Annotated in this window: 50 protein-coding genes and 1 tRNA gene (1 of these 51 running past the window's edge); 24 read left to right on the top strand and 27 right to left on the bottom strand. The window is 40.0% G+C overall.

Annotated features, from left to right (window positions below; genetic code table 11):
- The 3 genes from IQ264_RS33660 to IQ264_RS08070 form a co-directional block, all read left to right on the top strand.
- Positions 1-1,031: the 3' portion of a serine hydrolase gene (locus tag IQ264_RS33660; RefSeq protein ID WP_193980245.1), read on the top strand. Its footprint begins 508 nt before the window's first position; 1,031 of the gene's 1,539 nt are visible here — the last part of the coding sequence; its start codon lies off the left edge, out of view; the stop codon is at positions 1,029-1,031.
- Between the two features lie 74 nt (positions 1,032-1,105).
- On the top strand, positions 1,106-1,540 hold the full coding sequence (locus IQ264_RS08075) for a TMEM165/GDT1 family protein (RefSeq protein ID WP_193980244.1): 435 nt from the start codon (positions 1,106-1,108) through the stop codon (positions 1,538-1,540).
- 78 nt (positions 1,541-1,618) lie between these two features.
- Positions 1,619-1,912, top strand: a complete 294-nt coding sequence (locus IQ264_RS08070; protein ID WP_193980262.1) for a TMEM165/GDT1 family protein — start codon at positions 1,619-1,621, stop codon at positions 1,910-1,912.
- A gap of 69 nt (positions 1,913-1,981) precedes the next feature.
- Here IQ264_RS08070 and IQ264_RS08065 read toward each other — a convergent pair whose 3' ends face one another.
- On the bottom strand, positions 1,982-2,479 hold the full coding sequence (locus tag IQ264_RS08065) for a DUF4149 domain-containing protein (RefSeq protein WP_193980243.1): 498 nt from the start codon (positions 2,477-2,479) through the stop codon (positions 1,982-1,984).
- 171 nt (positions 2,480-2,650) lie between these two features.
- On the opposite strand from IQ264_RS08065, the gene IQ264_RS08060 reads away from it, so the two are divergent.
- Together IQ264_RS08060 and IQ264_RS08055 are read left to right on the top strand one after the other, a co-directional pair.
- Entirely contained in the window at positions 2,651-3,208 is a 558-nt protein-coding gene (locus IQ264_RS08060) for a DUF2808 domain-containing protein (protein WP_193980242.1), read from the top strand.
- A gap of 332 nt (positions 3,209-3,540) precedes the next feature.
- Positions 3,541-7,629 (top strand): multicopper oxidase domain-containing protein, encoded by a 4,089-nt coding sequence (locus IQ264_RS08055; protein WP_193980241.1) that lies wholly within the window; start codon positions 3,541-3,543, stop codon positions 7,627-7,629.
- Positions 7,630-7,743: 114 nt separating this feature from the next.
- Here the strand turns inward: IQ264_RS08055 and IQ264_RS08050 are convergent, their stop codons facing one another.
- The gene (locus IQ264_RS08050; RefSeq protein WP_193980240.1) at positions 7,744-8,784 is read right to left on the bottom strand and encodes an agmatinase family protein; all 1,041 of its coding nucleotides are present in this window, start codon (positions 8,782-8,784) and stop codon (positions 7,744-7,746) included.
- A 374-nt stretch (positions 8,785-9,158) separates the two neighbouring features.
- On the opposite strand from IQ264_RS08050, the gene IQ264_RS08045 reads away from it, so the two are divergent.
- The 5 genes from IQ264_RS08045 (at position 9,159) to IQ264_RS08025 (ending at position 12,185) form a co-directional block, all read left to right on the top strand.
- Positions 9,159-10,361: a CapA family protein gene (locus tag IQ264_RS08045; RefSeq protein WP_193980239.1), complete on the top strand. Its 1,203-nt coding sequence runs from the start codon at positions 9,159-9,161 to the stop codon at positions 10,359-10,361.
- 32 nt (positions 10,362-10,393) lie between these two features.
- Complete coding sequence (locus IQ264_RS08040) at positions 10,394-11,110, top strand: Uma2 family endonuclease (protein WP_193980238.1); 717 nt, start codon at positions 10,394-10,396, stop codon at positions 11,108-11,110.
- Positions 11,111-11,124: 14 nt separating this feature from the next.
- Entirely contained in the window at positions 11,125-11,463 is a 339-nt protein-coding gene (locus IQ264_RS08035; RefSeq protein ID WP_193980237.1) for a XisI protein, read from the top strand.
- A 201-nt stretch (positions 11,464-11,664) separates the two neighbouring features.
- Complete coding sequence (locus IQ264_RS08030; RefSeq protein ID WP_228061361.1) at positions 11,665-11,994, top strand: hypothetical protein; 330 nt, start codon at positions 11,665-11,667, stop codon at positions 11,992-11,994.
- The gene (locus IQ264_RS08025) at positions 11,994-12,185 is read left to right on the top strand and encodes a hypothetical protein (RefSeq protein WP_193980236.1); all 192 of its coding nucleotides are present in this window, start codon (positions 11,994-11,996) and stop codon (positions 12,183-12,185) included. Before IQ264_RS08030 ends, IQ264_RS08025 begins: the two co-directional genes overlap by 1 nt.
- A gap of 41 nt (positions 12,186-12,226) precedes the next feature.
- Here IQ264_RS08025 and IQ264_RS08020 read toward each other — a convergent pair whose 3' ends face one another.
- The 3 genes from IQ264_RS08020 to IQ264_RS08010 all read right to left on the bottom strand — a co-directional run bounded on the left by IQ264_RS08020 (position 12,227) and on the right by IQ264_RS08010 (position 13,661).
- The gene (locus IQ264_RS08020) at positions 12,227-12,610 is read right to left on the bottom strand and encodes a toxin-antitoxin system TumE family protein (RefSeq protein ID WP_193980235.1); all 384 of its coding nucleotides are present in this window, start codon (positions 12,608-12,610) and stop codon (positions 12,227-12,229) included.
- Positions 12,600-12,890, bottom strand: a complete 291-nt coding sequence (locus IQ264_RS08015) for a hypothetical protein (RefSeq protein ID WP_193980234.1) — start codon at positions 12,888-12,890, stop codon at positions 12,600-12,602. The genes IQ264_RS08020 and IQ264_RS08015 overlap by 11 nt, the downstream gene beginning before the upstream one ends.
- Positions 12,891-13,064: 174 nt before the next feature.
- A complete protein-coding gene (locus tag IQ264_RS08010) occupies positions 13,065-13,661 on the bottom strand; it encodes a YbhB/YbcL family Raf kinase inhibitor-like protein (RefSeq protein WP_193980233.1) in 597 nt (198 codons plus the stop codon).
- A gap of 80 nt (positions 13,662-13,741) precedes the next feature.
- On the opposite strand from IQ264_RS08010, the gene IQ264_RS08005 reads away from it, so the two are divergent.
- Positions 13,742-14,107, top strand: a complete 366-nt coding sequence (locus IQ264_RS08005) for a hypothetical protein (RefSeq protein ID WP_193980232.1) — start codon at positions 13,742-13,744, stop codon at positions 14,105-14,107.
- Positions 14,108-14,216: 109 nt separating this feature from the next.
- Here IQ264_RS08005 and metH read toward each other — a convergent pair whose 3' ends face one another.
- On the bottom strand, positions 14,217-17,774 hold the full coding sequence (metH, locus tag IQ264_RS08000; RefSeq protein WP_193980231.1) for a methionine synthase: 3,558 nt from the start codon (positions 17,772-17,774) through the stop codon (positions 14,217-14,219).
- Between the two features lie 84 nt (positions 17,775-17,858).
- Between metH and IQ264_RS32815 the strand changes: the two genes are divergently transcribed.
- Positions 17,859-18,146 (top strand): hypothetical protein, encoded by a 288-nt coding sequence (locus IQ264_RS32815; protein ID WP_228061360.1) that lies wholly within the window; start codon positions 17,859-17,861, stop codon positions 18,144-18,146.
- Between the two features lie 434 nt (positions 18,147-18,580).
- Here the strand turns inward: IQ264_RS32815 and IQ264_RS07990 are convergent, their stop codons facing one another.
- The 9 genes from IQ264_RS07990 to IQ264_RS07950 all read right to left on the bottom strand — a co-directional run bounded on the left by IQ264_RS07990 (position 18,581) and on the right by IQ264_RS07950 (position 24,097).
- Positions 18,581-19,222 carry a Uma2 family endonuclease gene (locus IQ264_RS07990; RefSeq protein WP_193980230.1) on the bottom strand — a complete coding sequence of 214 codons (642 nt, stop codon included), beginning with the start codon at positions 19,220-19,222 and terminating at the stop codon, positions 18,581-18,583.
- A 69-nt stretch (positions 19,223-19,291) separates the two neighbouring features.
- Positions 19,292-19,801, bottom strand: a complete 510-nt coding sequence (locus IQ264_RS07985; RefSeq protein WP_193980229.1) for a type II toxin-antitoxin system YhaV family toxin — start codon at positions 19,799-19,801, stop codon at positions 19,292-19,294.
- Positions 19,798-20,121: a hypothetical protein gene (locus tag IQ264_RS07980; protein WP_193980228.1), complete on the bottom strand. Its 324-nt coding sequence runs from the start codon at positions 20,119-20,121 to the stop codon at positions 19,798-19,800. Before IQ264_RS07980 ends, IQ264_RS07985 begins: the two co-directional genes overlap by 4 nt.
- 260 nt (positions 20,122-20,381) lie before the next feature.
- Entirely contained in the window at positions 20,382-21,368 is a 987-nt protein-coding gene (gene mdh, locus IQ264_RS07975; RefSeq protein WP_193980227.1) for a malate dehydrogenase, read from the bottom strand.
- Positions 21,365-21,580, bottom strand: coding sequence for an NAD(P)H-quinone oxidoreductase subunit O (locus tag IQ264_RS07970; RefSeq protein WP_193980226.1), 216 nt, complete (start codon positions 21,578-21,580; stop codon positions 21,365-21,367). Before IQ264_RS07970 ends, mdh begins: the two co-directional genes overlap by 4 nt.
- A gap of 158 nt (positions 21,581-21,738) precedes the next feature.
- Positions 21,739-22,575 carry a DNA-formamidopyrimidine glycosylase gene (locus tag IQ264_RS07965; RefSeq protein ID WP_193980225.1) on the bottom strand — a complete coding sequence of 279 codons (837 nt, stop codon included), beginning with the start codon at positions 22,573-22,575 and terminating at the stop codon, positions 21,739-21,741.
- A 3-nt stretch (positions 22,576-22,578) separates the two neighbouring features.
- Complete coding sequence (locus IQ264_RS07960; protein WP_193980224.1) at positions 22,579-22,938, bottom strand: photosystem I reaction center subunit IV; 360 nt, start codon at positions 22,936-22,938, stop codon at positions 22,579-22,581.
- 382 nt (positions 22,939-23,320) lie between these two features.
- A complete protein-coding gene (locus IQ264_RS07955) occupies positions 23,321-23,536 on the bottom strand; it encodes a photosystem I reaction center subunit IV (RefSeq protein ID WP_193980223.1) in 216 nt (71 codons plus the stop codon).
- A gap of 288 nt (positions 23,537-23,824) precedes the next feature.
- Positions 23,825-24,097 carry a helix-turn-helix domain-containing protein gene (locus IQ264_RS07950; protein WP_193980222.1) on the bottom strand — a complete coding sequence of 91 codons (273 nt, stop codon included), beginning with the start codon at positions 24,095-24,097 and terminating at the stop codon, positions 23,825-23,827.
- Between the two features lie 109 nt (positions 24,098-24,206).
- On the opposite strand from IQ264_RS07950, the gene IQ264_RS07945 reads away from it, so the two are divergent.
- Together IQ264_RS07945 and cynS are read left to right on the top strand one after the other, a co-directional pair.
- On the top strand, positions 24,207-25,178 hold the full coding sequence (locus tag IQ264_RS07945; RefSeq protein WP_193980221.1) for a carbohydrate kinase family protein: 972 nt from the start codon (positions 24,207-24,209) through the stop codon (positions 25,176-25,178).
- Positions 25,179-25,283: 105 nt separating this feature from the next.
- Positions 25,284-25,721: a cyanase gene (gene cynS, locus IQ264_RS07940; protein ID WP_193980220.1), complete on the top strand. Its 438-nt coding sequence runs from the start codon at positions 25,284-25,286 to the stop codon at positions 25,719-25,721.
- A 209-nt stretch (positions 25,722-25,930) separates the two neighbouring features.
- On the opposite strand, the gene IQ264_RS07935 is transcribed toward cynS, so the two are convergent.
- Positions 25,931-27,253 (bottom strand): 3-isopropylmalate dehydratase large subunit, encoded by a 1,323-nt coding sequence (locus IQ264_RS07935; protein WP_193980219.1) that lies wholly within the window; start codon positions 27,251-27,253, stop codon positions 25,931-25,933.
- 184 nt (positions 27,254-27,437) lie between these two features.
- Here IQ264_RS07935 and IQ264_RS07930 point away from each other — a divergent pair, with 184 nt between their 5' ends.
- Positions 27,438-27,914, top strand: a complete 477-nt coding sequence (locus IQ264_RS07930; RefSeq protein WP_193980218.1) for an HNH endonuclease signature motif containing protein — start codon at positions 27,438-27,440, stop codon at positions 27,912-27,914.
- Between the two features lie 40 nt (positions 27,915-27,954).
- Positions 27,955-28,026: transfer RNA gene (locus IQ264_RS07925), tRNA-Thr, on the top strand.
- Positions 28,027-28,157: 131 nt separating this feature from the next.
- Here IQ264_RS07925 and IQ264_RS07920 read toward each other — a convergent pair.
- Complete coding sequence (locus tag IQ264_RS07920) at positions 28,158-31,613, bottom strand: CARDB domain-containing protein (RefSeq protein ID WP_193980217.1); 3,456 nt, start codon at positions 31,611-31,613, stop codon at positions 28,158-28,160.
- A gap of 610 nt (positions 31,614-32,223) precedes the next feature.
- Positions 32,224-36,096, bottom strand: a complete 3,873-nt coding sequence (locus IQ264_RS07915) for a CAAX protease (protein ID WP_193980216.1) — start codon at positions 36,094-36,096, stop codon at positions 32,224-32,226.
- A gap of 141 nt (positions 36,097-36,237) precedes the next feature.
- On the opposite strand from IQ264_RS07915, the gene IQ264_RS07910 reads away from it, so the two are divergent.
- Complete coding sequence (locus IQ264_RS07910; protein WP_193980215.1) at positions 36,238-37,323, top strand: AI-2E family transporter; 1,086 nt, start codon at positions 36,238-36,240, stop codon at positions 37,321-37,323.
- Between the two features lie 136 nt (positions 37,324-37,459).
- Here the strand turns inward: IQ264_RS07910 and IQ264_RS07905 are convergent, their stop codons facing one another.
- On the bottom strand, positions 37,460-38,749 hold the full coding sequence (locus IQ264_RS07905; protein ID WP_193980214.1) for a glycoside hydrolase family 10 protein: 1,290 nt from the start codon (positions 38,747-38,749) through the stop codon (positions 37,460-37,462).
- A 666-nt stretch (positions 38,750-39,415) separates the two neighbouring features.
- Between IQ264_RS07905 and leuA the strand changes: the two genes are divergently transcribed.
- Complete coding sequence (gene leuA / locus IQ264_RS07900) at positions 39,416-41,119, top strand: 2-isopropylmalate synthase (RefSeq protein WP_193980213.1); 1,704 nt, start codon at positions 39,416-39,418, stop codon at positions 41,117-41,119.
- 8 nt (positions 41,120-41,127) lie between these two features.
- On the top strand, positions 41,128-41,301 hold the full coding sequence (locus IQ264_RS07895) for a DUF3611 family protein (RefSeq protein ID WP_193980260.1): 174 nt from the start codon (positions 41,128-41,130) through the stop codon (positions 41,299-41,301).
- 160 nt (positions 41,302-41,461) lie between these two features.
- On the opposite strand, the gene IQ264_RS07890 is transcribed toward IQ264_RS07895, so the two are convergent.
- Positions 41,462-42,190, bottom strand: a complete 729-nt coding sequence (locus IQ264_RS07890) for an AIM24 family protein (RefSeq protein WP_193980212.1) — start codon at positions 42,188-42,190, stop codon at positions 41,462-41,464.
- A gap of 28 nt (positions 42,191-42,218) precedes the next feature.
- Positions 42,219-42,992 (bottom strand): 7-carboxy-7-deazaguanine synthase QueE, encoded by a 774-nt coding sequence (locus IQ264_RS07885; protein ID WP_193980211.1) that lies wholly within the window; start codon positions 42,990-42,992, stop codon positions 42,219-42,221.
- Positions 42,993-43,649: 657 nt separating this feature from the next.
- Between IQ264_RS07885 and IQ264_RS07880 the strand changes: the two genes are divergently transcribed.
- From IQ264_RS07880 to IQ264_RS07870, 3 genes are all read left to right on the top strand, one after another.
- Complete coding sequence (locus IQ264_RS07880) at positions 43,650-45,020, top strand: hypothetical protein (RefSeq protein WP_193980210.1); 1,371 nt, start codon at positions 43,650-43,652, stop codon at positions 45,018-45,020.
- Positions 45,021-45,128: 108 nt separating this feature from the next.
- Complete coding sequence (locus IQ264_RS07875; RefSeq protein WP_193980209.1) at positions 45,129-45,992, top strand: alpha/beta fold hydrolase; 864 nt, start codon at positions 45,129-45,131, stop codon at positions 45,990-45,992.
- Positions 45,993-46,269: 277 nt separating this feature from the next.
- Entirely contained in the window at positions 46,270-47,661 is a 1,392-nt protein-coding gene (locus IQ264_RS07870; protein ID WP_193980208.1) for a hypothetical protein, read from the top strand.
- Positions 47,662-47,689: 28 nt separating this feature from the next.
- On the opposite strand, the gene IQ264_RS07865 is transcribed toward IQ264_RS07870, so the two are convergent.
- From IQ264_RS07865 to gltX, 3 genes are all read right to left on the bottom strand, one after another.
- Positions 47,690-48,121 carry a DUF2358 domain-containing protein gene (locus IQ264_RS07865; RefSeq protein ID WP_193980207.1) on the bottom strand — a complete coding sequence of 144 codons (432 nt, stop codon included), beginning with the start codon at positions 48,119-48,121 and terminating at the stop codon, positions 47,690-47,692.
- Between the two features lie 40 nt (positions 48,122-48,161).
- Positions 48,162-48,692 carry a hypothetical protein gene (locus tag IQ264_RS07860; RefSeq protein WP_193980206.1) on the bottom strand — a complete coding sequence of 177 codons (531 nt, stop codon included), beginning with the start codon at positions 48,690-48,692 and terminating at the stop codon, positions 48,162-48,164.
- Positions 48,693-48,811: 119 nt separating this feature from the next.
- A complete protein-coding gene (gene gltX / locus IQ264_RS07855) occupies positions 48,812-50,320 on the bottom strand; it encodes a glutamate--tRNA ligase (RefSeq protein ID WP_193980205.1) in 1,509 nt (502 codons plus the stop codon).
- Between the two features lie 447 nt (positions 50,321-50,767).
- Between gltX and IQ264_RS07850 the strand changes: the two genes are divergently transcribed.
- Entirely contained in the window at positions 50,768-51,184 is a 417-nt protein-coding gene (locus IQ264_RS07850) for a secondary thiamine-phosphate synthase enzyme YjbQ (protein WP_193980204.1), read from the top strand.
- Here the strand turns inward: IQ264_RS07850 and IQ264_RS33390 are convergent.
- The 3 genes from IQ264_RS33390 to crtR all read right to left on the bottom strand — a co-directional run bounded on the left by IQ264_RS33390 (position 51,172) and on the right by crtR (position 55,361).
- The gene (locus IQ264_RS33390; protein WP_265583025.1) at positions 51,172-51,303 is read right to left on the bottom strand and encodes a hypothetical protein; all 132 of its coding nucleotides are present in this window, start codon (positions 51,301-51,303) and stop codon (positions 51,172-51,174) included. The genes IQ264_RS07850 and IQ264_RS33390 overlap by 13 nt on opposite strands.
- Before the next feature lie 231 nt (positions 51,304-51,534).
- Positions 51,535-54,303 carry a hypothetical protein gene (locus IQ264_RS07845; RefSeq protein WP_193980203.1) on the bottom strand — a complete coding sequence of 923 codons (2,769 nt, stop codon included), beginning with the start codon at positions 54,301-54,303 and terminating at the stop codon, positions 51,535-51,537.
- A gap of 152 nt (positions 54,304-54,455) precedes the next feature.
- Entirely contained in the window at positions 54,456-55,361 is a 906-nt protein-coding gene (gene crtR / locus IQ264_RS07840) for a beta-carotene hydroxylase (RefSeq protein WP_193980202.1), read from the bottom strand.
- A 260-nt stretch (positions 55,362-55,621) separates the two neighbouring features.
- Here crtR and pyk point away from each other — a divergent pair, with 260 nt between their 5' ends.
- Positions 55,622-57,415 carry a pyruvate kinase gene (pyk, locus tag IQ264_RS07835; RefSeq protein WP_193980201.1) on the top strand — a complete coding sequence of 598 codons (1,794 nt, stop codon included), beginning with the start codon at positions 55,622-55,624 and terminating at the stop codon, positions 57,413-57,415.
- The last annotated feature ends 256 nt before the right edge of the window (positions 57,416-57,671 follow it).

Genomic DNA, 57,671 nt, shown 5'->3' with positions numbered 1-57,671 from the left:
CTACACCTTTACTACCACCAGATATTCCTCCGGGAACTCATGCGATCGCACTGCCAAGACCAACAGATTCAAAGTTACAAGAAGCTGAATTAATTTATAACGTCACTACTCCTCCACAATTAAAGCAAAGTCAACAATTACAAGGAATTGTTGATGAGATGTTGAAGTTAATTCAATCGAGATATTTACCAACTCAACCGCTATCTATCACATTGATTAATGTGAAAACCGGAGAAACAGCTGGATATCAACAAAAATCATTGTTCTACCCTGCTAGTGTTGTGAAAATGTTTTGGATGGTCGATGTTTTTGACCAACTACATCGAGGAATTTTGCCAAATGAACCTGTGTTTGGTGCGGATTTGAATCGCATGATTCAACAATCTTCTAATGATGCTGCTAGTCGATTAATTGATGCTGCAACTAATACTTACTCTGGTTACAATTTGCGGGGCGAAAAGTATGACGATTGGGCGAATAAGCGCCGCAAAATTAGTGAATTTTTCAGCAAAGCCGGATACGAAGGGATTGCGATCCATCAAAAAACCTACCCAATTAGTTATTTGCGCCATGAAACACCAGAGGGTAGAGATATGCAAATGTGGAACGATCCTAAAGAGTTAAAAAATCAAATTTCCAGCGAACACGCCGCCAGATTAATGTACGAAATTGTCACAGGAAAAGCGGTTACCGCAGAAGCAAGTGCCAAAATGGTGCATTTGTTGGCAAGAGATTTACGATTGTCAGCTTGGCGGGAAAATACCGCCAGATTTGGTGGATTTAACCCGATTCGGGGCTTTTTGGGAGAAGGATTGCCCTCAGATCTGGATTTTGCTTCTAAAGCAGGTTGGACGGATACAGGTCGTCATGAGGTAGCTTTTGTCAGAAGTAGGGAGGAAAATGGCCCTATTTATATTTTGGCGATTTTGGGTGGACATGAAGCTTATTCTAAGGATTGGCAGCTATTTCCGGCGCTGTCGCAGATCGTGTTCGATCGCATGAGCGGAAAAACTCCCGAAAAACAGCAGTAAAAATCACATCAAAATGCCCTCTTGGGGATAAAATGAAAGAAATATGAAAATAACCTAATACTTTACCATTGCCTGTGAAACTTTCTTCTGCACCACCAACCTTGTCTGCTCCTGAGTCAATTAATCAGACTAGGGATGCACAGCAAACTGTAATCGAGTCAACGCTGAAAATCACTGATGCTAAGACAGTAGGGAAACCGACACAAAAGCTAAACAAGAATTTCAACAAAGGAGCATTAGCAGTTTTTGCCTCTACTTTTGTTACTATTTTCTTGTCAGAAATGGGAGATAAAACTCAAGTAGCTACCTTGCTGATGAGTGCAGAATCTCAGTCTCCTTGGTTAGTTTTTGCTGGCGCATCTTCAGCGTTAATCGCCACAAGTTTACTGGGAGTTTTACTGGGTAGGTGGTTAGCAACTAAGGTATCTCCGCAAATTTTAAATAAAGCTGCTGGCATCAGTATGCTGGTAATTACCATGCAATTAGTTTGGGAAATTTTTCATTCTTAAACTGGAGACTGGAAATGACAGGCAGGATGCCTGTCCTACAATTGAAAGATTCAAAATCTAAAATCTAAAATCGCTATGATTGACTGGCATCTTTTAGGACTAAGTTTTATTACTGTGTTTTTGTCAGAGTTAGGAGACAAAAGCCAACTAGCTGCGATCGCTCTTAGTGGCAGTACAAAATTTCCCCGTGCAGTATTTTTGGGCACAGCTGGAGCCTTACTGTTAACAAGTTTATTAGGTGTAATAGCTGGCGAAGGTGCAGCGCAATTGTTACCTGTACATTGGGTAAAAGCGATCGCCGCTATTGGTTTTGCAATCATGGCTGTACGCTTACTTTTACCAACTGCTGCTTTACCTGAAGACTCCGAATAAAATCCGCATAAACAGAAACCCGGTTTCTTGAAAAAACCGGGTTTCTGTTTTACCTAAATCATTTACCAATTACTTTTCTCGGTAAAACAAACTCAGAATCGCGCCACCAACGATTAACTTAATGACTTCCAAAATCCAGTAACTTTGATGTAAAAAAGTCATGCTACCAGGGACAGAAGTTACTGGATTAAGCACTTCTATATTTAACCCTAAAGCACTCATTTGTGGTGTCAAAACATAAGTGAAAATCAGAGCAATAGTTAGAAGTATGATTGGTAAAACAATTGCATTGCGGCTCTGACTCACTAAAGTATCTTGCGTGCGTTTGAGAACTAACACACCCGTCAATACTAAAGCTGCACACAACAATTCGATGCGGTTAAAAAGCCAGAAAATTAAATAACCAGCTGTGGCAAATCCACTTTGCGACATCATTCCAGAAGCATACAAACCAGGCATAATTACCAAGTCCAAAACCAGGCTAGTACTGAGCCAAAAGGTCAAGGTAAAAATAACTACTGTTTGCCATCCTGGTCGCTTTAATTGAAGACTAGAGATTGAAGACATATAATTCCACCTGCTTTTGCATTACTTTTAGTCTAACCAATTTTTCTCATTAAAAATATGAAATATCTTTGCGGTTTATTACAGTTAATTTGATTAAAATTAGTTAATAAAGACCGCAAAAAATTTAATTACGGGATAGCAAAACTTCTTTTCAAATCTTAATAAAAACCTATGCGTACTTCTCGAATTCTTTCAGCAACATTAGCAGCCACAGTAAGTATTTTAGCTAGCTGGCAACAGACAAAAGCAGTGCAACTGGCAGATGGTACAGTTTACTTTGTGCAGCCTCCCAGTTTATTAGCAGCAACTACCACGTTTAATGATGCCTGTGTATGGTCAGCAACTTATTATTTTACGGTTAATTTGCCCGAAAATGCTGGAGAACCCCTGCAAAGAGTGGTGATTAATCAATACGAAGGAGGAGAGGACGTAGATTTTCGCTTGAAAGAAAGTCGTGCTTTTGTGGGAACTCGAGGTAAAAAAGGGGAAAATTTGCCGATTCAAGAAGTGATAACTGACGAAAAAAGTCGTTCGATCGCTATCACTTTTGAGCCGCCAATTACTCCGGGACAAACTGTAACTATTGCTCTTGAGCCTGTTCGTAATCCTTGTTTCGGTGGAGTTTATTTGTTTGGGGTGACTGCTTTTCCTCCGGGAGAAAAAGTACATGGTCAATTTCTCGGTTTTGGACGGTTCCACTTTTACGATCGCAGAAACTTCTTTTGGTAATTCAGCTAATTATTATATAGTGTCACCCTAGAAACCCGATAGATACCGGGTTTTTATTTTGCATAACCTGCGCTCAATTATAAATTAAACATTAAATTTTAGGCTTTTTAAATTTTTAGTAATGAAATTAAAAATTTAATTTAATTGTTATTAAATTCAATTAAAGTTTATTAAAATTAATGCTATTTAACTTAACTAAGAATAAAGTATTTTTGCCACTTTACGATCGCTCTTTATTCATGCCAATATTGACAAGTGTAATCAACAGATAAAAAACCATTGGCAAAGTATAAAAAATTGCAACTTAAAAGTAGGTAAAGGATAGGAAAATTATGGCAACACAACTCAGAAACGCCTATATTATTGGTCAAGAAAACTTTCAAAATTGGAGCCAAGGATTTGATACAAGTAATTATCTAAGAGTTTTACCTCACCCCGATCAAAAAATTCCCTTCAAAGACCCGTTTCGAGATTGGCAATTAGATCAACCAGGCAATTACATTTCCAGTTGGGGGCCACAAGAAGAACTAAACGCTACCCTGAGAATGGAAAATATCGATCGAATTCAAATTGATGGGTTTGGCATTCTCAAATCAGGAGATGGAAAAATTCCTTGGCTGACTGATGCTAGCAATCAACCTAGAAATACTCCTTATGAACAATTAAGAGGTTATAACGGCACAATACCGGGGCCATTTTTAATTACAGAACCTGGAGACACATTAAACTTATGGTTGGAAAATAATTTAGACCAAGTAACAAACCTCCACACTCACGGACTGCACGTATCACCTATGGGACGTGGTGATAACGTTCTTCATGTAGTAGAGTCTGGAGAAAATTGGAATCAAATTATTCCCATTCCCGATAATCATTTTATTGGCCCTGATTGGTATCACCCGCATTTACATGGATTAACAAATGAACAAGTTTCTTCAGGATTAGCAGGTCAATTATTATTAACAACCCCTTACGACTTGCCGGATATAGATAAATTCAATCCCAAAGAAAGGCCATTGCATTTTATGGCACTTAATACCTTTGGCGTGCAACAGGTAAACAGACAAGGAAGCGCAACAGATCCGTTAAATCAAGACCCAACAAAAGCACTTCCGGCTGGGACACCATTGCAAGTTTTGGGAACAGAAAATGGGGAAAAAGTTTATGAATTGTCCGATGCAGTTTTCATGGGTTACAACGCCAAACCTAAACCTTACGATCCGACGCGACCAACAGGCGGTGCGCCGGGAATTTTCTCTTATGGCGGTGGGCCGTTAGCTGAACCTACAGAAAATGTAATTCACACAGTTAATGGTCAGTATAATCCCACAATTGAAGTGAAAACAGGTGAAGTTAATCTTTTTGCCTTCACTAACATGAACAGTAATGCTTTTCACATTATTCAACTGTTCAAAGAAGAAGGGGACAATTTAGTTCCTCAAGAAGTAACATTAGTAGCTATTGATGGAGATTCTGTAGGTTCAATAGCTTCTAATGCTAAAGACGTTACTGAATTGCCAGTTCTCTCTCCCGGACAAAGATTAACTGTTGAAGAATGGTTTGAAAAACCTGGGAAATATTATTTCCTATCTAATGGAACTGAAGAAATTATTGGCAATAATACTTCGGCTTTAATTAAAGGAAAAGATGGATTTGAAGATGGTCACTTAATTTGGGGGCCGCAAGTATTAGCAACTGTGGAAGTGACGGGAAATGAAATACCAAAAGGCCCTCGTCCAGAACCTTATGATATTTTCCTTGAACAGGCGCAAAAGATTGATGAATTAGTTGCAGATACGAAAAAAGGAGATTTCGATCGCCAACGCACATTTACTTGGTCAGCTAATCTGGGGAATGCGCTGGCAATAGGTAACGTCCCCGACGACTTGGATAGTTCTAGTTTCGAGGGAACATATCGGATCAACGGAGAATTTTTTGCCACCGAATTCGATGAAGGTCAAGTTCCTCTGACGATGCCAATGCTAGGCACAACTGAAGTTTGGAGTATGAAAAATACTTCTGGTCAGAGTAATCCTAACCTCCCCGCGCAACTAAATATTCCCTTGCTGGAATGGCATCCTTTCCACATTCACCAAAATGACTTTACAGTTCTGGAAATTAACGGTATTCCGGTTAGTGACCTGAAAACTGCTTATCTGGATGGCGTTTTGAGCGATACGATCGGTCTACCACCAACTTACGACCCCAGCCAACCACCCACCGTAGACAACCCTTTCGGCGTGCCGATGGTAGATGGGGAAGCCTCAGAAATCAAAGTGGCGATGAATTTTGAAGACTTTCCCGGTAGTTACGTCAATCACTGTCACATTCTGTTCCACGAAGACGCAGGGATGATGGCACCTGTGCGGGTGGTTTTGAATACTGAAGATACTTGGTTGGGTTTAGCTGGTCAACAAAGTAATGGAAAATTGGATTTATATCGGGCGAGCAATTTAAACCAAAAGATTAATTTATCGCCCTTTGGTGCAGCATTTACAGGTGCGATCGGTCTAGCAATTGGTGATGTTAATTACAAACAAAAAGATAATCTGAACAAGAATGTTACAGATAACGTCACCGATATTATTACTATTGAATCTAATTTGGATAGTACAACAAATAAATTCACTGTCAAGGTATTTGATGGTAAGACGTTGAGCGATCGGCAAAAACAAGGCATTACCCAATTTGATGGACAAAATCAAGAATTACTACTTACTCAATTTTCTCCCTTCGCCAACCAAACATTTACACCTAATGCCAAAGCATCAGTAGCAGCTGGAGATATTGATGGCGATGGTCACTCTGACATCATCGTTGGTGTAGGTGGAATTGCCAATCCTTTAATTGAAGTTTATAGCGGTTTGGACTATCACTTAATCACCAGAATTAGTCCATTCCATCATGAAACTGGATTCACTGGCACAATTAACCTAGCTTCTGGTGATATTGACGGAGACAACTTTGATGATGTAATTGTTTCCCAAGGTAGTGGTGGCACAGGATTAGTAGAAGTTTACAGCGGACGTTCCATTGAATTAAAAGGCAGTTTGAATGGTAAAGATACAGCACATGATACTGCATTGTTAACTCAAACTTTCCAACCTTATGGTGTTTACAACGGAGAAATTAAAGTAACATCTGGTTATGTATTACAAAGACCAGATGTTCCCAATGGTCAAGCCATTCAAACTTACCACGCCAACCTCACCACAATGGCTGTTGGTAATGTACCTCAAGGTCAAGAAGCGGTTAAAATTTTCACCTATTTGGGAGGATCGCATCACGGGGCGGCAGAAGATCATTCTCACAGTTCCACTACAGGAGAGAGTATGAACGAACCAGAATTTCGTTTAGATACTCAGTTTACTCCTAAAGAAAATTTAACTGGAATGTTAGGAAGTTTTGCAGATATTAATGGTTTATCAAGAGGTGAACCAGTAATATTTGGTGTTGATTCTTCTGGCAAAGCTGAATTAATTCGCTTGCAAGAAAGAAATATTACTATGTCTGTTGCTGCTGGCGGAACTCTGTACACTTCTGGCAATGATTTCTATTACGGAGATACGGGAAGTAACAACTTATTTGGCAGTTTTGGTAATGATTCAATTTATGGTTTGAGTGGCAACGATCAAATCTCTGGCAACGAGGGTAATGACTTAATTGCTGGGGGTGATGATAATGATACCTTGTACGGTGGCAAAGGTGATGACACAGTTTCTGGGAATCAAGGGCAAGATTTATTATTTGGAAATTTGGGTAATGATACAGTTCATGGTGGCAAAGGTAACGACCAAATTTATGGCAATCAAGGACAGGATGTTCTGACTGGAGACTTAGGGAATGATACAGTTTACGGCGGCAAAGATAATGATTTGATTTATGGCAATTCAGGTCAAGATGTTCTGTTCGGTGATGCAGGAAATGACACAGTTTACGGTGGCAAAGATAACGACATAATTTACGGTAATTCAGGTCAAGATTCCCTGTTTGGAGATGTTGGTAATGACACCATTTATGGTGGCAAAGATAATGATTTGATTTATGGCAATTCAGGTCAAGATTCCCTGTTTGGAGATGTTGGTAATGACACCATTTATGGTGGTCAAGAAAATGATACTTTGAATGGAGGAACTGGGGATGATTGGTTAAGTGGTGATTTAGGTAACGATCTGTTGCAAGGTGGGGAGGGAAGCGATCGTTTTATCCTCGCCGCTAACAAAGGAAGTGATACCATAATTGATTTCCAAAATGGTATTGATTCCATCATCTTAACTGGTGGTTTAACTTTCGCTCAACTAACGATCGCAGAAAGCAGCGGTTCAACTTTAATTAGGATTACCAGCACTAATGAACTGTTAGCAACTCTCAATGGTATCCCAGTTAGCCAAATAGGAACCGAAGATTTTATTGCCTCATAAAAGTCCGTTGTTCCCACTTCAGTGGGAGTAGCGCTCAAGCGCTCACAACAGACCTAAAAATCAGGTCTGTTGTACCCACTTCAGTGGGAAAAGCGCTCAAGCGCAACAACAAACCTAAGTTAAACTCATCAAATTACACAACTTATAAACTGTTCTTGCACCAACATTGGCATCCCATTCATCATCACCAACTTCCACAACATCAAAACCAATAATTTCTCTACCACTATGCACAACTTCTCGGAATAAACAAAAAGCTTGTTCTAATTCCAAACCTCCTGGAACCGGAGTTCCCGTATGCGGACAAAGTTTAGGATCTAAACCATCCACATCAAAACTAATGTAAACTTGTTGCGGTAATTCTGCCACAATTTGTTTACACAAATCTAACCAAGTCACCCCAGCATAAAGCTTTTGTTTCAACATCGGATCGTAGTACGCCGAAACTCTTCCTTCCGACTGCTTAATCAAATTAACTTCACCCTGAGAAATATCCCGAATTCCTACCTGAACTAACTTAGAAATTTGCGGAATTTGCAAAGCATTAAACATAATCGAAGCATGGGAAAATTCAAATCCTTCATAAGCATCACGCAAATCTGAATGAGCATCAATATGCAAAATTCCAAAATTAGGATAAAGTTCCGCCAAGGCTTGCATATATCCTAAAGGTACACTATGATCGCCCCCAATCACAGCGACTTTTTTCCCCAGATTCATCGCCGTTTTTGCTTGCTCAAATAGCCATTGATTAAGTGCTTGAGACTCACGGTTAATCTCTTCCAGAATTTCTTTTATTTCTGGCTCATCTTCCACAAGTTTACCTTGTTCTAAATGCTCAATAATTATGGTGGCTTTCTGTCTTAAATCATCGCTTTTTTGCTGGATATCGGCAGAAATTTCTGCCATAAAAATCCCTTGTTCCCAGCCATCTGAATTATCAAAATCAAAAAGATCCAATTGGCGAGAAGCTGCTAAAATTCTTTTTGGTCCTGCGGCTGTTCCGAAACCATAAGAAACCGTAACTTCCCAAGGAACACCAAACACAATAATATTAGCAGATTCATAATCAAAAGGAAGCCCTAACAAATTGCCGTTATCAACACCAATTCCATTAGGATCAAAGTTTTGCAGAATTTCTTCTCTAGTAGCCATCGGGTAATTCCTAAAATTTTCAGGTAGTTTAGCAGGAAGTGTCTCCATTAATGTTAATGTGACAACACCTGTTTATTTAACGCAAAGTTTTGGTTATAAGATCCCCCATTATCCCCCTTAATAAGGGGGACTTTGAATCGAGATCTAGTTCCCCCCTTAATAAGAGGGACTTTGAATCGAGATCTAGTTCCCCCCTTAATAAGGGGGACTTTGAATCGAGATCCAGTTCCCCCCTTAATAAGGGGGACTTTGAATCGAGATCCAGTTCCCCCCTTGGTAAGGGGGGTTAGGGGGGATCTAACCTAGATTTTGCAACTAACAACTTAAGTTATTTAACAAACAAGTACACCGCATTTATGATAGCGATAAAAGGTATGAAATTTACTCCTTCACTATTGATATTTTTCCTTTTGGTATTGATATCTGGTTGTAATCAAAATCAGAAGACAACGGCGGAAACTCTCCAATTAACACAGCTGGAAACTTCTCCGAAACCAACGCCAGTTAAATCTTATACCAAGGAAGCAAAACTAGTTGCGGTTGGCGATTTGCTAATGCACATGAGTTTAACTCGTTCTGGTTATATTCCCGAACAGAAAACCTATAATTTTGATGGGTTTTTCACTGAAGTTAAGCCAATTATTTCTAGCGCGGATTGGGCGATCGCAAATGTAGAAACAACATTAGCAGGCGCAGAAATGGGTTACTCAGGCTATCCGTTATTTAATGCTCCACCGCAATTAGTAGATGCTGCCAAAAAAGCCGGATTTAATGTTTTAACAACTTCCAACAATCATTCGTTAGATAAAGGCGAAAAAGGAGTAATTAACACTATTAATAATATTCGTTTTCGTGGAGTTGTGTCAACAGGTACAGCCAGGACAGCCAAAGAAGCAGCGCAAATTTTAATGGTAAAGAAAAATGACATTAATATGGCAATTTTAGCCTATACTTATGGGACAAATGGTATTCCTATTCCTCAAGGTAAAACTTATTTAGTATCACTAATCGACGAAGGGAAAATTATTAATGATATCGCTAGAGCCAGAAAACAGGGAGCCGATTTAGTGACAGTTTCCTTACATTTTGGCAATGAATATCAACGCCAACCTGATGCAGCACAAAAACAATTAGTAGAAAGCTTAATAAAAGCAGGTGCAGATATCATTCTTGGTAGTCATCCCCATGTTGTTCAACCTTACCAAGTTTTTAGAGTTAAAGGGAAAGATGGAAAATTAAAAACTAGAGCGGTGATTTATTCGATGGGTAATTTTGTGGGTAATCAAAATGGAAAATACCGAAATTTGGGAGTCATTTTTGCAGTTAAAGTTCGCAAGACTTTTCCGCAGAAAACTGTAGAAATTGTTCAGGTGGAGGCTTTACCAACTGCGATCGACAAATACACACTAAACAATAAACTCAATTTTCGCGTTTTACCCCTCAGCGCAACCTTATCTCGCAAAGAAGTTCCATTTTTATCACCTCAAGAACGCTTAGTTTTAAAAGATCAACTGTTTGAAATGAAGAGTCATGTCAAATCAATCGGAGAGTACAAAACAATTAATACAGTAAAATAGAACCAACCCGCCAAATTCGCCAATCAGCAATTATGGTACAACAACTACCATCTGACACCACACCCGCCATTATCTACCCCGAAAGTGATGGACAACCAATGGCAGATAATACCAAACAATTTCGCTGGATTGTCACAATTAAGGAAAATTTAGAACTCTTATTTGCCGAAGATGCTAACGTCTTTGTTGCCGGAGATTTGCTGTGGTATCCTGTTGAAGGAGATAACAAAACTCGCCAAGCTCCTGATACAATGGTTGTGTTTGGTAGACCAAAAGGAGACAGAGGTTCTTACAAACAATGGGAAGAAGATAACATTGCTCCACAGGTAGTTTTTGAGATTTTATCTCCGGGAAATCGTCTCAAAGCAATGGCTCAGAAATTGAAGTTTTACGAACGATATGGGGTAGAGGAATACTATGTTTTTGAACCTGATGATGTGGAGTTGATTGGGTGGGTGCGTTCTGGAAATGAATTAGAATTAATTGACGAAATCAATGGTTGGATTAGTCCTCGTTTAGGAGTGAGATTTCAAGTTACAACTGATAATTTGGAAATTTTTGCGCCTTCAGGAGAGAGGTTTTTAACTTTTGTAGAATTGGGACAATTGAAGGAACAAGAAAAGCAACGTGCACAACAGGAAAAACAGCGTGCTGATGAAGCAGAGAGACAGTTGGAAGAGGAAAGATTGAAATATCAAGCTTTGCAGGAGTTGTTGAGAGAGAGGGGGATTAATTTAGAGGAGTTGTGAGGGAGAGGGTGCGAATGGATAGATTAAAGCATCATCGTCAAATCATTCAAGAAGTTTTAGCTGAATATCATCAACTCAATGAAAAATCTGGTTCTACAACTGAAAGTGTTTTAGCCTTTGATGAGGTACACGATCAGTATCTTTTGCTATTGATGGGGTGGCACAAAGATGAACGGATTAAGAGTGTGATGATTCATCTCCGTTTGAAAGATAACAAAATTTGGATTGAGGAAGATTGGACAGAGGATGGGGTGGCGACAGATTTGTTACAGAAAGGGATTGGACGAGAGGAGATTGTTTTAGCTTTTCATCCACCTCATGTCAGACAATATACTGAATTTGCGATCGCGTAGCGACTCCATTTTTCAAACTACTAAGCAGAGGTAATTATTCAGCAGGGTTTTAATGTCAGTTCCAATGACTACGATTGGCTAGGAACGGGAGTATACTTTTTCCAAGATGCACCTGTACGCGCTTGGGAATGGGCAAATCAGCAACATCCGACAAATCCGGCTGTAATTCGTTCTACAATTCGCTTAGAAGACTGTATCGATTTGCTGGACATTGAATGGTTTCCCATCATCAGGGAAGCTTATACTGTATTTGTGGAGGAGTTCAGACAAGCAAATAGACCTTTACCTCGGCAAAATCCTGAAAGATCCAAAGCGCATAGATTAGACTGTGCTTACTTCAACTATCTAGTTGAACAAATCTTAAATCCACAAGCAGAAAGTATTCGTGTGATTAGAGGTGTTTTCGTGGAAGGTGAGCGTATTTTTCCTAATTCTGCTGTTTTCGATCGCGCTCATATCCAAATATCCGTCAGAGATATATCTCTGATTGAGGAGTCTTATTTGATAGATTCAGAAGGAGAACTTTTATAATGGTAAATCCAAAAAAAGCGGCTGAACTGATTCGTAAACATTTTGCAGAAATTACCACTGAGCAGTTCCTTGAAAATTTGAAGCGATCTTCGCCAGAATTATTTGAGGAAGATAATGAAAATTCTGAAAACTTGCCTACTGAGGTAAAAGAATCAAATAATGAAATGGCAGAAGAATCGGCAAAGGCATAAAATTTAGAAAGGGTAAGTAGTGGTTATTGTAGGGAGTATAATTATCCCAACAATCCCGCAATCTCATCCAAGACATCTGCCAACATAGGCGTATTTGACGAGATTACATTATCTTCACTACCATCATGTTTATGATGGGGATAATTTGGCAGATTCAATTTTTTGTGATGCCTGGTATTGTCATAGCGAAAAATCATATCTTTCGAGGGATTTTCGTAATGATATGAGTACATTTCCCGATCGATAATTGTTTTCACATCAACAAATTCACGTAGGTAAAGAACCGAATCATCCGAAAATTTTAATTCTCCCCGAATGAAGCCTCTATAAATACTTCGACTTTCATAATTGACATTGCTTAATTGCACTACCAAGCAGGCTGCAATAATGTTGCGAACTTCCTGAAAATATTCCTCAATTAACAAACTCAATTCCTCTCAATGTATCTAAATCTTTTTGTAGTCCTTTCAACATCAAAGATTCCCCAATCCACTCATCTATTTCAAGAGTTTCCTGAATTTGATCATTTTCATACTGAAACAAAAACTCTTCTGTAGACATTTGATATTTGCCTTCAAATTCGTTAATGCGTTCTTCAGTACGTCGAATTCCATCTTTAAGCGACGCAATTCTTTGTGACAGCGCTTCCTCTATGAATTGCTTTAACGAGTCTGGATACTCGCAAATAATCTTTAGTTCTGCCATCTTACTTTCTCATTATTGCTCTGTTTTTCTATTATACATAACTGTTAATCAAGCATCAAAAACAATCTGCAAGCAGATAATTCTCAGTTCTGCCATCTGACTTTCTCCATAATTATTAGCACCTTAAAAAAGGTGCTTTTTGATTACTATCTTACTCAACAACCGCAGAAAAAATTACCTTTGACGCGAATAAAAACCGATTAATTCTGCTGCTGCCAAAATATGACCATTCATCGCTGCTTCCAATTGTTCTTTAGTCGCACCTGATGCTAATTCCAAAGTGCGATCGAGAGCGTACAATTTGAAAAAATAACGGTGCGTACCGCTAGGCGGACAAGGGCCACCATAACCCAATTTACCGAAATCACTTTTCCCCTGAGTACCTCCATCTGCTAGCGTTGCATCACCGGGAATTGCTTCTGGTAAACTAGTAATTTCCGGGGGTAAATCGTAAAGCACCCAATGAACAAAAGTTTTCATTGGTGCATCTGGATCGTCAACAATTAAAGCTAAACTTTGTGTTCCTGTCGGTGGTGCATCCCATTTCAATGGAGGCGAAAAATCTCGACCATCGCAAGTATATTTAGATGGAATCATACTGTTAGCGGAAAAAGCATCACTTTCAAGTTTCATAGTTTTCACCTTTGGTGGTAATTGACTATTAGTTGAAGGATTATTGATAGGGCTGCAACTTGCTAGGGAAAGTCCTACTAATCCAAGTAAATTAATACTGTGTTGTAGGAAGATTCGACGTGCGATCGGAGTAGACATAAATATTTTCTCATTATATGGGTAGAAGTGCTAAAATTACGCTAGCATTTCAAACTACAATATAAAGTTATAGGAGAATTATGATGGAACTAGACAAAATTATCAAAAAACTTACAGGGTTGTATTTAGGTTCTGCGATCGTAGCGGTAGTCGTCGCAATCTTAACTCTGGGAGAAACTTTTGTCATACTTCTTGGCATAGGTATGTTCGGTTTAGTAACTCTTTTAGGAGATGCGATCGCAGAATATGGTGTTGACGCGGTACTTATTGCCATCTACACAGAACGTAGCAAAAAAGAATCTGTGGAATCTCTTCTCAAGGAAATAGACGGTTTATTGATTACAGAACCTCTAAAGTTGAAAGTAAAAAATCATCTAACCGCAAACAATACGATAAATAATGCTGCAACTGAAGATCAAGTTAGAACAGTTATAATCGAGCATTAATATCGAATACAAAAACATAATACTACAAATACAAATAGTATCTTTAATTCAAAATTTTGTAGAGACGTTATATATAACGTCTCTACAGATTGCGATTTCAACTAGCTAATTAAGCAGTGAAGTATTTCGCAACCGGATGATAAGTAATAATCGCAGTCGTAGACTGTTCAGGATAAAGCTGTTCACTCTCATCCATAAACAGTTTGATTCGTTCAGTTCCTAACAACTCCAACTGCTTATATTGATCCTGAATATTTGGACAAGCAGGATAACCAAAACTGTAACGAGAACCGCGATATCTTTGCGCCAAAATATCACGAATATTATCCGGTTCTTCCCCTACAAAACCTAACTCCCGGCGAATTCTGGCGTGTACCCATTCCGCCAAAGCTTCCGCAGTTTGCACCGCCAAACCATGAAAATACAAATAATCAGTATATTGATTATCTGCAAATAACTTCTGTGCAAACTCCGTCGCAATATTCCCCACAGTTACCGCCTGCATCGGAAACACATCAACCTTCCCACCTTCCACAGGCGCAAAGAAATCAGCAATACACAAACGCCGCCCAGATTTCTGCCGAGGAAAATCAAACTTCGCTATCTCTTTCTTCGTGTCCTTCGTGTCTTCGTGGTTCAAATTCTCCCAATCATAAATATGCAAAGAATTCCCCTCACTTTGACAAGGGAAATAACCATAAATCAGCTGTGGATGCAACAAATTCTCCTCAACAACTCGCTGCTTCCAATGTTCTAAAATCGGGTAAACTTTTTCAGCCAAAAACTGGTCATATTCTTCCCGTGACTGATCCTTTGGTTTGCGGAATTGCCATTGCCCAGCAATCAAAGCTTGCAAATCCAAATACCCAAAAACCTCTTCTATTGGAATCTCTTCCGACAGCAAAAGTTGCGTACCCCAAAAAGGCGGAATCGGACGTTCAATATCAACAGCAACCGCCTCAGAACGCCTAGTATCAACCTCTTTTCGTTCCTCAGATCCAACCTTACCATTAGACTTAGCAGACTTCTCTTCCATCTGCGTTAATCTGCGTGCATCTGCGGTTTCTAACTCATCCAAAAACCCCTTCAAATCATCCCAATTCCCCGCAACTTTCGCAGGCATTAACTTATCCATAAAATGCAAATCTGCAAAGGCATCTTTGCCGTAAATCACCTTACCTTTGTAAGTATTCTGACAATCTTCATGGACAAACTTCGGAGTTAACGCCGCACCACCTAAAATTACCGGAACGGTGATTCCTCGTTCGTTGAAAACCTCCAAATTCTCCTTCATAAAAGCAGTAGATTTCACCAGCAAACCACTCATGGCAATGCAATCAGCTTTATGTTCTTGGAAAGCTTCAATGATGTTATCAACTGGTTGCTTAATTCCCAAATTCACCACTTTGTAACCGTTATTAGAAAGGATGATATCAACCAAGTTTTTCCCAATATCGTGAACATCACCTTTCACAGTGGCAATTACCACAGTTCCCTTAGAATTATTGCCAGATTCTTGCTTTTCCATCATTGGTTCTAAGTAAGCAACTGCTGCTTTCATTGTTTCCGCAGATTGCAAAACGAAAGGTAATTGCATTTGTCCAGAACCAAATAAATCGCCAACAACTTTCATGCCATCTAATAAGAAAGTATTGATGATTTCTAAGGGTTTATATTGTTCTAATGCTTTGGCTAAAGCATCCTCTAACCCAATACGTTCGCCGTCGATGATGTGACGTTTCAAACGTTCTTCAATGGGGAGATTGGCATCCTCAGATCGATCGCGCTTAGTAGTCTTCCCTTCAAACAGCTTAGTTAACACCGCCAAAGGATCGTAAACACAAATATCACCATCAAATTCCCGTTCATCGTAAATCAATTTCTGGCAAACTTCTTGATGTTCCGGTTCAATTTTTGCCAAGGGTAAAATCTTGCTGGCGCTAACAATTGCCGCATCCATTCCCACCGCCATCGCTTCATGCAAAAACATGGAATTGAGGACAATTCTCGCCGCCGGATTTAAACCGAAAGAAACATTAGAAACCCCTAATAAAATATGACAACCGGGTAATTCTTCCCGAATGCGCCGAATAGATTCAATTGTCGCTTTACCATTTGCCCGATCTTCTTCAATCCCGGTAGAAATGGGCAATGCTAAAGTGTCGAAAAAGATCTCTTCTGGTGGGATACCATATTCTACAGCTTGACGATAAGCACGTTGAGCAATTTGGAATTTCTTATCAGCAGTTCGCGCCATTCCTTCTTCATCAATTGTTCCAATTACTACTCCCGCACCATACTTTTTCGCTAACTCTAAAACCTTAAAGAAACGTTCTTCGCCATCTTCATAGTTAGTCGAATTAAGTATACATTTACCCCCGGCAACTTTCAGCCCCGCTTCCATTTTTTCCCATTCGGTCGAATCCAACATCAAAGGCAAAGTCACATTTGTTACCAGCCTTGATGCCAATTCCCGCATATCCCGCACACCGTCCCGACCAACATAATCGACGTTGACATCGAGGACGTGCGCCCCTTCCTTGACTTGAGCTTTCGCCAAAGCGACCAACCCATCCCAATCTTCAGCGTTTAGCAAGTCACGGCATTTCTTAGAACCGCTAGCATTGAGGCGTTCGCCAACAATCAAAAATGAGTTATCTTGCTCGTAAGGCTGTGCAGTATAAATTGATGCTGCTGAGTGTTCGTAATTAAAATCACGTTCCTTTGGTTGCAGAGATTTACCAATTTCTGCCAACTGTGCAATGTGTTCGGGACGAGTACCGCAACAACCGCCAATTACTTGCACACCCCAATCTTCGACAAACTTCATCAACGCCATGCGTAGTTCGATCGGCGTAAGTTTATAATGTGCATGACCGCCGACATTTTCCGGCAACCCGGCGTTGGGAATGCAAGAAACCACGAAGGGCGAACTTTGGCAAAGATATTTGATATGTTCTGCCATGCGATCGGGCCCAGTTGCACAATTTAGACCGAGAATATCGATCGGGTAAGGTTGCAAAATTGTCAAAACTGCGCTGATATCAGAACCTACCAGCATAGTTCCCGTAGTTTCCATTGTCACCGAAACCATGATCGGACGGCGATCGCCTTTTTTGCGAAACACCTCTTCAATGCCATTCAACGCCGCCTTAATTTGCAGCACATCTTGACAAGTTTCCACAATGAACAAGTCAACGCCACCATCAAAAAGCCCTTCTGCCTGTTCGACAAAAGCGTTTTTCAATGTGTCAAAATCAATATGTCCCAATGTTGGTAACTTAGTTCCGGGACCCATTGAACCTGCAACAAAACGAGGTTTTTCTGGAGTAGAAAATTCATTGGCGACACTTTTAGCAAGTTCAGCAGCAGTTTTGTTGAGATAGTACGCTTTATCCGCCAAATCATATTCCGCCAATACGACAGAAGTTCCGCCAAAAGTATCAGTTTCAATCACATCCGCGCCAGCAGCGAGAAAGTCAGCGTGTACTTTCGCAACTGCTTCCGGTTTAGTGTGGACTAAATACTCATTACATCCCTCATATTCTGGCCCTCCAAAGTCGGCGGCGGTGAGGTTTTGCGTTTGTAAGTTGGTTCCCATTGCGCCATCGAAAACGATGACAGGACGATCGGGACTGTGAAGACGTTGGAGGAAAGAACTACTCATAATATAAACTAAGAGGTTTGCCAGAACAGGATATAAAGCTTAATCTATTTTGCAAAATTAGTGAGTACAGGAGCAATAGCAAAAATGAATGTGCAAACAATTGTAGATGCAAATTTTCCCCAACCGCAAGTCGCCTCACCCCCCACCATTGTTATGAACGGTGTGAGATGGGAAACTTTTAAAGCATTAATGGCAGATGTGGGAGATGGGAGAGCTTGGAGAATAGCTTACGATAAAGGAGTGTTAGAAAATAATATTGGGCGAATGGAATTCGCATCTATAAAAACCAAGTCCGCCTGCGCGGACTCAAGAGTTTTAACCCGCGTAGGCGGGTTTTGTTTGTATAGCCGCGAATTCCATTCAGAAAGCTGATCTATAAGCTCATGCAAATATTCTTTATCGAAATTTTGAAATTGAGTAACTCCGAGAGTAACCAAACCGCCCAATATAGCAGGAATACTCCAATTTGCTAAACCTTTTATTACCTTTTTCATCAATTACTCTAATTTCCATGATATTTATATAAAAGAAATATATTTTATTTTCAAATATATTGCTAGGCATATTATAATATAAAAAATTCTGCAATCGCACTTTCCAAAATATTAAAGTTACGAGAGCGATCGCAAAGTTGTAAAATAAACTTAATTACCATTAACAGTGGCGATCAATTATGGCTCAAAAACCAAGAGAAAGACGATCGCATTCTATAATTCTAAAGCTACTCTTAAACAATTTTCTCAACTACTGAGAGGATAAACAGATTGTAACTCATTGGCGTTCTTATTCTATTTTTGCGATCGAATTTATAATTGCTGAAATTGTGCTAATAACCAAGCACCAACCTGTGCTTGATTTTCTTCGCGACTGCGCTGTAAAGCTTCCTCTAACAAAGAAATGGGTAATCCCGGTAAAATTTCCGATCGAGTAATCCGTCTACTACCATTATTGGCGATAATCGCAAAAGCAATAATTTGGGCATTTTGAACGTCTACTACCCAGTATTCAGCCACTTCTAATTCTTCGTAAAGTAAACGTTTTTGACCTAAATCATCAGCTAAACTTGTATCAGCAATTTCAATTACTAAATCTGGCGATGGAACGTTATCTAAATTAACTACGGTGCTTCCAGTTGGTGCTAATTGCGATCGCTCTGCCACATAATAAGATATATCTGGTTGTGCTTCTCTGACACCTGTTTTTTGGTAGCTACAATTATCTAGTCCGTTGACAGCGATCGCTTTGGCAATGCAGAATAGACTAACTGCCAAAAAAATAATTCCATGATCTTTGGCGTGATTTGGCCCAACTCCCATTGTTTCAATCCTCATTTTTCCATTATGGTAGTAGCATTTGGCTTTTTGATAAGCAGGATTTTCAGAAGTTTGGATGAATTCATCCCAACTTGTTACTACCCAGGTGTCAGTTTGTAATTTAGTGGTAATCATTGCTTACCTCTTGAATAAGATTTTAGGGCGATACGTGCTAATTCACTATTATGATAAAAAAAACACTTCCTATTTGTTATCCCCAATCTCGTCTTTTCCACCCTCATCTGTCGCCTCTATTATCCCATTTCCTATTTCACATTGCTCAATTAATTCCTGCATACTTGCCGGAAACGTGCCATTCAAAACCATCTTTTGAAAAACCGCATAACAATCATTTTTATCTCCCTCTTTCCGGGGATAACCTAACCATAAGATAACTATTTCTTTTTGTTCTTCCTGTTGGTATACTCTAAAAAACAGTCGATACCTGTTTGGTAGACCCATCCCTTTCAGACGACTATATCTCCGCAGGTCATCTTTAAGGGCGAAACGAAGAGAAAAAGGATCTGAAGGAATATGTTCTAAATATCCCTGCCTAACTGCTAAAAATAGCTTAACTTGTGGATGCGATCGATATTCTTTTTCATCCGATAATCGATCTTTGATTTTCTTAACATTATTAACTAGATCCAATCTTTGCTTGCTGAATAAAGGGTGGAAGCGGATATTCCACCCATGCGAAATTAGATGAGTCATGGGTCTAATGTAACTCCCTCTAAAAGAGCATCTTCTTCCGCTTTCATCTCCTCTGTATAAGGCACAAGAATAGAAGGATCTTTAATCACATCTGCCATCAGCGCATCTAGGAATAGTCGCAGCATTTTGGGGTCTTCTTCTTCTTCATTATCTTCATCTTCAGACACTAACCTTACTAGTAGAGTGTTGTCAGATAACACCTCAATTTTCACGCTGGCATTATCCCATTGTGGATGATCTTTATAGAATGAATCCGGTACTGGTATACCTCGCAAAGAAGCAGTTTCGTTGGCATTTACAGAATAAATTTTGGCTGTCATAATTTATGTTTCCTTCCTGCTAATACATCATACTTTAGCAAATTAAAAGATTACTGATCGCTGAGTATATTTTAATCTATGCTTTTAGGTTCTGGTTCAATTTGTGCGATCGCATCAGTAGGGACACGGCATCATAAATATATTGGTTTAGAGTGAGATTTTAATGATGCCGTATCCCTACAGGATAATTGAAGAAATGACAAACAAAAAAGAGCGATATTTCGATCGCTCTTTCCAAAAAAATCATCAACAAAAACCGATTAATTAACCTTAGCTACAGCAGCTAACATCTCCTTCGCGTGGTGAACATTTTGGCGCACAGATTCCGCTGAAATATGCAAAGCGGAAAGTTCTGCTTCTGTGAGATTCAACTCCACAATACTTTCCACACCCGCACATCCCAAACGGCAAGGAACGCCAATATAAATGTCTTTTAAACCATATTCACCTTGCAGATAAGCGCAAGCAGGAACTACACGCGACTGGTTATACAAAATTGACTCTACCATTAAAGCAGTAGCAGAAGCCGGAGCAAAATAAGCACCTCCAGTTCGCATTAATTCCACAATTTCTCCGCCGCCGTTGCGAGTTCTTTTAATTAACCGTTCAATGGTTTCTGACTCCATGATTTCGGTAATTGGCACGCCACTAACGGTAGAATAGCGAGGTAAAGGAACCATTAAATCCCCGTGTCCTCCTAATACCGTTGTGGTAATATCAGTAATGGCAACTCCTAATTCCATTGCGATAAAAGTTTGGAATCTGGCTGAATCTAAAACTCCCGCCATTCCCATTACTTTATTACTAGGAAGTCCACTAGCTTGCCATGCCAAATAAGTCATCACATCTAGGGGATTGGTGATTACAATCAAAATGGCATTGGGGGAATGTGCGATCGATCTTTGCACCGCTTCCACGACAATTTGAGCATTAGTTCGCATCAAATCATCGCGAGTCATCCCAGGCTTGCGTGGAAGTCCCGCAGTAATCACCACAATATCGGAATTTGCCGTATCTGCGTAATCATTCGTGCCAATAATTCGACAGTCGTGCTGTTCAATTCCCCTCGCCTGGGTTAAATCTAAAGCAATACCTTGAGGCATCCCTGCCACTATATCCAGCAACACCACATCCGCTAAATTTTTCTCGGCAATGCGCTGCGCCAGAGTACTACCAACTTTACCCGCACCAATAATGCTGACACGAGTAGAAGCGCAAAGAGGCAGGGAGGAAGTAAAATTAATCATTTTGTAGATTCTAGCTGATCTAAACGCAGCCAGATATTAGGGGTGGGTACGTGCCCGAATTTCACTAGAGCATAATCGCCCCGTAAATCTACTACTTCCCCTTTAGTGTTAAACATATAGTTGGGAAAGCGCGTATCACTAGCTTTCGCTTCGAGGCTATTCTCCAGTTTTTCCCGGACTGCGTGGACTAAATCACCTTTTTTGATTGCCATAATGTTGCTCGCTTTGTCTCTCAATCTCTTATATAAAGAATTATCAACTATTGCGAGCATCTGTCACAAGTTATGGGAAGTATTTTGGATTTTAGATTTTGGATTGAGAAGTGATAATTGTTTTACCAATTACCCACTACCCACTACCCACTACCACTTTAACTTTGACATTCCGGGCAAAAATGAGCCGATCGTCCCGCTAATTTTATTCTTCCCAAAACACTGCCACAAATTTTACATGGTTCACCATTTCGGTTATAAACCCAAGCTACCCCACCATAGTTTCCGTTGATCCCCTGTACGTTGAGGAAATTACTAAAAGTTGTCCCACCCGCCTCAATACTCGTTTGCAAAACTTGAATTATCGCCTCCCGCAACCGAGTAATTTGCTCTTTACTCAAAGCTGTACACAAAGTCGTGGGGCTAATTTTACTTAAAAACAAAGCTTCATCGGCGTAAATATTCCCAACACCAGCGATTAACTCTTGATCTAATAAGGCAGTTTTAATCGCTCGTCGGCGATTTTTCAGCTTTTCTACTAAATACTCTACAGAAAATTCTGGGGAAAAGGGATCGGGCCCTAGTTTTTTCACCCCGGAAATTATGCTTTCTGGAGTTTCGGTTGCTGGTATCCACCACATTTTCCCGAAAGTCCGCTGATCTACAAAACGTAATTCCTGATTTTGGGCAAAAAAGAGTCTGACTCTGGTATGTTTCTGCAAAGGTTCATCTTGCGACAACCATAATAATTGCCCAGTCATTCGCAGATGAACACCTAACCAACCAGAACCCGGACTTAATTGAGCTAGTAAATATTTGCCCTTGCGGTGCCATTGAATAATTTTACTGCCTTTAAGTCCGGCTAAGAAATCATTAATTGAGAGGGGATGAGCGATCGTCCTCGCCAATAACACATCTCCCCCCTCGATTTGCTGATTTTGGGTCAATTCATTTAGACCCCTTCGTACTGTTTCTACTTCCGGCAGTTCTGGCACAATTTAACGTTTTTCTGTTCCTTGATTTCCGCCGCCTTCTACCAGAGGATCGCCACTTCCTGATTCTTGTTCAGCAGTACGCTTACCACTAGTAGGAACAGCAACACTGGTTTTCCGTTTGCTTTCATCAACCGGAGTTGAGTAAGCCGCTGATTTCGATTTAGCTGCTGAGCCTGAAGCTGCCTCCAATTCGCTTTCAGCAAAATTGTTAGTGTTCACCCCTGCATAATTAGGGCGCTCAAAGCGAACAATCACAGGATATTTTATCCCACTTTGATCCACAGTAGCAACCGTACCAACATCTTGAAACCAGTAAGATTCCTTTCTTAAGATTCTGACTGTATCGCCACGTTTAATAGCCATGAAACTTTTTCCTTTAACACAATCTATATTCAAACTTACTGGCTGAGTATTTAGAGACAATAGTACCTAAAGGTAGAGCTAACTTTCATACTGAAGATAGATCTTCTAATTAGGATTAAATTTTAAGATTAAGTTACATTTAGGGCGGCTGTAAAACTCTGACTTTGGTCTTTATTGCCAAAGAGGATTTGCTTTTGATTGCTTAATTAAGGCATAGAAAAGCGAAGAGGGTAGAATTGCATTAATTACTAATACATTCTGCCCTCTCATAGCTCATTATCGAGTCAATTCGGACAGACTCTATTAACTGATTTTTAGTTTAGGTAGTCAGGTGTCCCAAGCCAAACTGACCAACTAAAAATTCTCTGTTGCTGCTGGTGACTCAGCTAACTACCTCTAGTTCGCTTTCGGCAAAGTTATTGGTGTTAACACCGCCAGAGTTGCCGCTAAAGCCGTTGTAGTTAACTTTTTCAAAGCGAACGATCACTGGAAATTTGATCCCACTTTGGTCAACGGAAGCAACTGTCCCAACATCTTGATACCAATAGGACTCTTGACGGAGAACTCGTACCTTAGATCCACGTTTAATCGACGACATATTTGTGTTTTCCCTTTCGAGATAATGCAAATGATTGCTCAATTGCTTTTCAGAGTACTACTCTAGAGGTACTTCCTGTAAGTCACCTAACTTTAAGTTTTGTTAATTATCTGCCTAGTCGAGAGCGATCGAAATCGGCAGAATTTCCGCAATCAGGGGGATTGCGGGTAAGGTCTGCGATCGCTAAATTGTCTAAATTGTAAAGAATGTCGCTTGAAAAGGCAGAAGGAAAGGGGAATCAGCTGTTAGCTATTCCCCTTTCCCGTTCCCTGTTCCCTTTCTTAGTGTTTAAATAGCTTCATCCCCTGGTGGTGGCAAAACGCAACAGTTGACTTCATCAATGCAAACTTTACCCCACTGCAAAGCCCAACGTACCAGTGCTACCCGGTTTTCGGTTTTGGTCTTTTCGAGAATGTTGCTAATGTGATTATCTACGGTGCGCTTGCTGATTTGCAGCTTTTCGGCTATTTTCTCATTAGTTAAGCCATCGGCTACTAACCCAATGATTTGTAATTCTCTTTCGGACAGAGACGCATCAGTTCCAGATACCGGACTAGTCATAATGGATTCCTATACCCTGTAAATCTACCTATGACAATTTTAGAATACTCTACGATTCGCTTTTTTTGCCTTGGTTATCGATCGTTAGAAGTTTAGGGAAAATATCGCTATGAGTAATACTCAAGTTCTTTGTATTGGTGAAGTGTTATTTGATTGTTTAGCAGATCAACCGGGAAAATCGCTTCCAGAAGTGGAGTCTTGGACTGCTTACCCAGGAGGTGCGCCAGCAAATGTAGCTTGTGCTTTAGTAAAATTGGGAACATCTGCGGGTTTTATTGGTTGTCTGGGTGAAGATGAACCGGGAAATTCTTTAGTTAAACTGTTTCAAGAAATTGGTGTGGATGTAACGGGAATTCAACGTCATCCCAAAGCACCAACGAGACAAGTTTATGTGTTACGATCGCATTCTGGCGATCGCCAATTTGCAGGTTTCGGAAATTTAGACACGGGAGATTTCGCTGATACTCGGTTAAATGTTTCTCAGTTACCAGAAACACTCTTTCAGGATGTGAGTTTTTTGGTTTCGGGAACTTTAGAGTTAGCTTATCCCAGAAGTCGGGAGGCGATCGAAAAAGCCGTCCAACTGGCAAAGCAAAACAATGTTAAAGTGTTGGTAGATGTGAATTGGCGACCAGTTTTTTGGCCTAACCCAGACCTTGCGCCCGGTGTAATTTTAAAGTTTTTACAGCAAGCTGATTTCGTGAAACTTTCCGACGAAGAAGCAGAATGGTTATTTAATACTACTGATCCTAGTGCGATCGCAAAACAACTACCACATTTACAAGGTGTTTTAGTAACTGCTGGCGAAGCAGGTTGTAGTTATTATCTAGCCAACAATTCCGACAAAATCCCCGCTTTTTCCGTCAAAGTCGTAGATACAACTGGCGCAGGAGATAGCTTCGTTGCCGGATTCATTCATCAATTATGTCAACAGGGAACCGAAGCTTTAACTAATGCCGACACAGCAAAAAATATGGTAATCTACGCTAGTGCGGTTGGTGCAATAACGACCATGAAAGCTGGTGCGATCGCTGCTCAACCCACACCAGAAGAAGTAGAAGAATTTCTCAGCGTACATTAGTTTCTTCTCTTTCTCTTTCCTTCGTGTCCTTCGTGTCTAATTCGCTATCGCGAATCGCTGCGCTAACGTGGTTCAAAAAATCTTTAATCTTGAGGAGTGTTGTTAATGATTCCAGAAATTACCCGAAAACTATTAGCTGCCAAAAAAGCCAACGGCATCAGTTTTGCCGATTTAGAAAAGGTCTTAGGTAGAGATGAAGTTTGGATAGCAGCGGTAATTTACCGTCAAGCAAGTGCTTCCGAAGAAGAAGCAAAAAAACTAATTGATGCTTTAGGACTTGACGAAATTTATGTGCAAGAATTAACAGAACCTTCTGTTAAAGGTTTAGGGCCTGTAGTTCCCACCGATCCTTTAATTTACCGTTTTTATGAAATAATGCAATCTTATGGAATGCCAATTAAAGAGATAATTCATGAAAAGTTTGGTGATGGGATTATGAGTGCGATCGACTTTACCTTAGATGTGGAAAAGGAAGAAGATCCAAAAGGCGATCGAGTAAAAGTTATTATGAATGGTAAATTCTTACCTTATAAAAAGTGGTAATAAAGATTTCTTGCAAAAGTCTGAATCTTGGATTTTTTAACCACAAATGTCCACAGATAAACACAAATGGGATTGCTGACTTTTGCAAGAGGTTACTGTTTTTTTGAACCGCAGAGGCGCAGAGGACACAGAGGAAGAAATGGAGGATTTCACTAATTAGAATTTTCTGTAATTCCTACGTTCTACCTTCTGTCTTCTGCTTTGTTCAACTAACTCAAAAATTCACGAGGATCGGTAACATATCCTGTGAGGGCGGAAGCTGCTGCGGTGAAAGGAGAAGCTAAGTAAATTTGTGCTTCTTTATTACCCATTCTTCCGGGGAAGTTACGATTAGTTGTCGAAACGCAAATTTCCGGTTCATTTACACGCCCAAAGGTATCTTTTGGCCCACCTAAACAAGCAGCGCAAGAAGGTGCAGCTGGTTCAATACAACCCGCTTCTAAGAAGATTTCCGAAAGTGTTTGTCCGTCATGTTTTTGAGTGAACAAATCTTCGTAAACTTTCTGAGTTGCTGGTACTAAATAGGTGGGAACTTTGACTTTGTGACCTTTAATAATTTTGGCAGCATTGACAAAATCAGAAGTTTTTCCACCTGTGCAAGAACCGATGTAAACTCGGTTGATTTTAACATCGCTGCATTCTCTTGCTAAGGCGCGGTTATCGGGAGAGTGAGGTTTGGCGACGACGGGTTCTAATTTGCTGACATCATAATGATGTTGGCTGTAGAATTTTGCGTCGGCATCGGTGTAAACTGCTTCAAAGGGTTTGTTGGTCCGATCGCGCAAATACTCAAAAGTAGTTTCATCTGCGGCAACTGTACCATTTTTGCCGCCAGCTTCGATCGCCATATTGCACATTGTCATTCTTTCTTCCATTGACATTGCTGCAATGGTACTGCCAGCAAATTCCATTGTGCGATAATTGGCACCAGCAACGGAAATATCACCAATAATTTGTAAAATTAGGTCTTTCGCCAATAAGTATGGTGGCAGTTCTCCATCTAAAACAAATCTCATCGTCGCTGGGACTTTAATCAAAAGTTTACCAGTTCCCATAATGAAAGCGGCATCGGTGTTACCAATACCTGTGGCAAATTGACCAAAAGCGCCAGCATTACAGGTGTGGGAGTCTGTACCAAAGAGCACTTCGCCGGGACGAGTGTGCCCTTCTTGGGCTAAGGCGACGTGGCAAACTCCTTTATAATCTGGGTTAGCTTTGAAGTCAGAGCGATCGGTAATGTCGTAAAAGTATTTAATCGCTTGTTCTTTGGCAAAGTCCCGCAAAATGTCCACGTTCCGGTTGGCGCGTTCGTCGGCGGTAAAGATATAGTGATCGGGAATTAGGACGATTTTTTCTTTGTCCCAAACTTTGGCATCTGCACCAAATTCCCGCTTAAAAACGCCGATCGTTCCCGGCCCACAAACATCATGAGTCATTAATACATCTACGTCAACCCAGATGTTTTCCCCTGGTTCTACTACCGATCGACCAGCGGCGCGTGCCAAAATTTTCTCAGTTAGGGTCATCCCCATAGTTATGTTCTCCTGCAAATTGCTGCTACTTGCGCTTTTCTCTTATTAACTATGCTATCTATTCGTTCTGCTGTATTGGCTTTTATTTCAGGCAGATTTAGGATTTCACGCAATATGAGATTTTATCAGGGTGGGGCGATCGATCTCAATTACCAATGAATCCTTGGGGTGTAAACTGATGCCAATGCCGAAAAAACCTAAATCCGAGTGCTTAAACTGTGGGATGCAGACAAAAAGAGCGATCGAAAAATATTGTAGTAACAAGTGCCAAAATGACCACAGGTACAAACTTTACATCACCTCTTGGTTAGCTGGACAGGAGAATGGAATTAAAAAGTATGGTAATGTCTCCAATCATCTGAGAAGGTTTTTAATTGAGCAATACGGCGAAAAGTGTTCCTTGTGTGGATGGTGTCAAGTTAATCCCTATACAGGTAAAATCCCTGTGGAAGTAGACCACATTGACGGAAATTGGCAGAATAATTCTCCAGACAACCTCCGCCTTTTATGTCCTAACTGTCATTCTCTAACACCTACATACAGAGCACGCAACAAAGGTCAAGGTAGAGATTGGCGTAGACACTTGTATACTGTCACTAACCTAGAGAGTGTTAATTTCGCGGGTTCCGAATCAGAGTCACAAAAAAATTCTCAGTTGTAGGGCTGTAAGTGTCGAGAAGTTTGCTATTATTGTTTATGTCGCTGGTGTAGCTCAGTGGTAGAGCAACGCACTTGTAATGCGTGGGTCGCAGGTTCAAATCCCGTCACCAGCTTATCCTTAATCATCCTTATTCAATTGTATTGTGTGACTTTACGCATAAGTTGCCGCAATTGCAAGCTTATGGTTCCAGTGATATAAATTGGATACTATGGCTGATTAGCTGGACATGATATGAGGAAATAATCAGACATTAGTAAACAGGTTAGAAACGATCGCACTAACTGATACTCGGACTAAGGAAGCTAACAGTTCACCAGTGGTGGTGATGCGAATCAAGGTATCATTTGCTTGAACACCTGTTCCTTGGGTAATAGTCAAACTTTGGAAATTTAAACCATTAGTTAAACCTAGTTTATCTTGGTCGATCGCAAAATCAAGAAAGATATCATTTCCGGCACCAGATGGTAGGACAAAAACATCACTACCTGCGCCACCTGCGATCGTATCATTGCCAGCACCACCATTTAATAAATCATCACCCGCACCACCAAAAATTAAATCATTATCCTCACAACCACAGATGGTATCATTCCCAAGATCGCCAAACAAAGTATCATTTCCCGCATCACCGCACAATTTATCATCATCTTGACCACCATGTACAATGTCCTTACCTTCCCCACCAGAAACCGTATCGTTACCTTGATTGCCATTGAGAAAATCGTCGCCTTCATTACCTACTAAAACATCATCACCAACCATACCAAAAACGCTATCATTTCCGCGATCGCCAGACACAGTATCATTACCTAAATCACCAAAAACTAGGTCATTATCTTGACCACCTCTGACAAAATCATCATCTTTTCCTCCAAAAATAGTATCGTTACCTTTGTTCCCATTAATGAAATCCCGGTCTTGATTACCAAAAATCAAATCATCACCTAATCTACCAAAGATACTGTCATTACCAATTCCCCCAAATAAGCTGTCAGAATTATCGCTTCCAACCATCAAATCATGAGGGGGATTACTAGCAGAAATTTTCCCATTGTGGCTATTATCTACTAGTTTTTCTAAGTCCTCACAGCCACAAATATACGGATGAAGTATTAATTCTGGGGTTGGAGTTGGAATTGGGGTTTGAGTTGGGGTTTGAGTTGGAATTGGAGTTGGGGTTTGAGTTGGTGTTGGAGTTGGTGTTGGTGTTGGTGTTGGGGTTGGAGTTGGGGTTGGAGTTGGAATTGGGGTTGGTTGTGTATCGTTGTCAGTTATATTTGTCGTGATAGAAGCAATGTTAATTCCTTTATAGTTAGCATCATTGGTAATTGCAGTATGAATAATTTTCCCAACATGATTTCCTTCAACGATGGAATCATCCACTGCTTTGACATTGACAATTTGGGCAATATTCCAGTTAGCAGAAGTGAAGGTTAAACTGTTGGTATTGGTGAGAGTTTGACTGTCGGGATTGATGTTAATGGTTACGTCAGTAGTGGGTTGACTGGTTAAGATCACTTTGTATTCGTCTGTGGTACCGCCTTCAGCAATGTCAGTACTACCATCAGATTCACTGATTAGTACTCCTGGGGTATCGTTGTCGGTGATATTTGTCGTGATAGAAGCAATGTTAATTCCTTTATAGTTAGCATCATTGGTAATTGCAGTATGAATAATTTTCCCAACATGATTTCCTTCAACGATGGAATCATCCACTGCTTTGACATTGACAATTTGGGCAATATTCCAGTTAGCAGAAGTGAAGGTTAAACTGTTGGTATTGGTGAGAGTTTGACTGTCGGGATTGATGTTAATGGTTACGTCAGTAGTGGGTTGACTGGTTAAGATTACTTTGTATTCGTCTGTGATACCACCTTCCGCGATGTCTGTGCTACCGCCAGATTCGCTGATGAGCACTCCTGGGGTATCGTTGTCGGTGATATTTGCCGTGATGGAAGCAATATTAATTCCTTTATAGTTAGCATCATTGGTAATGGCAGTATGAATAATTTTCCCAACATGATTTCCTTCAACGATGGAATCATCCACTGCTTTGACATTGACAATTTGGGCAATATTCCAGTTAGCAGAAGTGAAGGTTAAACTGTTGGTATTGGTGAGAGTTTGACTGTCGGGATTGATGTTAATGGTTACGTCAGCAGTGGGTTGAGTGGTTAAGATTACTTTGTATTCGTCTGTGACACCGCCTTCTGCGATTTCAGTACTACCGCCTGATTCACTAATGAGTACTCCTGGTGCGGCGTTCACGGTAAAAGTACCCGTAGTAACTGAGTTATTTACTTCGTTACTTTCGGTAATGATGTTTTTAGGATCGGCAACTAAGGTTGTACCATCGAGAGTACCTGCTTGGTTGGGTGTAACGTTAACGTCTATTTGGGCAAATTCACCTGCATTGATGGTTCCACCAGTGAAAGTAAGTGTAGAACCATTAATAGTTGGATTACCAAAACCACCACCGAAAATATTAGAGGAATTGTAGGTAACGTTGGCAGGTAAAGTGAAGGTTAATTCAACGCCGCTGGCATTAGCACCACCATTGTTTTGAATATCCAATGTGTAGTTAAAGGGCGTACCTACGGTTAGTGGGCCAGGAGTAGAAATGCCAGGATTTAAATCGGGTTGACCGGGGTTAACTGTGGTGGAAATAGCAGCAGTGTTGTTGCTTTCGTTGCTTTCGGTAATAGTATTGTTTGGATCGATAACTGCTGTACTGTTGAGAGTACCAGCATTGTAGGCAACTACTTGCACTGTTAATGTGGCATTGCTACCTGCATTAATGCTGCCGTTTGTGAAGGAAATAGTGTTGTTATTAGGAGGAGGAATTTGTGCTTGGAATCCGCTAGTTTGGGGAATGCTAATAATATCAACTCCTGCGGGGAGGGTGAAATTAATGTTGACACCTGTGGCGTTGACAGTACCATTGTTGCTAGCTGTGAGGGTGTAGGTGAGAGTGTTGCCAGTGCCAGCTGTTACTGGGTTTGGGGAAGCGGATAAATTGATGGTGAGATCTGGTTGAGGTGTTGGTAAGGACACTGAGAAATCATCGATCGCCAATCCGTGATCGTTTCCCGCATCATTAGTTTCAATCCAACGAAACCACAATGTACTGTTATTTCCCCAGTTTAAGTTACTGAGTGTTCCTCCCAGATTAGCTACTCGACCAGCTAGATTACCATTAACCGGACTAGGAGTTGCAGTAGCGACAGGAGAAGTCCAATCAAAATTTCCACCTGGGGTATTCCAAGAAACTGTAGTAAAAGATGTACCAAAACCATACTGTAGAACCATTGACTGAGCAGTGGTATTTCCCGCATTGCGCCACTGTTCACCGTTAAAAGCAACAGTCAGGTTGTTAATAGTTGCGCTAGTCGTATTTGTGGCAGCAAAGGCAATCCATCCAGCAGCTACCCCTGTTGCTGGGGAGCCAAAATAGGCTGCTCCCGATCCGACTCCTCCCAAAGCGCGATCGCTGGAGCTTGTTGAACCAAAACTGTAAAATTTTCCGGTATTATCAGTTCCAGTACCTGTGTCGTAAGCAGTGATTGCCGTGCCAAAAGAAACTTGATTAAAAAGAAACCATCCAGCAAGTGTAATATCATTTGTCCATGTCAGATTAGTACCTGAAGAAGCAAGAGCGTCAAAGTTTTGAGAATAAGAACCAGTGAAGTTAATAGGCATAGCAATCTCTAGTAAAAGTCCAAAAAATTAGTAATTTACGTATTAGCCGATCGCTCTAATTCAACACACAAAAATTAATCTTGACTTAACCATATAAAACAGTTAAAATCCACCACAATAAATGTTTATTAATTTAAAAATAAAAACATTAAATAATTTCCTTTAAGTAAAATAGTCTGTTTTTGGTCACAAAAAAGCACTATTTACAAACTAGCCAAGGGAAGTTGATCAAAGGCTAATCCCAACTAGTTTATTGATAGTTGCTTAATAGAAATATATGAATCTTTATTACCTACAATCTCAAAGTAACATGAGAGTTATTAAGTAACCTAGAGTAAAATTACGGAGACAAAAACTAAATTTTATCCATAGTCATTAGTTAAGTAAAAACCCGAAAAAAACCCGGTTTTTACTTATGGGAAGCAAACCGGGTTTAGGGGTGATATCATGTCCGGTCGATTACCCATAATTAGGAGTAGGGACACGGCATAATTAACTTGATCTGTTTGTCCAAAATATTTATGATGCTGTGTCCCTACGCAACAACGTGATGAGTTTTTATTGTGGGTAATTCAACGGACATGAGATGAGAAGCAAAACTTAAGATCGATCAAAACAGGGAAAAACTCGTAGGTGCGATCGGTTCGATATCAGGATCGTAACCACCGATTTGATTAGTGCGTAAAACCCAGATTGTTGCCCCATATTTGAGAAAAATTTGGGCGATCGCATCACTAGCAATTCGGGGAAGAAGGGTGCGCCAACTGGCTAAACCCATTAACAAGTTTTGTATGGGATTATCTTCCAAAGTACTGCCCAAATTATACTCATTATTTTCCCAATCAGGACGAGGCCCACCACAAGGTTGCAGTTCTTGTTGCAGTTCTTTCTTTAAGTGTTTGAGTTGCCAGAAGCGTTGCTCTTGTTTTGGATTAGGTTCTAGTAATTTATTGACTATTTCCGGGTTAGCTTGCAAAAATTTGGTTGTTTGCGTCAGACTGGCAAATAATGCTCGATTGGAGTCTTGGGCGCAGTTGTTAGCAGGGCCAACGAAAGTTCCTCCGGTGCCATCTCCGATGCGATAACGAGCAGTCATGACTTGCAGTTGACGCAACATTTGTATTAAGGGAGAAACCTGGGTACCATCAAGGTTGTAGAAACCTGTAAAGGAATCGAGTTTAATCAACATATCGCACACTGGACGTAAACCTGCCCAACCAAATTGTCGATCGCCCATGTAACGTGACCAATGCAAAGTTCCGGCGATAATACCATCTGTGTTATGAGTATAAACCTGGTGATAGCGAATATCAAATCTTAATTCATCAGCTAGAGGTTCCCAAATTACTTGGGCTACACCATAAGCAAAATGTCCAAAGAAAATGGGAGTGCTAGCGGCTGGTTCTTTCTTTTTCCCACCGATACCGCCGTAGGTGTGAATAACTAAAGCGAGGTCGTTTTCTTGCCATTGTGCGATCGCTTCTTCCATTCCCTCCCGACGAGGACTGAGCAAGACGGAAGTAATTCTACCTTTCTTTTTTGCTGCATCTGCCCAAGCACCTTTGCGGATATAATTTTCTCCTAGTTTGCGTCCAAAAATTATCTTTTGAGGATGCAGTTCCAACAAAGCACGGGGAGCAAGAGACTCAACGACAAAAGTTCCTGACTTATCTTTGGCACCATAAATATACCAACCTTGTTCATTGAGTGAAACCCTCTCAATACTGCGACTAGTGGAAGGAAAACAACCATTAGCATTTGCCTTTACCTCTGGCATTCTGACAATTTCTTCAACTCCATCAAACTTTCGCGTTGCTTTATTGAAATGCCAAACTCGGAATTTATCTGTACCAGCGATCGGTTTGATAAATTTTACCAGTGCATAGTAACGCCCAGTAATTTGTATTGGTGTAGTCGAGATGTAGAGGGAAGTGGTAGAGTTTTGAGTTGTAGGGGCGGGTTTAGCAGATAAATCTGTGTTCTCAGCAGAAGAGTTAACAACAAAACCCGCCCGTACAGAGTTTTTTTGCTCCTGTGCCCCTCTGCTCTCCTGCTCTCCTACCCTGACTGGCTCATTGAGCATTACAATTACATCATCTGTGGGATGAGAGCCAGCTAAAGATTCTAAAGGGTCTACTAGTTGCCAGTGGTTTAAGCGATCGGGATGAATTAAGCCCTCATATTTGCTGCGATACTCAGCATCGGCGCTAAAGTGAACATCTCTGGTAGCTGCTGCAAGTAGCTTGTGGACAAAAGGCTCATTGCTCCAACGCAAGTTTACCACCTGTCCAACTAAGTGTTGATAATTATCAGGTGCGTGATAGATTTCCAGCAATACTCCCCGCACTCGCTGCCTTTGTTCCGGTTTGGGTAAAATCAAGCGACCCATCCAATCAGCAATGGGGCGATATAGGGTGGGATCTACAGTTTGATTAACTGGATAATAATCGGGACGGGTAAACTCTGCTGCTTTATAGAGTGCATAGTTGCTGGTTTTTCTCTTCATTTGCTGATCTGACCTTAATGCTTTACCTTCGAGAATTTGCAAAATTACTTCGATCGTTTGCTGTAAATAACTACGTCCATCAGGTAAAAATGCGTTCGGGTCCATCATCCCGCCTGGAACTTGATGTCCCACTTCTCCCAAAGAAATGATACTAATTTTCCCTTTGCGTTTGGCGCGGTTCCAGTAAGATAAAAAGAACACTTTCCAACGACCGGGAAACATAATTGGCCCAATGCGTTCTACAGAGTCCTTTTCTCCGACTAAATGGTAGAGGTGTTGCAATTTAAGGAGGTTGTTGTTGGCACTCATTACGCCACCTAAAGAGATGACATCGATCGGTGCGCCTGTTGCCCGTTTTAAGTATGACCCAGCAGCTACCGACATTTGCCCACCGCCACTATAACCAATGAGCGTAATCGGCACACCGCTGCCTGGTTGATAACCCTGTGCAATTAGCCCGTTGTAAAGTACCTGTGCAATGCCTTGATTATAAATTGGGCCATAACGTTGATCTGCGGAAACTGCCACAATAAAGACATTTCGCAGATTGAGCATGATTCCCAAAAGTGCCGTTGGGTTACTCCAACGCATTTTATCTGCCAGTCGCCACAAAAATGCTAAAGGTCGGTCTTCGTTCAAGGGTTTATTGAGTACCGAGTACATCATTAATCCCTCGATTAGTTCCATGTCTTGGGGTAAAACAGCTTTGAAAGCAGTGAGAAAGTCCTCAACATCGGGGGTGTACTCTTCACCAGATTGCCCAATGCCATCAAGGTAAACAATGTAACGAGAGAGTTTTGAGTGTTGAGTTAAGGAGTTTTCTTGCTCCTCTGCTCCTGTGCTCCCCTGCTTTGCTGCTCCCCTGCTCCCCTGCTCTGCTGCTACTGTATTTAAATCATCGCCATACCAACCTGCCCACCAGCCAAGGGTTTCTAGGGGTGCGAGTAAGCCAGCGAAGACGATCGCCACTACACCAATCCAAAATAAATTAAAAATTAAGCGCAAAAATCTAGGTAATTGATCGTACCAGCCAAATAACCCATCGCGAATCGGGCGCAAAAGAGCAGCTACGATGATAAAAATGATTACCATTGCTAGCAAACTGACGATCCACTTGATAATTCCAGAAATACTGCGGCTATCCTGTTCTAGCTGAACAATGGGATCGGAGGTGTTAATGCTGTGAGTGACTTTCAGTTCGGTGGATGTTCTTGGTTGATTGGCTACTGTTTGGGCTACTGCTTGGGCGGCATCAGTTGCCGATCGCCCGGATGCCTGGAACAACTGTCTAACTTCTGGTACTCTGGTTTGGCTGGCGGTAATTATTGGTGAAGAGGTTTGCCCGATGCCGGATGTGACAATTTCCCGGAGTTCTTGATTGTTGGTGGCTAACTTAACTCCGGCAACTTTATCGGCAACTTTTTTCCCTAATTTAGCGATCGGTTGTCCTATGGTACTTTCTAATAGTTGGAGAACTACCCAGCCAAATGCTACATAACCTAGTGCGATCGTCTCACTCACACCAGCAACAACACTAAAACCAACAATCATTGCCAGCAACCGCCATACCGATAGTAAGTTCAAAATCGGCACCCCTAAGTAGGGTAACGCCCCCAAAAAGCTGAACAGCAGCGGTGCGTAACTTAGCCCCAACACCTCCATCAGATGCCAAAAAGGAACATTCACCGACCAAGGTAACAGACAAATCAGCCAGGTACTAAATACTAAAAATACAAAGCCAAAGGTAAACAGAATTGCATTCAGCAACAAGCTAAAAACAAAACGCGCTGGCTTAACGCGATTAATGAACAGGATAATACTTTGTCCCACACTCAAAGATAAACCAGCTAATACCACAACCAGCAATGCTAGCAGCATTCCCTCATGTAGATTAATAATAGTTTCAAATGCTTCCGAATTAAAACTAAATACTTCACCGATTAATTCCCAGAACCTAGATGAAGCCGTTGGAGTCATAGCAATCTTCCTTCACATAAACGATAAAGTTGTACCACTGATTCTGCAAGAGCAATGGTATTTAGCACTCTTAGGATAGATGTCAAGTAGAAATCCAGCCAAGATAATTTTTTATCATAACCAAAAATAGGAGAAAAAATTGTGCGATTTGGGCAATGGTTAGGAGTACTTGCCTTTATTCTTTCTGTTTATATATTGTGGCAAATTAACCAAATTGTCTTATTGGTGTTTGGTGCGGTAGTTTTAGCAACAGTTTTAAATAGAGTGGTGCAATTACTTCAGCGAACTCGGATGCAACGAGGCATTGCTGTTGCTCTAACAATTATATTTTTACTATTATTGATAGTTGGTTTTTTTGCGGTGGTATTTCCGCCAATTTTTGCTCAAGGACAAAAATTAGTTTATTTGTTACCACAATCATTACAAAGAGTGCGTCTTTGGTTTGAATGGATACAAACTGTAGTTCCTCAACAACTGGTAGATAATATTCGTAATTTACAAGGTTTTACACAAAATTTACAAACTTGGACAACTCGGCTATTTGGTAACTTTTTTGCTTTCTTTAATAATTCTTTGGGTATTGTCTTAAATTTTCTGCTATTTTTAGTAGTAACTATCATGTTTTTGGTAAATCCTGTGCCATATCGCCGAGTTTTTGTATTGGCGTTTCCGGCATTTTATCGGCGGCGAGTTGAAGAGATTCTTTCGGAGTGCGAACGCTCTTTGGTTGGCTGGATTAAAGGCACTTTATTTGATATGTTAGTGATTGCCGTAGTTAGTTATATTGGGCTATTAATTTTACAAGTGCCATTGCCATTAGTTAATGCTTTGTTAGCAGGTTTGTTAGAGTTTATTCCTAATGTCGGCCCAACTTTAAGTTTAATTCCACCTGCATTATTAGCTTTTCTCGATGCACCTTGGAAAGCTGTGGCAGTAATAATTTTGTACGTTGTAATTCAGCAGTTTGAAAGCTTGGTTTTGGTGCCAATGGTGATGAAGCAGCAGGTGTCTTTGTTACCAGTATTTACTATTTTATCAGTGGTAATTTTTTCTAGCTTTTTCGGGTTTTTGGGTTTGTTTTTAGCAATTCCGCTTTTAATTGTGGTGCAAATTTGGTTAAAGGAAGCTTTAGTCAAGGATATACTTAATCAATGGCAACCCAAAGAGGAGCAGGGGAGCAGGGGGGCAGAGGAGCAGGGGAGCAGGGGAGCAGAGGAGGTAATTTAAAACTGAGAACTTTTCCCTTAACTCAAAACTCTGTAAGGGCGGGTTTTGCAGTTAATTCTTCTGCTGTGATAACGAAATTATCTGCTAAACCCGCCCCTACAAACTCAAAACTCAAAACTCTCTTCTGCCTTCAATCTTATTGCTGTGCGGTGATGCGAGAAGCAGGGGAATTAAATAAGGCTTTGAAGTTAGATTTGCGTTCGGTGCTGGATTCTGGTGCATATTCCCAAAGGCTTTCGTAGAAGAAGAAAGTGACACCTAATCCGCGATCGCGTGCTGCTTGTACTTTAGACTGAATTAGTGGCATGGGTACTGGGCGATTTCTTAACCCTGTGAGAACACCAACTGCGGTAGGAATTTTTTGTTGCGCTGCTTGAATTTCTGGACGCACAATTTGTTCAAGAAAACTGGGCATATCAGGACGATAAACTTGGACAATTAATTCATCGACAATATTTTGTTCTACCCAAGTTGTCCAATCTTGCAAATAACCATTGTAAGCAGTGATGTAAGGGTTGGGTGAAACGGAGAAAATTGCTTGGGGTTTTCTCTGTTTGACTGCTTGATTAAGTTGCGTCATGAAGGCAGTAATTTTATCCGCACGCCAACGCATCCAGGCAGGATCTTCGGGATTTGTTGGTGCGTCTTTACCAGTTTCTTGTTTATATAAGGCTAGGGTGTAGCGATCGTATCCGAATTCTTTAGGTAAACAGGTATGATCGTCAAATTGAACGCCATCAACATTATATTTACTGATAACTTCCAAAACTAAATCAGTCATAAATTGCTGAACTTCAGGAAGGAAAGGATTTAACCAAACTACTTCGCCAGCTGCACTAATTGATGTTTGACTACCATCCTGTTTTTGTGTTAACCAATTGGGATGATTTAAGACTAATTCGGAGGTTTGCGGAGCCATGAAACCAAACTCAAACCAGGGAATTACTAGCAATCGATGGTGATGAGCAAATTTAATTAATTCCGCTAAAATGTCTTGTCCCTGAGAACCTTTGCCGATATAAGATTGATAAATTCCGGTTTTTTTTGCTAATTCGCTGTTGGGATACTGCACATAACCTGAATTCCAAACGACTGGATAAATCGTGTTGAAATTCAGTTGTGCTAATTGATTCACGGCATTTTGCAGTTTGGCGTTATCCATGAGCACGTCAGTATCATTGCTGGTCATCCAAACTCCGCGAATTTCCTGCGCTGGTGGCTGTGCAACTGGTGGCGCAATTTGTTCTTGGGGAATGGGAATCAGTTGAGCAAAAGCTTTGATTGGTTGACCAATTAGCAAAACTGTGATTAGTGATGCCAGGACGAGCAAGCCAAAATTTTTAGGAAATTTCTGCCATCCTTTACGGGTCAAAGGTGATTTGTTTGACTTTAATCGTGATTTTGCTAACAAAGCTCTTAGTTGCATACCGTCTTAATAAAACTTTAGAATTAGTATTATACAAGTATTTTTGCTCACTTAGTAAATTTTGACTTGTGGGCAAAATAATTTGATTTAATTTCATATACAGATAATTTATTTGGGGTTACGGATTTTGGTATTAACACAAATTACAAATATTGTCGGTTTGATCCCCCTAAATCCCCCTTACAAAGGGGGACTTTGAATCTGTTTCCCCTTACAAAGGGGGTTAGGGGGAATTGAAAACACTTCAGCATTAATAAGTTTTGCGATTCCTGCAACTTGACCGATCGGAATCTTCGGAGTTATGATGAAGTTTAGTCATTGCGGTTGAAATTATGTTTACTAAGCAGCCATCTCTACATAGCATTACTAGCCTTTTACTGGGGCTGGGGCTGCTGCTGCGCCTGGGGCGCAACTAATTTTGACAAGTTTAATTCAGGTTTTTTTCAGTTTAATTCCCATGATTAATCCCTAAGTTTGGGGTTAATAAATTGTTGCGAATAGAGCAATAATTTCAGGTGAATTTAACTTGAAAATTTAAGAAAGTAGGGGAAATTACTAATATTTATACCCTAATTTTACCATGTAGCCAGTCCCCAGTCCCGTAGGACAGGCATCCTGCCTGTCATCCCAATTAATGTCATCCCAATTAATAAGGAAGAACCGATCGTGTTGAAAAATCCTGCTACTAAATATCGCCCTTTTGCTCCGATTAGTTTAGTCGATCGCACTTGGCCCAGCCAAACGATTACTAACCCGCCAATTTGGTTGAGTACAGATTTACGAGATGGCAACCAAGCATTAATTGAACCGATGAATATTGAACGTAAATTGCGTTTATTTCAAATGTTAATTGATATCGGTTTTAAAGAAATTGAAGTTGGTTTTCCTGCTGCTTCACAGACAGAATTTGATTTCATTCGCTATTTAATTGAACAGCAGTTAATCCCCGATGATGTGACTATTCAAGTATTAACGCAAGCGAGAGAAAGTTTAATTCGCCGGACATTTGCCGCTTTGTCAGGGGCAAAAAAAGCGATCGTACATTTGTATAATGCCACATCTCCTGTATTTCGCCAGACTGTGTTCGGGTTGAATAAAAGCGAGACGATCGACTTAGCAGTAAAAGCAGCTAAATTATTTAACGAATTAGGCGCAGAACAACCGAATACTGATTGGTATTTTCAATATTCACCGGAAACTTTTACCGCCACAGAACTAGACTTTGCTAAAGAAATTTGTGATGCCGTAATTGATGTTTGGCAACCCACACCTCAGCATCAAGCAATTATTAATCTTCCCGCGACTGTGGAAGTAGCAACACCTAATGTTTTTGCTGACCAAGTAGAATGGATGCACCGCAATTTAGCACGAAGAGATAGCATAATTTTGTGTGTTCATACTCATAATGACCGAGGTTGTGCAATTGCGGCAGCAGAATTAGCACAAATGGCAGGTGTTCAAAGAGTTGAAGGATGTTTATTTGGTAATGGAGAACGCACAGGAAATGTTGATTTAGTAACTTTGGCGTTGAATCTTTACACCCAAGGTATCGATCCTGGTTTAGATTTTTCGCAGATTAATCAAGTCGCAAGAACGATCGAAGATTGCACTCAATTACCCATCCATCCTCGTCATCCTTATGTGGGAGATTTGGTATTTACAGCTTTTTCTGGTTCCCATCAAGATGCTATTAAAAAAGGTTTCGCCGCACGAACAGAAAACGCGATTTGGGAAGTTCCTTATCTGCCGATCGATCCTGCTGATGTCGGTCGAAATTACGAATCAATTGTCCGGGTAAATAGTCAATCTGGAAAAGGTGGAATCACTTTCTTGTTGGAACGAGATTATGATTTAGTCTTGCCGAGAAGGTTGCAAATAGAGTTTAGTCAAGTAGTCCAACAGGTGATGGATAATGAAGGTCGAGAAATGTCTTCATCTGACATAAAACAGTTGTTTGATCGCGAATATTTGCAAGCTACTGCACCATTTAAATATATCTCTCATCAATTGTTTGAAACCGATGTAGTCGGAGAAATGCAAAGAATTTCGGCAACATTACAAATTAACGGCAAGTTTGTAACTATTAATGGTAGTGGCAATGGCCCCATTGATGCGTTTCTCAATGCTTTAAATTTGGGATTGCGTGTAGATTATTATGAAGAGCGATCGCTTTCTCAAGGTAGCAATGCAGAGGCGATCGCTTTTGTGGAAATCGGAGGTAATTTTATTTCCGGTTCTCTCTACGGAGTAGGGATTCACTCCAACATTGTCGCCGCTTCATTCTTAGCAATTTTAAGTGCAATAAATCGTGCTTATCAGCGAATTAATGGGGAAACTAAAGGAATCTTTCCCGAATTAATTTGCTGCTAAACCAGTAAATTCAGCCAAAAGATTATTTAGCTCAACCTCAAGGTGTAGCAATTTACGACCCCACGAGAATTATTAGGTCGTTAAATATTTTCGTAGCAGCAGCAAACATGAATGGAATCACAGCTCACTTTGTCGGAACTCTAACTTCTTTGGGTGTAATTAATTGGTTGAATCTTCAGTAATCAAATATCCTCCAGATACCCGACTTCTTGAAGAAGTCGGGTATCTTATACCAATTCTCCGTAAAATTGCGCTTAATCATTGCCCCTCCCCGTAGACGGGGAGGGGTTTGGGGAGGGGTTCCGTACAGCGCATCTTCATAGAGAATTGGTATTAATATAATTAACCTAATCCCATTCCCTCGGTTTCAGTGACTAATAATTTACCTTCTCCCTCATAAACCCAGACAAAACCTTCACCGCCACCTCTACCAAAATGCCCCAATTTCCGATAATCTTCGACAATTCCTTTAGTGTAACCTTTAACCATATCAAAATCAGCAATTAAAATTTCACCTCTGTTTAATTCCACCACTTTTGCGGGTGCAATTGTTCCAGCTACAGCTTTGGCTGTTTTATTTGGCAAAGCTTTTACAGCAATTCTCCATTTACCATCGCTCGAACCAATCATTTGTCGATACTTCAATCTTTTTGCTCCAATTACTACATTATCGGAGCAGAATTGAAATATACCATCATCGAATTCCCATTGTTCTTGGTCGGAAATGGCGATCGGTGTATAATGCAAAAAATTCCCTTTTTGTCGCGGTTCTAAATGCACAGTACCAGTACCTTTATAAACAGGGGCGTTATATTCAATTTCTGTGGTCAAAGCCACCCAAATATCTCTTAAACGGTTATCAGTTTTGTAAATTTCATAAGATAATTTACCCATACATCTGTGTAAACTGCCTTTTTGAATGATTACTCCCGAATTTTCCAGATGGATTTCTACTTGCTGGGCAAAGGGAATGTTTTTCGTAGGATGGTAATATTTGTTAGTTTCTTTGTTAATGTTATTTTGCAGATACCACAAATCTGTCGGTTCCAAAACTTTAACTAGGTATTCCATATCACAAATTTAAATTATTCAAAAAAAATCAAAGCTGACCAATCATTTTATGAGTTTGAGGAATTACCCGCACTTGTTTAACAAATCGCTTCATTAAACCTTGCCATTCTAACACCAAATCTGGTGCAGGGGCTAATATTCTTGGTTGATTAGCAAGAGGCGTTACAGGTTGCAGAAATACGGGAATTTTTGGGTCGCAAGCTGCTACTAATTCTCCGGTTAATTCTAACTCTTTGGGATCGGTTTGACTGGAAATAATCAGCTTGACAAAAGTTTCCAATTTAGCATCATGACATAATTTTAAAAATTTTTGATGCGCTGACCAATGATTTTCGCCGCTGACACTGGGCAATTTGATATCCATACCCACAGAATCTAAATAGGGTAAAACCATTGCTAATTCTTCCGGGCGATGTCCGCCTGTTTCTAAGTAGATAGGCAATCCAGTGAGATTACGTACTTGGGGGAGAAATTGAACTAAAAAATTTGCGTGAAGTAACGGTTCACCACCAGTCAAACTGATGCTGTCATGCAACCCTAGTTGGTTTTGCTTTTCTACCCAGTCCAATAACGATGGTAGCTCGACGGGATTGGGATAGTTGACGAAATCGCGTTTTCCGGGTGTTTGTTCGATTTTACAGGTGGGTGGTGTTTGCCAGGTGTGGGCGCTATCGCAATAGTGGCAACGCAAGTCGCAAATGGCAAAGCGGATGAAGATTTGGCGTGTACCAACGTTCAGTCCTTCGCCCTGAATGGCGGAAAATAATTCAATTAGTCGCGCTTTTGGGAAATTATCGGTCATTTTTAGTCTCATCTGCTGGGAACAATACTAACTTTTATTTTTCTGGCTGTTTTCCTCAATTGCCAAATTTATCGGAGATGTGATGAAGTTTGTTTAAGCTGACTGAATTAATTATCGAGAGTAGGTGAATTTATATAAATTTATTTATTTTAAACCAATAAAATTTAAGAATAAATTAAACCGATCGGTATTTTCTTATATTAACTTTAATTGTACAATAAATTTATATCAAGCTTACAAAGTAACATCAAAGTATATTTTTTTAGTTAAGATTACTGAGAAACCCTAGCCAGAACCGGGGAGTCAGTTTATTCTTAACTTAAGCAATACCCCAAGGGTATGTATTTCTGTTTCTGTCCAGGTGCATCTTTTGAAAGAGTAGAATAGCCTTTCAAGTATAAAGGAAAACTCGTGTTTTTCCGTTCACAGGGTGCTAAATGTTGTGAATCTGGTAATTTATGGCGATCGTACTCTACTCATTTGTTTCGTGTTACTTAATATTAATTCAAAATCTCTACCTAGTGATTGGCATCACAAAACTTAAGTATTTACTCTCACTAAACACTTAGACTACTATCATCATTAATTGCAGCGTTCAATCACCTATTTAGTAGAGAAAAAACAGTAAATTAACATTATGAGTTAATCCATCTACCAATGCCACCTCAAACTTTTGTATCTCAAACTAAAACTACCCACTCTTTCGATAATGCCGTAAGTCATATCGAGTTAGATGAATTTCCCAGTCAGTCAAATAAACAGGGAAAACATATTGCTGCTGCACAAGAGGAAATTTGGCAATTTTTCCTCAATCTTACCAAATCTACTGTGCCAGAGCTGGTATTAACAGAATTTGAAAACTTATTTATTAATCCTAGTTTTTTGTCTAATTCTGACATTGAAAGAGCTCTGAAGATCATAGTTTTATCTCAAAATGAGCCAGAGTTTAGAAATACTCTCAAACGCTGTATTTATATTTTGCTCAACACCTGGATTTATAGCAGAAAATACCAATATGCTCAAATTTTAATTGAAAAACTTTCCGTTGCTCATCTCAGTTATTGTGGTGCATCTACATTTCTGCGGAGTCTGAGAAGCCGGATGATGAATTTTATGAAAAGCCAAGATTATCAAGAAGTAAAACTATTTGCTTCAAGATACGATCGTCAGCAAACAGGAAACTGGAAATCTCGTTATACTTCTTATTTACTAACTCCTCAGTATCTTAATTCGGAAAATTCTTTAGAACAACGCCAAGCTGCGAAAAGATTGTCACAACAGTTGCAAGATAAATACAAGTTCGATCTGGCAATGTATACGGCTCATTCTCATACTACTCCATCTTGGAATGACAAAGTTAAAAATCCTACAGCTTTGGGTGACGAAGCTTTAAGGTTAATTAAGAAAGTTCTGGCAACCCCTGGCTTTTTTAATCATGTACATTTAGCTAGTATTTTTTTGAATCAAACTCAAGGACTAAATTACAGTCAGTTTAAACAAAGTTTACTGAATTATCTAATATTTTCTTTAGACAATTCAGGTTTAGTAGAATTTATAAAAATGCAGCTAACGCAGAAGTTAGATGCTCTTTATCAACATGAAGATCAACAAGTGTTGCGAAACGGTTTGATTTTGAGAACTTGTAATCGGATGATTGAATATTTAACTATTGACAAGAATAATCAACCCTCTGAGCTGTTTGTTTTAATTGCTTCCCAAGGTAATGCCTTAACTTTAGGAATTTTGCTTCTCAAAGTATTATTAATCTCTCCTCCTTCACGGACTTTTTTAGAATTATGTATGTCAAAATTGATTGATTATTATGGTAATTACTCAGAGCAGGATTGTCAATGGGTAATTAACTTTCTGGAGGTTAGTCAGATTATTTTAACGCTGTATACAGAAAATGTGAAATATAATTTAGTTAATATGGAGCGAGAAACTTCACCTAGCCATACAATGATAGATGAAAATTGCTATCGCATTTTTCCTCAAATTTATGGAGAAAGTATTTTAAGTCAAATTTAGTTGTTAATTTTGTTATTTCAGTAATTTCTATGATTACAGCTTTCTTTAGGAAATAGTGCTATTATTACCAAGGTTGTTAAGATAAAGAAAGCAACTGAGGAGACAGCGATGTTTGGCACAGAAAATTCTTGGAAGCACGATCGTATCTACAGCAACGGCGTGAAGCTACATTACGTGACTAAGGGAGAAGGTTCCTTGATGTTAATGTTGCATGGTTTTCCTGAATTTTGGTATTCTTGGCGACATCAAATTCCCGAATTTGCTAAAGATCGTAAGGTAGTGGCTGTTGATTTGCGTGGCTACAATGATAGTGAAAAACCTGCAAATCAATCGGCTTATGTGATGGATGAATTTATTAAAGATGTGAAGGGAATAATTGAGGGATTGGGTTACAATAAATGTGTGTTGGTAGGTCATGATTGGGGTGGTGCGATCGCATGGTGTTTTGCTTACGCCTATCCCGAAATGGTGGAAAAATTAATTGTGTTAAACATTCCCCATCCCGCTAAATTTGCTCAAGGTATCCGCACTCCGCAACAGTTACTCCGCAGTTATTATATGTTTTTGTTTCAGTTACCTTGGCTACCAGAAATTGTAATTCAACAATTCGATTATCAAATAATTGATAATCTGTTTACTGGCATGGCAGTAGACAAAAATGCCTTTACTCAAGCAGATATTGAAGCTTACAAAGATGCCGCTGCGAAACGTGGTGCATTAACCGCAAGTTTGAATTATTACCGCAATATTTTTCAACAGAAATTGTTGAATGATAATTGGGGTATTTTGGAAGTACCAACTTTGATGATTTGGGGAGAAAAGGATACTGCGCTTGGTAAGGAACTCACTTTCGGAACAGAAGCGTATGTCAAAGATTTTCAACTTAAATATATTCCTGATGCTAGTCACTGGGTACAGCAAGAAAAGCCGGAGTTGGTAAATCAATATATGCGGGAATTTTTGCAAAAATAGGACAGGAATGGTGCGTTAAGTTGCACCGTTCACCCCGAATAGCGGAAAATAGTCAATTAGTCGCGCTTTTGAAAAATTATCTGTCATGGTAAAAATATTAATTCAGATTGAGCAAAAATTTATATAAACTTTACAACACAACCTAAAATTATATTTTTTCTGTAAAAATTAATAAAAACCTCTAGTTATATCCGAAAAAATCAGGTTATGGTTAGGTTAACATTTTTTCTAAGCAAAGAAAAATGTATATTGATATCAAGAATTAATGGATCTACCAATGCTATCACAGAGTTTTGTATCCCAACCTAAAATTAACCAGTTAAGAGTAATTAGAATTCCCTCTTTCGACAATACCGTAAGTAATATCGAGATAGATGAATTACCCAGTCAGTTCAATAAACAGGGAAAACATATTGCTGCTGCACAAGAGAGAATTTGGCTATTTTTCCTAAATGTTGCCAAATCTGCTGCACCAGAGATAGTGTTAACAAAATTTGAAAAGTTATTTATTAATCCTAGTTTTGACTGTAATCTTGAAATTGAAAAAGCTTTGAAGATCATAGTTTTATCTCAAAATGAGCAAGAGTTTAGAAATACTCTGAAACGTTGTATTTATATTTTGCTCAACACCTGGATTTATAGCAGGAAATATCAATATGCTCAAATTTTAATTGAAAAGCTTTCTGTTCCTCATCTCAACTATAGTGGTTCATCCACATTTCTGCGGAGTCTGAGAAGTTGGATAATTAATTTTATGAAAAGCCAAGATTATCAAGAAGTAAAACTATTTGCTTCAAGATACGATCGTCAGCAAACAGGAAACTGGAAATCTCGTTATACTTCTTATTTACTAACTCCTCAGTATCTTAATTCGGAAAATTCTTTAGAACAACGCCAAGCTGCGAGAAGATTGTCACAACAGTTGCAAGATAAATACAAGTTTGATCTGGCGATGTATACGGTTCATTCTAATCGTACTTTATCTAGTAAGAGCAAGGTTAAAAATCCTACAGCTTTGGGTGATGAAGCCTTACGGTTAATTAAGAAAGTCCTGGCAAAAAATGGCGCTTTTAGCCATGTAAATTTAGCAGCTATCTTTTTGAATCAAACTCAAGGAATAAGTTACCGTCAATTTAAACAAAGTTTGTTGAATTATCTGATATTTTCTTTAGAAAGTGCCGAGATAGTAAAATCTATAAAAATGCAGCTAACGCAAAAGTTAGATGCTCTTTATCAACATGAAGATCGGCAAGCGTTGCAAAATATTTTGATTTTAAGGACTGCTAATCGGATGATTGAATATTTGACTATTGACAAGAATAATCAACCCTCCGAGCTGTTTGTTTTAATTGCTTCCCAAGGTAATGCCTTAACTTTAGGAATTTTGCTTCTCAAAGTATTATTAATTTCTCCTCATTCGCGGACTTTTTTAGAATTATGTATGTCAAAATTGGTTGATTATTATGGAAATTACTCAGAGCAGGATTGTCAATGGGTAATTAACTTTCTGGAGGTTATTCAGATTATTTTAACACTGTATACAGGAGATATCAAATATAATTTAGTGAATATGGAACAAGAAACTTCACCTAGTCAGATAATGATAGATGAAAATTCCTATCGGATTTTCCCCCAAATTCACGGAGAGGGTTATTTAAGTCAAAATTAATTACCTTTACTCTTGACCTTTTACCTTTTTAATTAGGGTTGTTTTTTTGAGGGAGAAACTGTTTTAAAATTTCACTTGGGTGACGATCCCATGTGTCAATATGTTCGTAAATTAAGCCTTCTTTGGTTAATTTGTAAGTTGAGTAACCATTGAAAAATATGTTAGCTTTCCAGGGAAGGCGTAACTTGCCTCTAACAGTCCAGTTTGCCAAAATAATATCTGCTGCGGTTTGTTTCACCTCATGCAAATCAAAGTAAAGTTCGGTGAAGAATAGCTTGCCGTGAAATCGCAATGTCCAAAAGATAATTCGATAGTTGAGTTTGCCTTTGAATTTGTTAACGGGGTCTTGAAAGTAGATATCTTTGGTGTAAATATCATAAGAAATGTCTTTCTCGAAAAGTGTGGGTAAGTCTTTTTCGAGTGTGGTTATTACTTGTTGGATTTGCTGTTGATATTCCATGATTTATGTTATAAGACAGACTCTGCGGTTCAAAAAAATATCACTCCACCTCAGAGAACAAAATTTTATAAGGTGCATATCTATCTTTCTGATAAGAACCAACCCAAATGCTATAAGTTCCAGGCAACCATTGACCAGCAATTCCCGCATTTTTTCCTGCATAATCATCATTACACCAAGTACCACCAGGGCCACTAATTATTAATATTGTATCGGCGGGACTAATAACTTGAACTCGCAAATAATTTAAAGGAGAAGTTATTAGTAATGTGTGATTAGGATTGCGATCGACAAAACCCGTACAAGGGCCAATTTCTGTATCTCTTCGACCTGCAATTTCCCTAGCAGGTTCCATTCCCCCACTAATCCCAGAAATAATTTGTGGGTCTGGTCGAAACTTAGGGTCAATTGTAACGCTTTGGAAAATAGGAATATTGGGATTAGGAGTTAATTGTCCTTGAGTTTTTGTAGTTAAGAGTAAGTTAAAAGATAAAAGTATGAATAAACTTAAAACTGAGTGACGATTAGTGAAAGGAGAATTATTTAGAACTTGCAAAATCTGTTGGTACATAATGATTTGTGCAGGGGAGTAAATAATGTTGATTATTTTATCATGATTGGTTTAGCGATCGCTCTATCTGATTTTAATTTTATGTAGAGACGTTTCATGAAACGCCTCTACAGCAGGTCTTATTTCGCCTGAGATAATGCTTCTTGTAAGCGGGCTTTATCCAGTTTTTTCTGATGTAAAATTACCCAAGATTCGGTTAAATCAGGGCCATGAACATCGCCTGTTAAAGCGGCTCTTAAACTCCGCATTACTACACCTTTTTTCAGGTTTTGTTCTTTTGTTACCTGTTTAATAATTCCTTGGGCTAATTCTGCGGTTAATTCCTGATTATCTAGGGCATTTTGAATTGCTTCTAAGGCAGTTTTTGCGCCTTCTTGTTGTAATTGTGCTTTGGCTTCTTCGGTGAATTCTACTTGAGATACGAAGAAATAGCGGCTCATTTCTACTGGATCGGGGACAGCAGTAATGTCAGGAATTTGGGTTAACATTTGGTCTAACCAAGCTCGATCGCTAACTGGTAAACGAATCAAACTAGGGCCAATCAAAGCGGTGATTTGTTCTAGCCAAGGGCGATCGCTCTCAGGATCGAATGTAAAACCTGCTTCTTGCCAGAAAGGAATTAACAAATCTGTTAATTGGCTAACTGGTAATTTATGCAAGTATTGACTGTTAATCCAGTTCAATTTATCCCAGTCAAATTTTGCTCCTGCTTTGTTAACTCGATCGAAAGTAAATTCAGTTGCAGCTTGTTCTAAAGTGAAAATTTCTTTAGTAGAATCTGGTGAAGACCAACCCAACAAAGTCATGTAATTTCCTAAAGCTTCGGGGGTAAATCCTAACTTTTTAAAGTCAAAAATCGAGGTGACACCTTTGCGTTTGGAAAGCTTTTGTCCTTGCTTATTCAATATCAAAGGAGTGTGAGCAAATTCGGGAACTGCCGATCCCAAAGCTTGATACAGAAGAATTTGTTTAGCAGTATTGGCAATGTGATCTTCGCCGCGAATGACATGAGTAATTTGCATATCAATGTCATCTACAACTACAGCCAAATTGTACAAAGGTTGACCGAAATCTTCGCTTTCCGAACGACGGGCAATTACCATATCACCACCTAAATCGCTGCCTTTCCAGGTGATTCTTCCCCTCACCATATCGTTCCAAGAAATTTCGCGATCGTCCTCAATTTTGAAGCGAATTACTGGTCTTCTGCCTTCGGCTTCAAAAGCAGCTTGTTGTTCTGCTGTTAAATTTCGATGTCGATTATCATAGCGGGGCGCTTCTTTTCTCGCAACTTGCGCTTCCCGCATTTTTTCCAGTTCTTCTTCTGTGGAATAACACCGATAAGCCAAGCCTTGATCTAATAGTTTTTGGATGGCTTGGCGATACAAATCCAATCGTTTTGTTTGAAAAAATGGCCCTTCATCCCAATTTAATCCTAGCCATTTTAGACCCTCAAGGATATTTTCTGTGTATTCGGAGCGCGATCTTTCTAAGTCTGTATCTTCAATTCGCAAAATAAATGTCCCACCTTGATGACGGGCAAATAGCCAGTTAAATACTGCTGTTCTTGCCGTACCGATGTGTAAATTTCCTGTGGGACTTGGGGCGATTCTAACTCTTACTGTCACAATAGATTCTCCGACATGGCATGATCGCTGCTGTTCAGGTCTTAAATTCAATTTTTAGACCTATTTTTTCTGTTAATAGCGTTATTGGCGATCGATAATTTGCGATCGGGCAATTGAGTCTTTTCTTACTCCTTTGCCTCTCCCCTTGGTGAGGGAACGCTTTTCAATTGTAACCGCAAATGTGTATTTGGTGAGTGGCGATCGATATTTTTTTTTTGAACCGCAAAGACGCGAAGAGCGCGAAGGAGAAGACGAAGAGGCTATAGCAATCCTAAATCAATTTTCAAATCTTCTCTTCCTCTCTTCTTTCTTCGCGTCTTTCGCGTCTTACTTGCTACGCACACGCTACGCGAACTCGGTTCAAAAATTTTTTCTTTGAATCATTGAGTATTGGTATCTAATATGTGTTAATTATAAGTAAAAAACAAAAGTGTTAGAGGCTAATTTATGGTTCATCAAGAGCAAATCAATATTTCAACTAAGGGAAATGGTGATATGCACGACTTGACGGAAAAAGTAAATCAGGTTGTGAAAAATTCGGGAATTCAAAAGGGAATGGTTAATGTTTTTAATGTTGGTAGTACTGGGGCAATTGGAGCAATTGAATTTGAATCGGGATTGCAAAGAGATTTACCGGAAATTCTCAATAAATTGATTCCTCCCAGTCGGGATTATTTTCACGAACAAACCTGGCATGATGGTAATGGACATTCCCATTTACAAGCAACTTGGCTTGGCCCTTCTTTGACTGTGCCGATCGCTAACGGTAAATTAGTTTTGGGAACTTGGCAACAAATTTTTCACATTGATTGTGATAATAAAGCACGTCAAAGAAAGGTCATGGTTACTGTTTATGGAGAGTGAGTTAATCTACTGGTGTATTGTAAATCAGGTTTTAAATAGACAGGAACTCCGATCGCAATTTCTGAAGCAGGCACATTTAACCGTAATGCTTGATGCGATCGATCCCACCAAGGAAACACTACCGAGTAATACCGTTTACACAAATGATTGATACAAATGAGGTAGGGGCGGGTTTAGCCAGAAGTTCCCAATACCCAGCAATAAATTGAAATCAAAACCCGCCCCTCCCAAGCATCTGTAGCAAACATTTAGATAATAGATAATTTTAGCTTGATTTTATGCGATGCACACAGATATTTATCTGTTTTTATCTGCGTTTATCTACGTGCATCTGCGGTTTATAATCAGAATTACGATCTCTTCACCAAACTACCCCGATTATAAGGTAACTTTTCCGTTGGTAAAACACTTACCCCAATAGTAGCATCTGCCAATACCGGATTTTCTCTTAACACTAAACTTGTCAAATTCCGGTTCAGAATTTCCCAAAATTGATTTTCGTCTGGGTAATTTCGCAACACTTCGTCTACCCGCTTATAAATCGGTACAAAATCAGGATACTCTGCATTAGTTATCCCTTGTTTAAAGGTATAATTCACATCTAAATTCAAAGTATTTAAACCTTGATGTGCGATCGCATAATTAGGAATTTTAAAGTTCCATTTCTCTTCTAGTAACCCTTGGCGATTTCGCGTCACAATACTAGAACGATTGTAAGGTAAAGATGGTGATGGCAGCACATTCCAATTAATAGTTATAGCATCAATTGTCTGATTTTCCGTCAAAACTTTCTGCGTCACATTCTTATTCAAAATTTCCCAGTAATCACCTTCATTCGGGTAATTCACCAAATACTTATCTATTCCCTGATAAATTGGTACAAAATCTGGGTATTCATTATTTTTAATTCCCCGTTTGTAGACGTAATCAACATCAATATTCAAATTATTCAAACCTTGATGTTGAATTGGGTAATTTTGGAACTTAAACGACCATTCTTCTTTTAAATCTCCCGTTGTTTTAGGGATATAAGAAAGAATCCCAACTGGACGATTCAACGTAGGATCTGGCGGGACAAAAGTATTGCTGTTTGAATTATTTGGTGCAGGTATTTTTGCCCCTGTTACTGGGTTAAATCCTAAAATTGCCCCAATATTATTCGCACCTTCCCGATAGTCAAAACCTACAGTATAAAGATTGCCATCTCCGGCAAAAGTTAACCCACCAGTAAAGTTATTAGTTGTATTTGTTCCTGTATAATTTGTTGAAATTACTCCCAACAAATCGCCAGTTTGCACATTATATTTGCGGATATCATTAGCGAAATCACTCACGTAAAGTAGACCATCATTAGGGCCAAAAGCTAACCCTAAAAGACTGACAAAACCATTCCCATTAGGTGCAGCTTGCGGTGAAGCAATTACTTTCGATTCACCTGTTTTAATATCATAACGTAATACCTGACTAGGTAAGCCAGCACTGAAATCTGCTGTACCATTTTTCGCTACACTTCCTTCGCTAGTAACGTAGAGATAACCATCAGGGCCAAAAATTATTCCATTCGGGCCATTTAATCCCCCAGATTGTTGATTTCCTTTAGCAAAAACATCAATAAATTGCCCAGTTGTGCCGTCATAGCGTAAAATTTGGTCAGTTAAGAAACTGCTAACATAAAGTTTACCATCGGGGCCAAAGGCTGAACCATAAGGACGCAACAAACCACCCGTTTCATCAATGTTAGGCGTGTTGGGATTATCGGTGACAAAGCGATCGATAAATGCCCCCGTTCTCCCATCAAAACGCAAAATTCCCGAAGCGCCTTGTCCTGTAGAAGTTGCAGGTTTGTCACCGCTAGTAATGTAAAGGTCACTGATGCCATCATTATTACCATCAGGCCCTAAAATAATATTATCAGGAGCGAACAATCCCCCGCTACCAGCACTAATAAATTCACCTAAATAGCTACCTGTCTTGGCATCAAATCTGACTACGTTGTTACCTCTAGTATTTCCTACTAAAAACGTTTCCGGCACATTTAATAACTGTGGTTGAGTTCGGGTCACAGTGCTGCTTCTGGTATATGGTAAACTGTTAGTTGGCAGCACTTCTAAATTAACTTTAAAGTCGGCAAATTCGGGATGTTCAGAGAGGATTTGCTGAGTTAAGTTTTTATTGACTATTTCCCAAAAATCAGTTTCGTTGGGATAGTTAATTAGGAAATTATTAATGCGATTATAAATTGGTACAAAGTCAGGATATTGGCTATTGCTTATTCCTGGTTTAAAGGTATAATTAACATCAAGGTTTAAAGTATTTAATCCTTGGTGCTGAATAGTATATTGCGGAATTTTGAAATCCCATTTTTCCTCTAATTTTCCTTGTCTGTCACGGGTAACTGTACTAGAACGTTGGTAAGGTAATGAAATACTGGGTAAAACATCAATGTCAACAGTCACAGACTGCATTACTGGATTTTCATCCAAAAGTTTTTGCGTGAGGTTTTTGTTGAGAATTTCCCAAAAGTCGGTTTCGTTGGGGTAATTAACTAAAAACTGATTCACACTCTGCGCGATCGGCACAAAATCCGGGTATTCTGAATAGGTAATTCCATCTTTGTAGGTATATTCAACATTGATATCTAGGTTATTGATTCCTTGGTGTTCAATTGTGTAATCATCTAAGGAAAAAGTCCACTTTTCTGGGTTAGGTTGGTTGAAAATAGCAGCGGGAGAACGTCCTTCATTGATACCATATTTAACAAAATGTTCAAAGGCTGTTATTTCCTTTCTTTGCGCCGCCGCCGCTACATCTGGATTTTGTTGTAAATAAAGAGCGGTATGAAATGCAGAATTAGGGTCGCGTCCTTCAAATTGACCGGATAAAATAAAGTGGTCAAATGCAGTAGTTGTCTTATTCTGAACAGCTAAGGCTACATCAGAATAAGTTTGTAGATAGAAGTCACTATCAAAGAGCCCGCTGGGACTGCGATTTTCTGACTTTCCAATTCCGTTAAAGTGAGCAAAGCCGTTAGGAATAATGTTATTACTCAAAGCTACAGAAAGGTCTAAATTATTATCTAGATAGTAAGTTTCATTAAACAGTTCGTTGGCACTGAGCATTTGTTTGCTTCCCGTAGTAGCAGTTCCTTGTGGCAGATTCTACAATAGAATTGAGAAATTGTAAATTTGCCAAAAAAATAAGCAAGAAATAAATCTTGCTTCTAGGGAATTATTAAATTTACCTCAATTATCGATATATTCAGTAAATTTTGCTAAACCTCTTCCAACTGCCGATGAGAATTCTTTTTCCCGTGAAAACGAATTCCTAAAAAGATGTCGTAGACAAAACTCCAAAAATCTTTGCCTTGGAACAATCCCAAAGTTTGATAACAGCCCTTTTCATCTAAAAGAGGCTGAGTGGCACGGTAAGCCGTTTGGTAATGATACCAAGGAATTGAAGGCCACAAATGATGAATCAGATGATAGTTTTGACCTAAGATTAGGATGTTAAGAATGGGGCTAGGATAGACTCTAGCATTTTTCCAGCGATCGCGCTCCTTAAAAGGACGATGGGGTAGATAATCAAAAAACAACCCTAACGCCAAACCTACTACTAAAGCTGGGCAAAACCAGAAATTCAAAACATAGCCTAAAATTCCATGTTGGCAAGCAAAATAGACAATTGTGGCGACAAACAACCTGCTAAAAAACCATTCCCACAACTCATATTTGCGCCATAAACGCCGTTTAAAAAAGTAAACTTCGTGATAGAAAAACCTCGCCGCAATTAACCATAATGGCCCACCAGTAGAAACAAAATGGTCAGGGTCATTATCTGGGTCATTGACATGGGCGTGATGTTGAATATGTACCCGCGTAAAAACTGGAAAAGCAAAACCTAACATTAGGGCGCTACCATGCCCTAACATAGCATTGATGACGCGATCGCGATGGGCAGCATTGTGAGAAGCATCATGAATCACAGTCCCGACCATGTGTAAAGCAATCACGTTAATCGAAAAACAGCACCAATCAGGCCATTCCCAGCACCAATACCCGCAAGTGGAAAGTATGACCATTCCGACTGCGACACAAAACATCAGCAGCGTAGGATTAAAATCGCCGGGAGGTTGCAACAACTCCTTTGGTACTGTCAGCGGCTTCTGTGCCTCCGACATCAGTATCATTACTCCTGTTAACTTCCATCGCGTAGTATACGATACTGACACTCAAACAATAAAGTTTGTTGCTATCTGATTAAGGTACAGTGATGAGTTGTGAGTATTGAAGTGTTAGATTAATAGATTCCCTTTAACTGAAAACTCATAACTCAAAACAGGATCAGGATTTATGGATTTACATGATGAGCAGGATTCTGTAAATCTTGGTCAATTTTTCCCAGTCCCCAGCCTCCTTCTACCTTTGTGGATAGATCAAAATGCCATCTGAAAAATACCTGCGAAGAACAAAAATAGTTGCCACAATTGGCCCTGCTACCCGTACTCCCGAAGTTTTGCGTGCTTTAATCGAAGCTGGTGCTACCACCTTACGCCTAAACTTTTCTCACGGTACACACGATGAACACCAACGGAATATTCGCCTAATTCGGCAAACTTCCTTTGAGCTTAATCAGCCAGTGGGGATACTGCAAGACTTACAAGGCCCGAAAATCAGATTAGGGCAATTTGAACAAGGGTCTGTGGTGGTGAAAAAAGGCGATCGCTTTACTTTAACCAATCGTCAAGTTTTAGGCACCGAAGAAATTAGTTCCGTCACCTACGATCGACTAGCCGAAGAAGTCCCCGAAGGCGCTACCATCCTCCTAGACGACGGCAAAGTAGAAATGGTCGTGGAAAAAGTCGATCGCATCACCCAAGAACTACATTGCTGCGTCGTCGTCGGCGGAGTCCTTTCCAACAGCAAAGGCGTAAACTTCCCCGGAGTCTACCTCTCCATCAAAGCCCTCACCGACAAAGACCGCAAAGACTTAATGTTCGGCTTAGACCAAGGTGTAGACTGGGTAGCATTAAGCTTCGTGCGAAATCCCCAAGACGTACTAGAAATCAAAGAATTGATTTTCAGTGCTGGCAAACAAGTACCAGTGATCGCCAAAATCGAAAAGCATGAAGCGATCGAACAAATGGAAGCCATCCTCCCCCTCTGCGATGGCGTAATGATAGCCAGAGGCGACTTAGGCGTAGAACTACCCGCCGAAGACGTACCCATCCTACAAAAGCGATTAATCGTCCTTGCCAACCGTTTAGGAATCCCCATCATCACTGCCACCCAAATGCTTGATAGCATGGTGGGTAGCCCCCGTCCCACCCGCGCTGAAATCTCCGACGTAGCCAATGCGATCCTCGATGGGACCGATGCCGTGATGCTTTCCAACGAAACTGCTGTGGGTAAATATCCGATCGAAGCCGTAGCAACAATGGCACGCATCGCCGTCAGAATCGAACAAGAACAAGCGCAACAACCCACCGTCGCTACGATCGCTAATAGCAGCCCTTCCATTCCCAACGCTATTAGCCAAGCAGTCGGACACATAGCCGAACAGCTAGACGCTACAGCAATCATGAGTTTGACTAAATCCGGCGCAACAGCCAGAAACGTCTCCAAATTCCGGCCCAAAACCCCCATTTTGGCAGTTACACCCCACGTCGATGTTGCCAGACAATTACAATTAGTTTGGGGCGTTAAACCCCTATTAGTTTTAGACTTACCTTCCACCAGTCAAACCTTCCAAGCTGCCATTAATGTGGCACGGGAAAATTATCTAGTCACCGAAGGTGACTTAGTAGTAATGACAGCCGGAACTCTGCAAGGCGTGTCCGGTTCCACAGATTTGATTAAAGTGGAAGTAGTAACCGCAGTACTCGGTAAAGGTACAGCCTTGGGTTCTGGTTCAGTCAGTGGTAGGGCGAGGGTAGCAGCTAACTATGCCGATGTCTCTAACTTTAACCCCGGAGAAATTTTAGTCGCCTCCCGTACCAGTGCGGAATACGTCGATGCCATTCGCAAAGCCGCAGGTATCATCACCGAAGACGAAAGCCTCACCAGTCACGCCGCAGTCATCGGTTTACGTTTGGGTATCCCGGTAATAGTCGGTGTGAAAAATGCCACTAGTTGCATCCGCGACGGCGCAATTTTAACTCTGGATATGCAGCGAGGATTAATTTATTCTGGTGCGATCGGCGCAACTCAGACTGAAACCGTTGTTACTGTTTAGTTATTGGTCATTGGTAGTTGGTCATTGGTAATGGTTGAATCACTGGAAAATATTAAACAAATGACCAATGACAAATGACCAATGACAAATCACTTTAGCTAGCCTAGAAGTCTGGGGTTGTAGTGGCAAAAATTATGGTGCAAAGTAAATTAACTAAGCGAACAGAAGTCGGAAGAAAGGCAGAAGGCAAGAAAGAGAACAGAGAACAGGAAACAGGGAACAGAATAAATTCTACCCCCCTGCCCCTCTGCCCCTC

Source organism: [Phormidium] sp. LEGE 05292, from assembly GCF_015207735.1.
In the GTDB taxonomy this organism is placed as follows: Bacteria; Cyanobacteriota; Cyanobacteriia; order Cyanobacteriales; family Aerosakkonemataceae; genus Floridanema.
The sequence above is the reverse complement of the archived record's forward strand: the minus strand, read 5'-3'. Positions and strand labels throughout refer to the sequence as shown.

Bases quoted from the DNA above. Each gene is read 5' to 3' on its own strand.
- IQ264_RS08065 (WP_193980243.1), bottom strand. From the start codon at position 2,479: ATGTCTTCAATCTCTAGTCTTCAATTAAAGCGACCAGGATGGCAAACA.
- IQ264_RS08060 (WP_193980242.1), top strand. From the start codon at position 2,651: ATGCGTACTTCTCGAATTCTTTCAGCAACATTAGCAGCCACAGTAAGT.
- IQ264_RS08055 (WP_193980241.1), top strand. From the start codon at position 3,541: ATGGCAACACAACTCAGAAACGCCTATATTATTGGTCAAGAAAACTTT.
- IQ264_RS08050 (WP_193980240.1), bottom strand. From the start codon at position 8,784: ATGGCTACTAGAGAAGAAATTCTGCAAAACTTTGATCCTAATGGAATT.
- IQ264_RS08045 (WP_193980239.1), top strand. From the start codon at position 9,159: ATGAAATTTACTCCTTCACTATTGATATTTTTCCTTTTGGTATTGATA.
- IQ264_RS08040 (WP_193980238.1), top strand. From the start codon at position 10,394: ATGGTACAACAACTACCATCTGACACCACACCCGCCATTATCTACCCC.
- IQ264_RS08035 (WP_193980237.1), top strand. From the start codon at position 11,125: ATGGATAGATTAAAGCATCATCGTCAAATCATTCAAGAAGTTTTAGCT.
- IQ264_RS08025 (WP_193980236.1), top strand. From the start codon at position 11,994: ATGGTAAATCCAAAAAAAGCGGCTGAACTGATTCGTAAACATTTTGCA.
- IQ264_RS08015 (WP_193980234.1), bottom strand. From the start codon at position 12,890: ATGGCAGAACTAAAGATTATTTGCGAGTATCCAGACTCGTTAAAGCAA.
- IQ264_RS08010 (WP_193980233.1), bottom strand. From the start codon at position 13,661: ATGTCTACTCCGATCGCACGTCGAATCTTCCTACAACACAGTATTAAT.
- IQ264_RS08005 (WP_193980232.1), top strand. From the start codon at position 13,742: ATGATGGAACTAGACAAAATTATCAAAAAACTTACAGGGTTGTATTTA.
- metH (WP_193980231.1), bottom strand. From the start codon at position 17,774: ATGAGTAGTTCTTTCCTCCAACGTCTTCACAGTCCCGATCGTCCTGTC.
- IQ264_RS32815 (WP_228061360.1), top strand. From the start codon at position 17,859: ATGAATGTGCAAACAATTGTAGATGCAAATTTTCCCCAACCGCAAGTC.
- IQ264_RS07990 (WP_193980230.1), bottom strand. From the start codon at position 19,222: ATGATTACCACTAAATTACAAACTGACACCTGGGTAGTAACAAGTTGG.
- IQ264_RS07985 (WP_193980229.1), bottom strand. From the start codon at position 19,801: ATGACTCATCTAATTTCGCATGGGTGGAATATCCGCTTCCACCCTTTA.
- IQ264_RS07980 (WP_193980228.1), bottom strand. From the start codon at position 20,121: ATGACAGCCAAAATTTATTCTGTAAATGCCAACGAAACTGCTTCTTTG.
- mdh (WP_193980227.1), bottom strand. From the start codon at position 21,368: ATGATTAATTTTACTTCCTCCCTGCCTCTTTGCGCTTCTACTCGTGTC.
- IQ264_RS07970 (WP_193980226.1), bottom strand. From the start codon at position 21,580: ATGGCAATCAAAAAAGGTGATTTAGTCCACGCAGTCCGGGAAAAACTG.
- IQ264_RS07960 (WP_193980224.1), bottom strand. From the start codon at position 22,938: ATGGCTATTAAACGTGGCGATACAGTCAGAATCTTAAGAAAGGAATCT.
- IQ264_RS07955 (WP_193980223.1), bottom strand. From the start codon at position 23,536: ATGTCGTCGATTAAACGTGGATCTAAGGTACGAGTTCTCCGTCAAGAG.
- IQ264_RS07950 (WP_193980222.1), bottom strand. From the start codon at position 24,097: ATGACTAGTCCGGTATCTGGAACTGATGCGTCTCTGTCCGAAAGAGAA.
- IQ264_RS07945 (WP_193980221.1), top strand. From the start codon at position 24,207: ATGAGTAATACTCAAGTTCTTTGTATTGGTGAAGTGTTATTTGATTGT.
- cynS (WP_193980220.1), top strand. From the start codon at position 25,284: ATGATTCCAGAAATTACCCGAAAACTATTAGCTGCCAAAAAAGCCAAC.
- IQ264_RS07935 (WP_193980219.1), bottom strand. From the start codon at position 27,253: ATGGGGATGACCCTAACTGAGAAAATTTTGGCACGCGCCGCTGGTCGA.
- IQ264_RS07930 (WP_193980218.1), top strand. From the start codon at position 27,438: ATGCCGAAAAAACCTAAATCCGAGTGCTTAAACTGTGGGATGCAGACA.
- IQ264_RS07920 (WP_193980217.1), bottom strand. From the start codon at position 31,613: ATGCCTATTAACTTCACTGGTTCTTATTCTCAAAACTTTGACGCTCTT.
- IQ264_RS07915 (WP_193980216.1), bottom strand. From the start codon at position 36,096: ATGACTCCAACGGCTTCATCTAGGTTCTGGGAATTAATCGGTGAAGTA.
- IQ264_RS07905 (WP_193980214.1), bottom strand. From the start codon at position 38,749: ATGCAACTAAGAGCTTTGTTAGCAAAATCACGATTAAAGTCAAACAAA.
- IQ264_RS07890 (WP_193980212.1), bottom strand. From the start codon at position 42,190: ATGGAATACCTAGTTAAAGTTTTGGAACCGACAGATTTGTGGTATCTG.
- IQ264_RS07885 (WP_193980211.1), bottom strand. From the start codon at position 42,992: ATGACCGATAATTTCCCAAAAGCGCGACTAATTGAATTATTTTCCGCC.
- IQ264_RS07880 (WP_193980210.1), top strand. From the start codon at position 43,650: ATGCCACCTCAAACTTTTGTATCTCAAACTAAAACTACCCACTCTTTC.
- IQ264_RS07875 (WP_193980209.1), top strand. From the start codon at position 45,129: ATGTTTGGCACAGAAAATTCTTGGAAGCACGATCGTATCTACAGCAAC.
- IQ264_RS07870 (WP_193980208.1), top strand. From the start codon at position 46,270: ATGCTATCACAGAGTTTTGTATCCCAACCTAAAATTAACCAGTTAAGA.
- IQ264_RS07865 (WP_193980207.1), bottom strand. From the start codon at position 48,121: ATGGAATATCAACAGCAAATCCAACAAGTAATAACCACACTCGAAAAA.
- IQ264_RS07860 (WP_193980206.1), bottom strand. From the start codon at position 48,692: ATGTACCAACAGATTTTGCAAGTTCTAAATAATTCTCCTTTCACTAAT.
- IQ264_RS07850 (WP_193980204.1), top strand. From the start codon at position 50,768: ATGGTTCATCAAGAGCAAATCAATATTTCAACTAAGGGAAATGGTGAT.
- IQ264_RS07845 (WP_193980203.1), bottom strand. From the start codon at position 54,303: ATGCTCAGTGCCAACGAACTGTTTAATGAAACTTACTATCTAGATAAT.
- crtR (WP_193980202.1), bottom strand. From the start codon at position 55,361: ATGTCGGAGGCACAGAAGCCGCTGACAGTACCAAAGGAGTTGTTGCAA.
- pyk (WP_193980201.1), top strand. From the start codon at position 55,622: ATGCCATCTGAAAAATACCTGCGAAGAACAAAAATAGTTGCCACAATT.